At 66.6% G+C, this 57,194-nt stretch carries 46 protein-coding genes (2 of these 46 cut by a window edge); 27 read left to right on the top strand and 19 right to left on the bottom strand.

All coding sequences use genetic code 11. The annotated features are described in order from the left end of the window. From tssE to DXK93_RS13890, 15 genes are all read left to right on the top strand, one after another. Positions 1–226, top strand: the final stretch of a protein-coding gene (tssE, locus tag DXK93_RS13960) for a type VI secretion system baseplate subunit TssE (protein ID WP_054452040.1). It extends 260 nt beyond the left edge of the window; 226 of the gene's 486 nt are visible here — the last part of the coding sequence; the start codon falls outside the window, past its left edge; the stop codon is at positions 224–226. 54 nt (positions 227–280) lie between these two features. Beyond that, the gene (gene tssF, locus DXK93_RS13955) at positions 281–2,119 is read left to right on the top strand and encodes a type VI secretion system baseplate subunit TssF (RefSeq protein ID WP_119450485.1); all 1,839 of its coding nucleotides are present in this window, start codon (positions 281–283) and stop codon (positions 2,117–2,119) included. Then, the gene (gene tssG / locus DXK93_RS13950; RefSeq protein WP_175161300.1) at positions 2,083–3,174 is read left to right on the top strand and encodes a type VI secretion system baseplate subunit TssG; all 1,092 of its coding nucleotides are present in this window, start codon (positions 2,083–2,085) and stop codon (positions 3,172–3,174) included. Before tssF ends, tssG begins: the two co-directional genes overlap by 37 nt. An 18-nt stretch (positions 3,175–3,192) precedes the next feature. After that, positions 3,193–5,892: a type VI secretion system ATPase TssH gene (tssH, locus tag DXK93_RS13945; RefSeq protein WP_119450353.1), complete on the top strand. Its 2,700-nt coding sequence runs from the start codon at positions 3,193–3,195 to the stop codon at positions 5,890–5,892. Positions 5,893–5,906: 14 nt separating this feature from the next. After that, positions 5,907–8,609: a type VI secretion system Vgr family protein gene (locus tag DXK93_RS13940; protein ID WP_119450352.1), complete on the top strand. Its 2,703-nt coding sequence runs from the start codon at positions 5,907–5,909 to the stop codon at positions 8,607–8,609. Between the two features lie 18 nt (positions 8,610–8,627). Further along, positions 8,628–9,599, top strand: coding sequence for a DUF4123 domain-containing protein (locus DXK93_RS13935; RefSeq protein ID WP_119450351.1), 972 nt, complete (start codon positions 8,628–8,630; stop codon positions 9,597–9,599). Beyond that, a complete protein-coding gene (locus tag DXK93_RS13930) occupies positions 9,596–12,451 on the top strand; it encodes a T6SS effector BTH_I2691 family protein (RefSeq protein ID WP_119450350.1) in 2,856 nt (951 codons plus the stop codon). Before DXK93_RS13935 ends, DXK93_RS13930 begins: the two co-directional genes overlap by 4 nt. Positions 12,452–12,469: 18 nt before the next feature. Continuing rightward, on the top strand, positions 12,470–13,204 hold the full coding sequence (locus DXK93_RS13925; protein WP_119450349.1) for a putative type VI secretion system effector: 735 nt from the start codon (positions 12,470–12,472) through the stop codon (positions 13,202–13,204). A gap of 91 nt (positions 13,205–13,295) precedes the next feature. Beyond that, complete coding sequence (locus tag DXK93_RS13920; protein WP_119450348.1) at positions 13,296–14,222, top strand: DUF6708 domain-containing protein; 927 nt, start codon at positions 13,296–13,298, stop codon at positions 14,220–14,222. An 80-nt stretch (positions 14,223–14,302) separates the two neighbouring features. Beyond that, positions 14,303–15,001, top strand: a complete 699-nt coding sequence (locus tag DXK93_RS13915; protein WP_119450347.1) for a glutathione S-transferase N-terminal domain-containing protein — start codon at positions 14,303–14,305, stop codon at positions 14,999–15,001. Between the two features lie 63 nt (positions 15,002–15,064). Continuing rightward, entirely contained in the window at positions 15,065–15,991 is a 927-nt protein-coding gene (locus DXK93_RS13910) for a LysR family transcriptional regulator (protein WP_119450346.1), read from the top strand. A 77-nt stretch (positions 15,992–16,068) separates the two neighbouring features. After that, positions 16,069–17,484, top strand: a complete 1,416-nt coding sequence (gene tcuA / locus DXK93_RS13905; RefSeq protein ID WP_119450345.1) for an FAD-dependent tricarballylate dehydrogenase TcuA — start codon at positions 16,069–16,071, stop codon at positions 17,482–17,484. Further along, positions 17,471–18,700 carry a tricarballylate utilization 4Fe-4S protein TcuB gene (tcuB, locus tag DXK93_RS13900; RefSeq protein ID WP_119450344.1) on the top strand — a complete coding sequence of 410 codons (1,230 nt, stop codon included), beginning with the start codon at positions 17,471–17,473 and terminating at the stop codon, positions 18,698–18,700. The genes tcuA and tcuB overlap by 14 nt, the downstream gene beginning before the upstream one ends. A 74-nt stretch (positions 18,701–18,774) precedes the next feature. Continuing rightward, positions 18,775–19,749, top strand: a complete 975-nt coding sequence (locus tag DXK93_RS13895; protein WP_119450343.1) for a tripartite tricarboxylate transporter substrate binding protein — start codon at positions 18,775–18,777, stop codon at positions 19,747–19,749. A gap of 40 nt (positions 19,750–19,789) precedes the next feature. Continuing rightward, the gene (locus DXK93_RS13890) at positions 19,790–20,353 is read left to right on the top strand and encodes a WG repeat-containing protein (protein WP_119450342.1); all 564 of its coding nucleotides are present in this window, start codon (positions 19,790–19,792) and stop codon (positions 20,351–20,353) included. A gap of 14 nt (positions 20,354–20,367) precedes the next feature. Here the strand turns inward: DXK93_RS13890 and DXK93_RS13885 are convergent, their stop codons facing one another. The 7 genes from DXK93_RS13885 to DXK93_RS13855 all read right to left on the bottom strand — a co-directional run bounded on the left by DXK93_RS13885 (position 20,368) and on the right by DXK93_RS13855 (position 26,997). Then, complete coding sequence (locus DXK93_RS13885) at positions 20,368–21,780, bottom strand: PLP-dependent aminotransferase family protein (RefSeq protein ID WP_054452025.1); 1,413 nt, start codon at positions 21,778–21,780, stop codon at positions 20,368–20,370. A 27-nt stretch (positions 21,781–21,807) separates the two neighbouring features. Continuing rightward, a complete protein-coding gene (locus DXK93_RS13880; protein ID WP_082400805.1) occupies positions 21,808–21,951 on the bottom strand; it encodes a DUF2474 domain-containing protein in 144 nt (47 codons plus the stop codon). Then, positions 21,951–22,958 carry a cytochrome d ubiquinol oxidase subunit II gene (cydB, locus tag DXK93_RS13875; protein WP_119450341.1) on the bottom strand — a complete coding sequence of 336 codons (1,008 nt, stop codon included), beginning with the start codon at positions 22,956–22,958 and terminating at the stop codon, positions 21,951–21,953. The genes DXK93_RS13880 and cydB overlap by 1 nt, the downstream gene beginning before the upstream one ends. Positions 22,959–22,962: 4 nt before the next feature. Continuing rightward, entirely contained in the window at positions 22,963–24,399 is a 1,437-nt protein-coding gene (locus tag DXK93_RS13870) for a cytochrome ubiquinol oxidase subunit I (protein ID WP_054452023.1), read from the bottom strand. Positions 24,400–24,699: 300 nt separating this feature from the next. Then, on the bottom strand, positions 24,700–25,395 hold the full coding sequence (locus DXK93_RS13865) for an alpha/beta hydrolase (RefSeq protein WP_119450340.1): 696 nt from the start codon (positions 25,393–25,395) through the stop codon (positions 24,700–24,702). Positions 25,396–25,482: 87 nt separating this feature from the next. Next, a complete protein-coding gene (locus DXK93_RS13860) occupies positions 25,483–26,361 on the bottom strand; it encodes an EamA family transporter (RefSeq protein WP_119450484.1) in 879 nt (292 codons plus the stop codon). An 18-nt stretch (positions 26,362–26,379) separates the two neighbouring features. Then, on the bottom strand, positions 26,380–26,997 hold the full coding sequence (locus DXK93_RS13855; protein ID WP_199728296.1) for a nitroreductase family protein: 618 nt from the start codon (positions 26,995–26,997) through the stop codon (positions 26,380–26,382). A 138-nt stretch (positions 26,998–27,135) separates the two neighbouring features. Between DXK93_RS13855 and DXK93_RS13850 the strand changes: the two genes are divergently transcribed. After that, positions 27,136–28,032 carry a LysR family transcriptional regulator gene (locus DXK93_RS13850; RefSeq protein ID WP_119450338.1) on the top strand — a complete coding sequence of 299 codons (897 nt, stop codon included), beginning with the start codon at positions 27,136–27,138 and terminating at the stop codon, positions 28,030–28,032. Positions 28,033–28,054: 22 nt separating this feature from the next. Here the strand turns inward: DXK93_RS13850 and phbB are convergent, their stop codons facing one another. The 6 genes from phbB to DXK93_RS13820 are packed head-to-tail and all read right to left on the bottom strand — an operon-like array spanning position 28,055 to position 35,743. Further along, positions 28,055–28,801, bottom strand: a complete 747-nt coding sequence (gene phbB / locus DXK93_RS13845) for an acetoacetyl-CoA reductase (RefSeq protein ID WP_119450337.1) — start codon at positions 28,799–28,801, stop codon at positions 28,055–28,057. Beyond that, complete coding sequence (locus tag DXK93_RS13840) at positions 28,791–29,258, bottom strand: hypothetical protein (RefSeq protein ID WP_082400836.1); 468 nt, start codon at positions 29,256–29,258, stop codon at positions 28,791–28,793. Before DXK93_RS13840 ends, phbB begins: the two co-directional genes overlap by 11 nt. A gap of 47 nt (positions 29,259–29,305) precedes the next feature. Continuing rightward, the gene (locus DXK93_RS13835; protein WP_059371289.1) at positions 29,306–30,430 is read right to left on the bottom strand and encodes an ABC transporter permease; all 1,125 of its coding nucleotides are present in this window, start codon (positions 30,428–30,430) and stop codon (positions 29,306–29,308) included. Position 30,431: 1 nt separating this feature from the next. Then, a complete protein-coding gene (rbbA, locus tag DXK93_RS13830) occupies positions 30,432–33,176 on the bottom strand; it encodes a ribosome-associated ATPase/putative transporter RbbA (RefSeq protein ID WP_119450336.1) in 2,745 nt (914 codons plus the stop codon). Next, entirely contained in the window at positions 33,176–34,243 is a 1,068-nt protein-coding gene (locus DXK93_RS13825) for an HlyD family secretion protein (RefSeq protein WP_119450335.1), read from the bottom strand. Before DXK93_RS13825 ends, rbbA begins: the two co-directional genes overlap by 1 nt. Positions 34,244–34,264: 21 nt before the next feature. Next, positions 34,265–35,743 carry an efflux transporter outer membrane subunit gene (locus DXK93_RS13820; RefSeq protein ID WP_199728295.1) on the bottom strand — a complete coding sequence of 493 codons (1,479 nt, stop codon included), beginning with the start codon at positions 35,741–35,743 and terminating at the stop codon, positions 34,265–34,267. Between the two features lie 194 nt (positions 35,744–35,937). Here DXK93_RS13820 and DXK93_RS13815 point away from each other — a divergent pair, with 194 nt between their 5' ends. Together DXK93_RS13815 and DXK93_RS13810 are read left to right on the top strand one after the other, a co-directional pair. Beyond that, the gene (locus DXK93_RS13815) at positions 35,938–36,555 is read left to right on the top strand and encodes a TetR/AcrR family transcriptional regulator (RefSeq protein ID WP_054452012.1); all 618 of its coding nucleotides are present in this window, start codon (positions 35,938–35,940) and stop codon (positions 36,553–36,555) included. A gap of 97 nt (positions 36,556–36,652) precedes the next feature. Beyond that, positions 36,653–38,227 (top strand): cyclic diguanylate phosphodiesterase, encoded by a 1,575-nt coding sequence (locus DXK93_RS13810; RefSeq protein ID WP_119450334.1) that lies wholly within the window; start codon positions 36,653–36,655, stop codon positions 38,225–38,227. Positions 38,228–38,230: 3 nt separating this feature from the next. Here DXK93_RS13810 and kch read toward each other — a convergent pair whose 3' ends face one another. Together kch and DXK93_RS13800 are read right to left on the bottom strand one after the other, a co-directional pair. Next, a complete protein-coding gene (gene kch / locus DXK93_RS13805) occupies positions 38,231–39,442 on the bottom strand; it encodes a voltage-gated potassium channel protein (RefSeq protein WP_054452010.1) in 1,212 nt (403 codons plus the stop codon). A 431-nt stretch (positions 39,443–39,873) separates the two neighbouring features. Beyond that, positions 39,874–40,689, bottom strand: coding sequence for a response regulator transcription factor (locus tag DXK93_RS13800; RefSeq protein ID WP_119450333.1), 816 nt, complete (start codon positions 40,687–40,689; stop codon positions 39,874–39,876). A gap of 662 nt (positions 40,690–41,351) precedes the next feature. Here DXK93_RS13800 and DXK93_RS13795 point away from each other — a divergent pair. Then, complete coding sequence (locus DXK93_RS13795; protein ID WP_119450332.1) at positions 41,352–41,747, top strand: helix-turn-helix domain-containing protein; 396 nt, start codon at positions 41,352–41,354, stop codon at positions 41,745–41,747. Here DXK93_RS13795 and DXK93_RS13790 read toward each other — a convergent pair. After that, positions 41,728–42,876: an acyltransferase gene (locus tag DXK93_RS13790; protein ID WP_119450331.1), complete on the bottom strand. Its 1,149-nt coding sequence runs from the start codon at positions 42,874–42,876 to the stop codon at positions 41,728–41,730. The two genes, DXK93_RS13795 and DXK93_RS13790, sit on opposite strands and share 20 nt — an antisense overlap. Positions 42,877–43,183: 307 nt before the next feature. Between DXK93_RS13790 and DXK93_RS13785 the strand changes: the two genes are divergently transcribed. From DXK93_RS13785 to DXK93_RS13775, 3 genes are all read left to right on the top strand, one after another. Continuing rightward, complete coding sequence (locus DXK93_RS13785) at positions 43,184–43,714, top strand: META domain-containing protein (protein ID WP_054452006.1); 531 nt, start codon at positions 43,184–43,186, stop codon at positions 43,712–43,714. 129 nt (positions 43,715–43,843) lie between these two features. After that, positions 43,844–44,641 (top strand): META and DUF4377 domain-containing protein, encoded by a 798-nt coding sequence (locus DXK93_RS13780; protein ID WP_054452005.1) that lies wholly within the window; start codon positions 43,844–43,846, stop codon positions 44,639–44,641. 85 nt (positions 44,642–44,726) lie between these two features. Further along, positions 44,727–45,464, top strand: a complete 738-nt coding sequence (locus DXK93_RS13775; RefSeq protein WP_054452004.1) for a sulfurtransferase — start codon at positions 44,727–44,729, stop codon at positions 45,462–45,464. Between the two features lie 73 nt (positions 45,465–45,537). On the opposite strand, the gene metG is transcribed toward DXK93_RS13775, so the two are convergent. Next, positions 45,538–47,604: a methionine--tRNA ligase gene (metG, locus tag DXK93_RS13770; RefSeq protein ID WP_119450330.1), complete on the bottom strand. Its 2,067-nt coding sequence runs from the start codon at positions 47,602–47,604 to the stop codon at positions 45,538–45,540. Positions 47,605–47,841: 237 nt separating this feature from the next. Beyond that, complete coding sequence (locus DXK93_RS13765) at positions 47,842–48,117, bottom strand: hypothetical protein (RefSeq protein WP_006226181.1); 276 nt, start codon at positions 48,115–48,117, stop codon at positions 47,842–47,844. A 101-nt stretch (positions 48,118–48,218) separates the two neighbouring features. On the opposite strand from DXK93_RS13765, the gene apbC reads away from it, so the two are divergent. The 4 genes from apbC to dcd all read left to right on the top strand — a co-directional run bounded on the left by apbC (position 48,219) and on the right by dcd (position 55,557). Further along, a complete protein-coding gene (gene apbC, locus DXK93_RS13760; RefSeq protein WP_054452002.1) occupies positions 48,219–49,307 on the top strand; it encodes an iron-sulfur cluster carrier protein ApbC in 1,089 nt (362 codons plus the stop codon). Positions 49,308–49,310: 3 nt separating this feature from the next. Then, a complete protein-coding gene (locus DXK93_RS13755; protein WP_119450329.1) occupies positions 49,311–51,203 on the top strand; it encodes an autotransporter assembly complex family protein in 1,893 nt (630 codons plus the stop codon). Beyond that, a complete protein-coding gene (locus DXK93_RS13750; protein ID WP_119450328.1) occupies positions 51,200–54,892 on the top strand; it encodes a translocation/assembly module TamB domain-containing protein in 3,693 nt (1,230 codons plus the stop codon). The genes DXK93_RS13755 and DXK93_RS13750 overlap by 4 nt, the downstream gene beginning before the upstream one ends. A 101-nt stretch (positions 54,893–54,993) precedes the next feature. Continuing rightward, positions 54,994–55,557, top strand: a complete 564-nt coding sequence (dcd, locus tag DXK93_RS13745; RefSeq protein WP_041654363.1) for a dCTP deaminase — start codon at positions 54,994–54,996, stop codon at positions 55,555–55,557. 4 nt (positions 55,558–55,561) lie between these two features. On the opposite strand, the gene DXK93_RS13740 is transcribed toward dcd, so the two are convergent. Further along, the gene (locus DXK93_RS13740) at positions 55,562–56,413 is read right to left on the bottom strand and encodes a GNAT family N-acetyltransferase (RefSeq protein WP_119450327.1); all 852 of its coding nucleotides are present in this window, start codon (positions 56,411–56,413) and stop codon (positions 55,562–55,564) included. A 164-nt stretch (positions 56,414–56,577) separates the two neighbouring features. Between DXK93_RS13740 and DXK93_RS13735 the strand changes: the two genes are divergently transcribed. Continuing rightward, a protein-coding gene (locus DXK93_RS13735; protein ID WP_054451999.1) for a diguanylate cyclase crosses the window boundary here: on the top strand, positions 56,578–57,194 show its 5' portion. 625 nt of this gene lie beyond the right edge of the window; 617 of the gene's 1,242 nt are visible here — the first part of the coding sequence; the start codon lies at positions 56,578–56,580; its stop codon lies off the right edge, out of view.

Genomic DNA, 57,194 nt, shown 5'->3' with positions numbered 1-57,194 from the left:
CCGGTCGCTGGAGCAGGCGATCGCCCGCCATGAGCCGCGCCTGACGCATGTGCGGGTGTTGCTGCAGGTGGACAGCCGCGCGACCTCGGTGCTGTATTTCGCGATTACCGCGATGCTGGACGTAGGGCCTGCGCATGAGCCGGTCACGTTCGACGCGACGCTGCAGCCGTCGACATTGCAGTACTCGGTGAGCAAGGGCCGGGCCAAGGCCGCGGCGGCCGCCTGATAACAAACCATGCACGCGGGCGCCGGCGGCACGCCGCCGGCGAAGAAGGGAAAGATGGAAGAACTGCTGCCTTACTACGAACGCGAACTGGGCTTTCTGCGCGGTTCGTCGCGCGATTTTGCGCAGCGCTATCCCAAGATCGCCGCGCGGCTCGGGCTATCCGGTGAAACCTGCGAGGATCCGCACGTCGAGCGGATGATCGAATCGTTCGCGCTGCTGGGCGCACGCATCAACAAGAAACTGGACGACGATTATCCGGAATTCACGGAAGCGTTGTTCGAGGTCATGTACCCGCATTACCTGCGCCCGTTCCCTTCGTGCTCGGTGGCGCAGTTCGACATGGGCGGCATGGCCTCGCAGCTGACCGCGCCGGTGCGCATGGCGCGCGGCACGGAATTGAAGTCGCATCCCGTGCGCGGCGTGGCGTGCCGTTTCCGCACGGCGTACGACGTGACCCTGGCGCCGGTGAGCGTACGCCAGGCGGTGTTCGCGGCCACGGCCAATGCACCGTCTGCAGCCAGCCTGCCGGCGGGCGTGACGGGCCGGTTGTCGCTGACGCTGGCCTGCCTGGCAGAAACCCAGAATTTTTCCACCCTGGCGGTGGACCGCCTGCGCGTATACCTGCATGGCGAGCCCTCATTCGTAGCCGCGCTGCGGGACTGCCTGTTCCTGCGCACCGCCGCGGCCTATCTTGAAACACAGCCGGGCCGCTGGAACCGCATGCAGGATGTGCCGCTGGCGGAGGTGGGGCTGTCCGAGGACGAAGCCCTGATCGACTTCCCGGCCAGCTCGCATCCCGCCTACCGGCTGCTGGCGGAGTACTTCGCGTTCTCCGAGAAATTCAACTTCGTGGACATCGACCTCGCGGCGCTCAGGCGCGCGGCAGGGCCGGTGCGTGAAATCACCCTGCATCTGGCATTGAAGGGCGTGCGCGCGGATTCGAACACGGCGCGCCTGCTGGAGTCGGCCTCCGCGGACAATTTCCGGCTGGGCTGCACGCCCGTGGTCAACCTGTTCGCGCAACGCGCCGATCCCATCCGCGTCACCCATGCGCAGGCGTCCTATCCGGTGGTGGCCGACGCGCGCCGCGCCTATGGCTACGAGATCTATTCGATCGACCGCGTGCGTCAGGTGCGGCAGAACATGCAGGGCGATTCGGTGGTGGAATTCCGGCCCTTCTATTCGCTGCATCATGGCGAAACGCCCGAGGGCGCCGGTCACTACTGGACGGCGCGGCGCAATGCCATGGTGGCCGAGCGCAGCCCAGGCTACGAAATGGAGTTGTCCATCGTCGACATCGATTTCGATCCCTCGCTGCCGCAGACCGAGACCCTCAGCCTGGAGCTGACCTGCACCAACCGTGACCTGCCCTCGCATCTGGCGGTGGGGCAGCCGGGCGGGGACCTGTTCCTGGAGGGCGGCTCGATCGCGCGTGAGATCCGCATGTTGCGCCGGCCGACGCACACGCATCGTTTCCAGCAGGGGCGGGCGGCGCACTGGCGCCTTATTTCGCATCTGGCTCTGAACCACCTGTCGCTGGTCCACAGCGGTCTGCCTGCGTTGAAAGAGACGCTGCGGCTGTATGACCTGTCGCACTCCGCGGTGGCGGCGCGCCAGATAGAAGGGCTGGTCGGCCTGGACTACAAGCCTGCCACGCACTGGATGCCCGGCGAGCCGTTCGCGACCTTCGTGCGCGGCATCGAGATCCGGCTGACGATCAACGAAGACAACTTCGTCGGCACCAGCCTGCATGCCTTCGTGGCGGTGATCAACCGCTTTTTCGGCCTATACGTGCACGCCAACAGCTTCGTGCAGCTGGTTGTGCTGTCGCGCCGCGGCGCGGAAGAAATCCTACGGTGCGCTCCATGCAACGGCGACGCGATCCTAGCGTAATCGAATCGCTGCTGGCCGAGCCGCAGCGCTTCAAGTTTTTCCAGGCCGTGCGCGTGCTGGAGTCGTGGTTCGCGCGGCAGGAAGGCAGCCGCGCGCGCAATGCCGTGCCCGCGCACCTGCGCTTCCTGAACTCATCTTCGCTGGGCTTTCCCGCCAGCGAGATCGCCGCGCTGACAGCCTATGACAAGCAGGGCCAGGCGCTGGAAGACACCGAAGCGCGGCTGGCGGCGCTGGCAGCAGGCAACCTGGGACGAGTGGAGATCGAACCGGCCTTCTTTGGCCTGTTGGGCGCACAGGGCGCCATGCCGCTGCATTACACCGAGATCCTGAGCACGCGCGAGAGCTCGCGGCGCGACCGCGGCGCCCGCGCCTTCTTCGATATCTTCTCCAACCGGGCGGCGGCGCTGTTCTACGCGGCCTGGAAGAAGTACCGCATGCCGGTGCGGCACGAGACCGAACAGGACCACCATTACCTGCCGCTGCTGCTGGCGCTGGGCGGCATCGGCCATCCGGCGCTGCGCGACCGCCTGCAGTCGGGGCAGGGTCGGGTGTTCGACGAATCGCTGGCGCACTACGCCGCGGCCGCGCGCCAACGGCCGGTATCGGCGGCCTACCTGCAACGGGTACTGGCGGATTACTTCCAGGTGCCACTGCGGGTGGAGCAGTTCGTCGGGCGCTGGTATCACGTGCCGCCGCAGAACCGCACGCAGCTGGGCATGCCTGGCGCGGTGCTGGGCGTGTCGGCCATGGCCGGCGACCGCATCTGGCAGCGCGACATGCGCATCCGGCTGTGGATCGGCCCCTTGTCCAAGGACGCGTTCACCGACTTCCTGCCCGGCGGCGCGCGCGCCCAGGCGCTGGAGAAACTCCTGACCATGTTCGGCGGCATGAGCTTCGAATACGAAGTGCGGCTGGTGATGGCCAAGGAAGACGTGGGCGGCAGCGTGCTGGGCGAAGGCGGCGGCGCGCGTCTGGGCTGGAACTCCTTTCTTTGCACCGAAGCGGTGGCATCGGACCGCGATGACGCCAGCTACGAATTGCACACCATACATTGAGACTAGACGACCTGGAATATGGCCACACCCTTGAAGACCCTGATTGGAAAGCTCAACCAGACCTGCCGCCAGGCGGCCGAGCGCGCCGCCAGCCTGTGCATGGCCCAGGGGCACTATGAGGTGGACCTGGAACACCTGTTTTTGGCGCTGCTGGAAAAGCCGGCCAGCGATTTCAGCATCGTGGCGCGGCGCAGCGGTATCGAGGCTTCGGTGCTGGAAGCGGACCTGAATGCCGAGATCCGCGGCTTCAAGAATGGCAACACCCGCACGCCGGTGTTTTCGCCGCATCTGCCGCGGCTGTTCGAACATGCCTGGCTGATTGCTTCGCTGGACACGCAGACCACGCGCATCCGTTCCGGCCATCTGCTGCTGGCCTTGCTGACCGAGCCCGACCTGGCCCAGTTGGCGCGCCGCGGTTCGCGCCTATTCGAATCGTTCAGGCTGGATGAACTGAAGCACGATTTCGCCGCGCTGACGGCGGGCTCCGAAGAGGCGGGCCAGTCGGTGGCGCTGGGCGACAGTCCGGCGGCGGACGCTGCCCAGGACGGCGCGGCCCCTGCTGCCGGCCTGTCCAAGACGCCGGCGCTCGACCAATACACCGCCAACCTGACCGAGCGCGCGCGCGAAGGCAAGATCGATCCGGTGATCGGGCGCGATGCCGAAATCCGCCAGATGATCGACATCCTGACGCGTCGCCGCCAGAACAATCCCATCCTGACCGGCGAGGCCGGCGTGGGCAAGACCGCGGTGGTCGAGGGGCTGGCGCTGCGCATCGTGGCGGGCGACGTGCCGCCAGCGCTGGCGGGCGTGGCCCTGCGCACGCTGGACATGGGCCTGTTGCAGGCCGGCGCCAGCGTCAAGGGCGAATTCGAGAACCGTCTGAAGAATGTGATCGACGAGGTCAAGCAAAGCTCCACGCCCATCATCCTGTTCATCGACGAAGCCCACACCATGATAGGCGCGGGCGGGCAGGCCGGACAGAACGACGCAGCCAACCTGCTCAAGCCGGCGCTGGCGCGCGGTGAACTGCGCACCATCGCCGCCACCACCTGGAGCGAATACAAGAAGTACTTTGAGAAGGACGCCGCGCTGGCGCGCCGCTTCCAGGTCGTGAAGGTGGAAGAACCCAGCGAGGAACTGGCCGCCAGCATGCTGCGCGGCATGGCGCCGCTGATGGAGCAGCACTTCGGCGTGCGCGTGCTGGACGAGGCCATCGTGGCCGCCGCGCGTCTGTCGCACCGCTATATCAGCGGCCGCCAGCTGCCGGACAAGGCCGTCAGTGTGCTGGACACGGCCTGCGCGCGCGTGGCCTTGGGCCGCAGCGCCACGCCGGCACTGATCGATGACGCGCGCCACCGCCTGGCGCGCCTGGAGACCGAACGCGCCGCCCTGCGCCGCGAAGCCGCGGCGGGCGCGGCGCAATCCGCGCGCCTGCGCGAGCTGGATCAGGAAATGGACGCCACGCGCGCCGCGTTGACGGACGCGGAAGCGCGGCTGGAGCAGGAAAGCGAGCTGGTCAGGCAGATCCACGCGCTGCGCGAGGAACTGGAAGCGGCGGGAACGGACGTGACGCCGGAGCCCGCCGGCAAGCGCCGCTCGGGCAAGGCGGCCGAACCCGTCGCCACGCCCGGCCAGGCACAACTGGCCGAACTGCAGCAGCAACTGCGCGCCTTGCAGGGCGAGGCGCCGTTGGTGCCGGCCTTCGTGGACGCGCAGGTCATCGCCGAGATCGTGTCGGCCTGGACTGGCATTCCGCTGGGCCGCATGGTCAACGACGAAATCCGCACGGTGCTGGAACTGCAGCCCCTGCTGGCCGAACGCGTCATCGGCCAGGACCATGCCTTGCACGCCATCGCGCAGCGCGTGCGCACCGCGCGCGCCGGCCTGGAGGACCCGAACAAACCCAAGGGCGTGTTCCTCTTCATTGGCCCCTCGGGCGTGGGCAAGACCGAGACCGCGCTGGCCGTGGCCGACGTGCTGTATGGCGGCGAACGCAAGCTGGTCACCATCAACATGAGCGAGTACCAGGAAGCCCACAGCGTATCGGGCCTGAAGGGCTCGCCGCCGGGCTACGTGGGCTACGGCGAGGGCGGCGTTCTGACCGAGGCGGTGCGCCGCCAGCCCTACAGCGTGGTGCTGCTGGACGAAATCGAGAAGGCTCATCCGGACGTGCTGGAGCTGTTCTTCCAGGTGTTCGACAAGGGCGTGATGGACGACGCCGAAGGCCGCGAAATCGATTTCCGCAACACGCTCATCATCCTGACCTCCAATGTCGGGTCCTCGGCCATCATGCAGGCGTGCCTGAACAAGAGCGCGGAGGAACGGCCCGATCCCGAGGCCTTGCAGGAACTGTTGGCGCCGCAGCTGTACAAGGCCTTCAAGCCCGCCTTCCTGGGCCGCATGAAGACCATCGCCTATTACCCGGTGGACGACGACGCGCTGGCCCGCATCATCGGGCTGAAGCTCGGCCGCATCGCGCAGCGGGTCCAGGCCAATCACCGCGCCGTCTTCGAATGGGACGAGGCGCTGGTGGAGGCCGTGCTGGCGCGCTGCACCGAGGTGGATACGGGGGCGCGCAACGTCGACCACATCCTGAATGGCACGCTGTTGCCGCAAATCGCGGAACAGGTGCTGGGCCGCATGGCGCAGGGCGAGGCCATCGCCCGCATCCGCGTTACCGCCGGCAAGAACGGCGATTTCCGTTACCGCCTTGCCTGACGCCGGAGCCTGACATGCCGATGGATAATGCCGGCCTTTCCCGAATGTCGATCGCGTCGGTCGACCAGGCCAACCGTTTGCTGGACCTGCGCACGCCGCTGGGCGCCAACCGGCTCGTCGCGGAAACGCTGTCCGCCACGGAGACCCTGTCGGACGGCGCGTTCCGGCTGGAACTGACTGCGCTGTCGGACGATGCCGGCATCCCCTTGTCCGAACTGCTGGGCAAGCCGGCGACGCTGCGCCTGCAGACCGCGCTGGGCCGCGAACAGCCCCGTGTCTGGAATGGCTACATCATGGCGGCCGAGTTCCAGGGCGCCAACGGCGGGCTGGCGCGCTATGGATTGACGCTGGAGCCCTGGCTCGCGTTTCTGCGCGCGCGCCGCGACAGCTTTGCCTATCAGGACAAGACAGTCATTGAAATCGTCGACAGCATCTTCGGCGATTACAAGGACCAGGGGGGGCTGGCGCCGCAATGGCGTTGGGTGGTGAAGGACCGCGCCGCCTACGCCAAGCGCAGCCTCACCGTGCAGTATCGCGAAACCGATCATGCCTTCGTCGAGCGCCTGCTGGCCGAAGAAGGCCTGTTTTACTGGGTGGAGCATGAGGCCGGCGAAGGCGAGGGCAGCCACACGCTGATCATTGCCGACCACAACGGCGCCTTTCAGCCCGGCCCGCAGGCCAGCGTGCGCTTCGCGCGCGCCGACGTGACGGAGACCGAGGACAGCATCCAGCAATGGAGCCGGCGCGCACGCTGGCAAACCAATGCGGTGCGCATGGCCAGCTGGGACTACCGCAGCGCCCAGGCCAGGCCGGTGGCGGCCCAGGTCGATGGCGGCGGCGCGAAGGGCGCGATGGATCTGGTCGTCAATGACTATCCCGGCCAGTACGCCTACGAGGACAGTGTGCAGGGCGAACGCCTGGCGCACATCGCGCTGGCCGCGCTGCGCGTGGGCCAGGACAGCTGCGAAGGCGCGGGCACGGTGCGCACGCTGGCGCCGGGCCAGCGCTTTGAGCTGACCGGGCATTATCAGCAGGGCGGGGCCGCCTATGTGGCGATCGCCGTGCGGCACGAGGCCCGCAACAACTTCGACGAGGACCTGGGCCGCGCCGTGCGCGAGGCGCTGGGCGAGACCGGTCCGCAGGCAGCCGAGGCCGACTTCTACCGCAATACCTTTACCTGCATCGGCATCGATACGGAATTCCGCAAGGCCACGCGCGACGGGCACGGCGAACGCCTGCATCCGCGGCCCACCGTGTACGGCGCGCAGACCGCGCTGGTGGTGGGCGCCGAGGCGCCGGTGCACACCGACCGCGATCACCGCGTCAAGGTGCAGTTCCATTGGCAACGCGGCAAGGCTTCCAGCAGCCGCCTGGAGCATCCTTCGGGCGACGAGAACGCGCCGGCCAAGGACGAACTTGGCACGTGGGTGCGGGTGGCGGAGTCCGTGGCGGGCGGTGACTGGGGCGGGAACTTCGTGCCGCGCGTCGGCCAGGAAGTGCTGGTCGAGTTCCTGCACGGCGACATCGACCGCCCCGTGGTGGTGGGCGCGCTCTACAACGGCGCAGGCGCCGAGGACGCCGCGCATAACCAGGTGCAAGGCGGCGCCGCCAACGCCACCGGCAACGCGCCCGCCTGGTTCGCGGGCGGCGCCGACGGTCATGCGCACAACGTGGTGATGTCCGGTTTCAAGACGCAGGCGCTGGCCAGCAGCGGCCAGGGCACCGGCGGCTACAACCAGCTGGTGCACGACGACACGCCCGGACAGTCGCGTCTGACGGCTTCGACCACGCAGGCCGAGAGCCGCCTGAACCTGGGCCATATCAAGCAGCAGCGCGACAACGAAAGACTGCAGGACCTGGGCCACGGCGCGGAACTGTCGACCCGAGAGGCGGTGGCGCTGCGCGGCGGCTCCGGTCTGCTGATCAGCGCGGACCTGCGCGGGAACGCCGAGGGTGCGTTGCTGGACAGCTCGGAAGCGGCCAAGCAGATCGAGCGGGCGGCGCGTTCAGCGGAGGAGTTGGCGCAGGCGGCAACGCGACAGAAGGCGGTGCTGGAAGACGATCCGGAAACACTGCCTGCGCAGGATGCATTGAAGCACGTCCTGGAGGTGATCGACGCGAAGCAGGACGCGCCCGAGGGCGAGCCCGTTGTCGCCTATAGCGAACCGCAGCTCCAGGTGAGCGCGCCTAGCGGCATCGGCCAATACACGCCGGCCGACGCATTCCTGGCGGCCGGCGCGACGCTGTCGCAGGTGGCGCCGGACGTCAACTGGATCAGCAGCGCCAACCTGGCGGTGGGGGTGGTCGGCGGCGCGGTGTTGTTCACGCTAGGCCGCAAGGCGCCGGGCGACAGCCCGGTGCAAGGCCAGGGGCTGCTGCTGCACGCGGCGGGCGGCAAGCTACGCCTGCACAGCCAGGACGCCAAGATGACGCTGTCCGCCGAAAAGGCGGTGACCTTCGCCTCGGCGCAGGCCGCAGTGAACGTGCAGGCCGCCAAGCGCGTCTTGGCGACCGCGGGCGGCGCCTATTTGCGGGTGGAGGGAGGCGGGATTCAGCTGCACGCGCCGGGGAAGGTTGAGTTGAAGGCAGGTGTGCATAACTGGGCGGGGCCGCAAAGTGCGCCCTTGCAACTGGGGCTGCCGGAGGGCGACTTCGAAGGATGCCAACTGAGAATGCAGAGCGCGGCGGCTTCGGGCGCGGCGGCGGTTGAACTGTAGCGGCCAGGGCGGACAGATATGGGGCCATTCACATCGGACATTCAACTGGGAGAGGCGCTGCAACGGCTTGCGGCATCCCATGGGGAGTCGCGTTGCTGGTTGCTGCTAGACCCTCTGTTGCGGCCGCCTGAGGAAGATTCCGAATGGCTGGGCCTGGCCGAAGAACTCGATGCGCGGACCACTTCGGTCCGGCTTGCGCATCGGAATGTCGATTCCAAGGCTTGGCCTCGGCTAGTTGCGCTGGACCTGGAGCGCGCCCGCGACGCTGATATCAGCAGGGTGGCGGCAGGCATGGCGATTCGGGATTGGACGCCGGAATCCCTGCGGCTCGGCCTGGGGCGCCGCATCGGCGGCTGGCTGTTTGGCGCAACGGATGCTGCGGCCTTGGCGCACCACCTGGGCCGGGCCATGCTGCAATCGCGGCCGGATGGAGGCCGCTCCCTATTGCGCTTGCAGGATCCCGCTGTCCTGGATCTGGTATGGAACCTGGCGACGCCAGGGCAGCGCCAGGCATTGCTGGGGCCGATGGACCTGTGGGTGACGGTCGACCGGTGGGCGCGCCTGGCAAGCTATGGCAACGGCGCTGAGCCGGCGACTGGCCTTCGGGATATCGGTCCGCTTCAGTTCGACTCAGACCAATGGAGCCGCATTGAGACCTCTGCCGCCATCAACCGCGCGTGGCGCGTGGTGGCTGGACAGGCCGCGGCCATTTCAGATGAAACCTTGGCGCAGGCGGCGGCATGCGTGCGGCGCGGGGCGGCCAGGGGATTGGTGGACCCGCGCGACTGGGAGGCCATGGCCATCCGCGCGCTGACGACACACCCCACATTCGATCAGCATCCCAGGCTGGCCGCGCTACTGGATGCCCGTGAGCCGGATGTCGGCTTTGCCAGGCTCGTCATGGATTTGACCGAAGCGGACTGGACGGCGATTGCCCGCGACTGCCGGCAAGCGCGCCCGGCGCATCACCAAGTTAGGGAAGAAGAATGAGTACGGCTTGCAATGTATGCAAGGCAGGCGGCCTGCCGATACTGCCGACGCGTTACGCCGTGGTGCCCGCGGGGTTTCCGGCGCATGCGCTGGACGGCGTAAGCGGCGAACGCGTGAAGGATGTGCCGCTGGACAGCGAACAGTACAAGTACGTGACCCGTACGCTGCGCATGGGCTTTCTCTACCTGTTCTACGAGAAAGGCCCGCAGGGCGCCAACTACTGGGAAGTCTATTCCGTGACGGCCGACGGCATGCTTTGGCGTTGCGACGACGCGGATAGCGCCCGGCTGCAGCCTGCGATGAAATGCGCGAACCAGGGGCACAATGGGTTGCGCATGCACTACATCGTGATAGAGAAGCCGGAGCAATGCGGCAAGGTGTGGCTGGCCTATAGCGAACATAAATGGAGTTCGCAGACCCGCACGCGCTACGAAAAGCAGGAGCACCGTGCAACGCGGATGCAGGCGATCGAACCCGCCGTCTGGGCGCAGGGCCGCTGCGAGGCCAAGAACCACCAATCCATTCTGGCCGTCGAGTCGAACTTCAAGAAGATCCTGGAATACGGCGACCACCAGTTCAGCGGATTGACGGGCGAGCCGCCCTGGCTTCCGTACACCGGCCTCGATCGCCAGCGCAAGTTGAGCAATGTCGACGGGTCTTTCGACGAAACAACGCTGAAAGAGCAATTCACGAAGACGCCCTGGTATCCGCGCAACCGGCCGCTCGGCGGGCTTGTGGATAAGACGCTTGAGCTGCTGTTGGCGCAGATGCTGGATAAATGCGGCGATCCCACGATGGGCGTCAGCTATTGGCCGATGAGCTTGGCGCTGTGGGACGCCATCGGCATCACCGACGAGCTCAACGGATACTGCAATGACGCGCTGGGCGCGATGGCGCGGTATGGCGAGGAACGCGCGCTGCAGATTACCGCGGCCAGCAACATCGAAGGCGCCAAGGCGGCGCTGGAGAATAAGGCCGACGATGCCGCGAGGCGCACGGCCGAGGCCGTGCAACTGGGGCAGCGCGGCGGCAACCGGCACTATGAGGTGATGCGCCGCAATCAGGTCATCAATCAGCATGTGCCAGACATGAAGGGCAAGCAGGCATTCGCCGGGCTGGAGAACGAGCGGTCCAATGGCGTGATAACGGACGCCGAGTACCACAGCCGCCGCCGCGTGCTGCTGGACCAGTACGTCCCGGCGGCCAATAGAGCGCAGGCGGAGGCGGATTTCAACGCCTATGACGCGGAGATCGTGCAGGCGGACGAGACGCGCGCCCGGAATCTGGAGAATTACCGTAAGGACAAGGTCGCGCATGCCTGGGATCGCTACAACGACAATGTCGATTGGGACAAGCTGAATCGCTTCAAGAGCAACTACGAGAAGTTCCAGGAGATGGCGACTACGCTGGCGAATACCAGGACGGTGGAACTCATCAAATGGCTGGAATGGGGCCTTCTGTTCGATACGCTGGAAGACTACAGCGAGGAAGTCGAGGATGACGGCCACGAGTTCATTGAAGTGGTCGGCGACCTGATCGAAGGCATCGGATCCAGCGCGGCGGGAGCCCAGTATCTCAAAACCTTGGTGGAAGAACGCCGTGATGCAGGGGACAGGAAGTCCCTGTTCTGGCGCGCAATCGCCGCAAACCAGAAGCAACTGAAGCCCGCGGTGACCAATGCCCTCGATGAAGCCGTGAAGGGCAAGGAAACGCCATTGCCTACGGGTCTCGGTGTCGTCGAACGGGTGCTCAGCAACCTGAAAACCTTCTCGGGGTATTACAAGAGGGCGGTGTCCCTGGTTGGTGAAAGCAAGGTGGAAAAGCTGGGGCCATTGCCGCGCGCTTTGAAAAATGCCGGCATCGACAAGCTGATGATGACGGTGGGCGATACGGCTTTCCGCTGGTTGCAGCTGAACCGCGTAAGCGATTTCGTGGGTGAGAAGATCGTCCAGAATCTCTTTCTGTTGTCCACGGGCATCAGCGACGCCGACGCCTTGGCGCTGGTGAGAGAACAGGCCCGGTCCGAAGGCGTGGCGCGTCAGGTCGCGCTGCAGCGATTGCGGACTGCGCGCACTTTCCTGGAGGCCAACGAGGCCATCGCCAAGGAACCCAGCCACAAAGTGCTGCGGGACATGTGGGGCAAGATGCGGCCGGCTACCGGGCGCAACGGGGCTACCACCATGCGCATTACGGTGGTGGTGGGATTGATTGAAATTTGGAACTTCAAGAAGCTCATTTCGGCGACCGACAAGACGGCTACGACTTATGCAAAGCTGGTGGCGTCCACGGCCACCTTGAGCGCCGCCGTGATTGATATCGCCATCGTGCCGTATCAATTGGCGGGAAAAAAGGCATACGGATTCCAGAAATGGAAATTGGTCGGGGGAATGTTGGGCGCCGGCGCGAGCTTTATCGGCGCATCCATAGATTTCAACGAAGCCATGGAGCGCAGGGAAAAGAAGCAGTACACACTGATGGTGCTGGTCGGCATCAAGTCGGCCATAGGCTTTGTCGCAGGCGGGGCCGCGGTGATCACGGCAATATCGACTTCTGCCTCGTTGCTGAAGATCGTGGGACGGCGCGCAGGTATGAATGTGATGGTGGTGGCTGTGGATGTGGTTGCGTCGCGGATGGCGGTAGCCTCATTCGCTCGTGTGCTTGGTATCCTGGTGGGCTGGGAGATCGCGATAGTGTTGGTGGGTATTCAGCTGCTGGTCTGGTACTTCACGCCGAATGCACTGGAAGAGTGGTGTGAAACCAGCGCGTTTGGCCGTCGTACTTTCGGCAAACCTCAGGACGAACCGAAGAAGCAGGAGGAAGGCTTCGTCGCTGCTCTTGCTGACGTGACGTGATTTGATGTGAGGAATGGAATGACCAATGAGCTCAATGGAAATGTCCGGAAGATCGCCGGAAAGATCACGGAGCTGAAGAAGTCCCGTCGTAATCGGGACTTTGTCCTGAGCCAGATTGGCGGTGATGTCGGAGCGTCCGCGGTATCTGCCGCGCTGGCAGGCATGGGCGGGGCGGGTATCGCGATTGCCTCGATCGATAGTTCGGAGAGCGCCGACTTCGTGGAGTTTTCACTGAACGGCGAACCTGTTCAGGGTTGGTTCTGGCGTTTCCCCTTTCAAGAAGGAGACGACGTGGAACTGGTCGCCGAACGTGGCGAGCGCGCCTGGAGCGCCTATGGCGTCAGGCGCGAATCGGACTCCTTGGTGGCGGTGTATCCCCACTGCTTTGAAGGGCGCAGATCCCACTATCTGTCCACGTTCCGGTTCTGGGGCATCATCGTCGCGGTGATTTTTGGATTCATGATGTGCCTGGATGCGGTGTTTGCCTTGTTCAAAGGCAAGTTCAGCATCGCGGGCCAGCTCGAGGCCTATGGCATTTATGCCATGTACCTGTTGCCGGCCTTGCTCGTCGTGTTCGGCTTCCTGGCCTGGCGGGCGGGGCGCAAGACGGAAGGCTTCGCGCATGTCGCGGAAATGATCTTCAAGGGATTCGGTTGGAGCAACCCCACTGGGATCAACTTGCGTGCAATATCGAAAGCGAAGCGCCGCCCTGGCGATGGCAAGGACTACAGCCTGCGCTACTTCAGATACTGATCGGGAAATTCCCCTCGGAACAATGCAAGGCTCTATCCACAGCCTGATACCGGTCGCGCCGTAACCGAGCCGGCGAGTTCTGGAGCATTGAATGGATTACACGGGGTTGATACGCAAATTCCCCAACGACCGGCCGCTTGGGGACTTCGACCGCGAACACCGCTTGCAGCAGAAGAAACGGCTGGACGTACCGCTGGCGGCCGATTCCTGCGTGGTGAAGATGAATTCCAATGCTCTGGTCTTGGTGGACCGCTGGTACGCCTATCGGGGCATGCTGGCGCTGATGGGGCTCGTAGGCGTGGCCTTCGGCGTGGGCATGATCCGGGAGTTGGCTTGGGCCCTGGTGGACGGGCTGCCCAATGAGAACGGGCTCTGGACGGCGGTTTTCATCAGCATGGCGATGGGCGCGGCGCTCGCGGCGGCGGCAGCATGGGTCGCGGGCAAGGAGATGTTCCGGTGGACGTACTATCCCATCGCCCTGGACCGCAAGCACAAGCTGGTACACGTGTTCCGGCTGGACGGAACGGTGCTGACGGCGAAGTGGAACAAGCTCTACTTCACGCTTGGAAGAGGGGTCGACGGGTTTCAGCACCGGACTTGGGATGTCCGCGGCCTGATCCTGGACGCGGACGGCGTGACGGTCAGGGAGACATTTGCGTTCAGCTCGGTCACGTACCGGGTCGAAGACGCGTATTCCCATTGGGAGTTTCTGCGCCGCTACATGGAGGACGGCCCGCAAGCCGTGCAGGACGCGGTCTTGCATTGCGTGCCGGCGGACGGCAAGCCGGAGACCTTCGCCCTATCCAAGCAGCGCGCCTTTGCCGAGGATGCACAAGGTCCGGGCTTCCTGTCCCTGCTGATGATGCCGTTCAATCTTCTACACGCCATCATGCGCTGGGCGGTGATGCAGACCAGCACGATCCCGGCGTTTCCGCCGGAGATCGAGGCCACGCTGCAACCTGAGCCGGGCGACAAGTACGTGCGCGATGCGTCGATGAATCCCGAAGACCTGCGCTAGGGGATTTCATCCGGCGGCGCGGCGGACCGGATTTGCGCTAGGATTACCCCGACCTTTCCGCCCCTCCCTGGAGCCCCCGCATGACCGACCTCAGCGCCTTTCCCATCACCAAGAAGTGGCCCGCCCGGCACCCCGACCGCATCCAGCTGTATTCGCTGCCCACGCCCAATGGCGTGAAGGTGTCGATCCTGCTGGAGGAAACCGGGCTGCCCTACGAGGTCCACCGGGTCAGCTTCGACGCCAAAGACCAGTTTTCGCCCGAATTCCTGTCGCTCAGCCCGAACAACAAGATCCCGGCCATCCTCGATCCCAATGGTCCCGAGGGCAAGCCGCTGGGCCTGTTCGAGTCGGGCGCCATCCTGATCTACCTGGCCAGCAAGGCGGGCAAGTTCCTGCCGGCGGACACGGCGGGGCGCTATGAGACCCTGCAATGGGTCATGTTCCAGATGGGCGGCATCGGCCCGATGTTCGGCCAGCTGGGCTTCTTCCACAAGTTCGCGGGCAAGGACTATGAAGACAAGCGCCCGCGCGACCGCTACGCGGAAGAATCCAAGCGCCTCTTGAACGTGCTGGACCAGCGCCTGGAAGGCCGTGACTGGGTGATGGGCGACGAGTACACCATCGCCGACATTGCCATCCTGCCCTGGGTGCGCAACCTGGTGGGTTTCTACGGCGCGGGCGAGCTGGTGGAGTTCTCGCGCTTCAAGAATGTCGCCCGGGTGCTGGAAGCCTTCGTGGCGCGTCCTGCGGTGGCCAGGGGCCTGACGATCCCCGGATAACGCCGCGCGTACCCTGCCTCTACAATCGGCCCTGTCATCCCTTCTGGAAAGCCGGGGCCGCCCATGGAACTGCGCCAACTGCGTTACTTCGTCCGCGTCGTGGAGGCGGGCAGCATCGGCCGCGCCGCGCAGTCCATAGGAATGGTGACGTCGGCGCTCAGCCAACAGATCAGCCGGCTGGAGGGCGAGCTGTCCACGCGGCTGCTGCGGCGCAGCGCCAGCGGCGTGGAGCCCACCGACGCGGGCTTGGCGTTCTTCCGTCAGGCGCAATTGGCGTTGCGCCACGCCGACGATGCGGTACATGCCGCGCAGCAGGCCAGGCTGGCGGGCCACGTCAGCGTGGGCCTGCCTTCCACCACCGCCGCCATCCTGGGCGCGCCCTTCGTGCAAGCCATGAACGAGCGCTATCCCGACATCCGCCTGCATCTGGTTGAGGCGCTGTCGGGCCATCTGAGCGACATGCTCAATGGCCGCATGCTGGACCTGGCCATCGTGTTCCAGGCCGAATCCGCGCGCCGCTGGAGCGTGACGCCCTTGCTGGACGAGCCGCTGTTCCTGCTGGCGCGGCCGGACATGGCGGGCTTGCCTGCCGGCGAGACCACGCGCATCGAGGCCATTTCGCATCTGCCTCTGGTCCTGCCCAGTGGACGCCACGGGCTGCGGGCGCTGGTCAACAACGCGTATCAGCAATCGGGCCGCACGCCGCTGGTGGCGGTGGAGGTGGACGGCCTGCCGGTGCTGATGGACGTGGTGCAACTGGGCCACGTGGCCACCATCCAGCCCAGTTCCGCCATGGCGCGGATCGCGCCAGGCCAGCTGCACATGGCGCGCATCGACGACGCGCACCTGTACCGCCCCAATCTGCTGGCCAGCCTGTCCGAGGACGAGCTGTCGCCCGCGGCGCTGGCCGCCCGCCTGGTGCTGGCCGACGTGTCGCGCACGCTGGCGCGCGAGGGCAAATGGCCGGTGGTGGCTCTTCACGATTCATGAAGACCTGTTGACGGCTGGCTGATATCGGCGGGCGCTGCCGCTCGCTACAGTCCGTTCCTTGGAAGAGGAACGATGGCATGGTCGACGTCTTGGTGGTGGGAGGGGGCAACGCGGCGCTGTGCGCGGCCCTGATGGCGCGCGAGGCCGGCGCCAGCGTGCTGCTGCTGGAAGCGGCGCCGCGCGAATGGCGCGGCGGCAATTCGCAGCACACGCGCAATCTGCGCTGCATGCACGACGCGCCGCAGGACGTGCTGGTCGAGGCCTATCCCGAGGAAGAATACTGGCAGGATCTGCTCAAAGTGACGGGCGGGCAGACCAACGAGCATCTGGCGCGGCTGGTCATCCGCGAGTCCTCCACCTGTCGCGATTGGATGCGCCGCCATGGCGTGAACTTCCAGCCGCCCTTGTCCGGCGCGCTGCACGTGGCGCGCACCAACGCCTTCTTCATGGGCGGCGGCAAGGCCCTGGTCAACGCCTACTATCGCAGCGCCGAAGCGCTGGGCGTGCAGATCCGCTACGACGCGCCGGTCGACTCGCTGGAGCTGGAGGAAGGGCGCTTCGTGGCGGCGCGCATCGGCCATGAGCGCATCGAGGCGCGCGCCTGTGTGCTGGCGGCCGGCGGCTTCGAATCCAACCGCGAGTGGCTGCGCGAAGCCTGGGGCCAGAACGAGCGCGGCGAATGGCCGGCCGACAATTTCCTGATCCGCGGCACGCGCTACAACATGGGCGTGCTGCTGAAGTTCATGCTGGACGCCGGCGCGGACAGCATCGGCGATCCGTCGCAGTCGCATTGCGTGGCAATCGATGCGCGCGCGCCGCTGTACGACGGCGGCATCTGCACGCGCATCGATTGCGTGTCGCTGGGCGTGGTGGTCAACCGGGAGGCCAGGCGCTTCTACGACGAGGGCGAGGACTTCTGGCCCAAGCGCTACGCGATCTGGGGCCGCCTGACAGCCATGCAGCCGGGCCAGATCGCCTATTCCATCATTGACGCCAAGGCCGTGGGCCGCTTCATGCCGCCGGTGTTCCCGGGCGTGCAGGCCGACACCTTGCCGGAACTGGCGGTGAAGCTGGGGCTGGACCCGGCGGTCTTCGAGCAGACCGTGCGCGACTACAACGCGGCCTGCCGCGTCGGCAAGTTCGACCATACGGCGCTGGACGACTGCCATACCGAAGGCCTGGCGCCGGCCAAGATGCACTGGGCGCGGCCCATCGACACGGCGCCGTTCTATGGCTATGCCTTGCGGCCCGGCATCACCTTTACCTACCTGGGCCTGAAGGTGGACGACACCGCCGCGGTCCGGTTCAGCGACGTGCCCAGCGACAACCTGTTCGTCGCGGGCGAAATGATGGCAGGCAATGTGCTGGGCAAGGGCTATACGGCCGGGGTGGGGATGTCCATCGGCACGGCCTTCGGCCGCATCGCCGGCACCCGGGCCGCCGCCGCCGCGCGCGGCCGGCATAACGCGGAAGCACGACATGAAGCAGCTTGAAGCCCTGGCCCGCGAGGCCCAGTCCTTTTCCACGCAGCATGGCGAGGCAGCGCCCGTCATGGCAGAGCAGCCGGTGCGCTGGCATGGCAAACAGGCCGAACGCCGGGCGGATCTGCTGACGGGCGATGAAACCGAAGTCGCCCGCGTCATGCAGATCTGCAACGCCTGCCGCTATTGCGAAGGATTCTGTGCGGTGTTTCCCGCCATGACCCGTCGCCTGGAATTCGGCAAGGCCGACTTGAACTACCTGGCCAACTTGTGCCACAACTGCGGCGCCTGCCTGCATGCCTGCCAGTACGCGCCGCCGCACGAGTTTTCGGTGAACGTGCCGCAATCCATGGCGCGGGTGCGGATGCAGACGTACACCGATTATGCCTGGCCCGCAGCTCTGGGCGCCCTGTATAAGCGCAATGGCCTGACCGTGTCGCTGGCCGCCGCTGCGGGCTTGGCACTGTTCCTGGCGATGGCCGTGCTGATGGCGGGCGGCTTGTTCCATGAGCCCATGGCCGGCAATTTCTACGCGGTGTTCCCGCACAACACGCTGGCGCTGATGTTCGGCGCGGTGTTCGGCTTTGCGATGCTGGCGCTGGGCGTGGGCGTGACGCGCTTCTGGCGCAATGTCAGTCCGGGCGCGGCCACAGGCGCTGCAGTGGCGGAAGCGGCGCATGACGCCCTGCGCCTGCGCTACCTGGATGGGGGGCATGGCAAGGGCTGCAACAACGCGGACGACGCCTTCACCTTGTGGCGCCGCCGCTTCCATCACTTCACGTTCTACGGCTTCATGCTGTGTTTCGCCGCCACCAGCGTGGCGACGCTGTATCACTATCTGCTGGACCAGCAGGCGCCGTATCCCTTCTGGAGCGCGCCTGTGCTGCTGGGTACGGCAGGCGGCGTCGGCCTGTTGATCGGACCCGCGGGACTGCTGTGGTTGAACCTTAAGCGTCATCCGCAGCAGGGCGACGCGGCGCAAAAGCCCATGGACCGCGGCTTCATTGCGCTGCTGTTCCTGACCAGCGCCACGGGCCTGGCCTTGCTGGCCGGCCGCGACGGCGGCGCGATGGCGCTGCTGCTGGCGATTCACCTGGGCGTGGTGATGGCGCTATTCCTGACGCTGCCCTACGGCAAGTTCGCCCACGGTATCTATCGTTCGGCCGCGTTGTTGAAGTGGGCCATCGAGAAACGCCAGCCCAACAAGCTGCAACTGGGCTCGGATTGAAGCACCGCGCAGCCGCGCGGCCATGACGGCGTCCGTCGACGGCGCCGCGACCGACAACAAACCAGGAGACTTCAATGTTCCGCACTTCCTTGCTGGCGCGTGCCGCGCTGGCCGCCTGTCTGCTGCCGGCCTTGCCGGCGCAAGCCCAGTCCTTCCCCTCGAAGCCGATCACGCTGGTGGTGCCGCATTCCGCGGGCGGCACCTCGGACATCCTGGCGCGCACCGTTGCGGCGGAGGCGGCGAAGACGCTGGGGCAAACCATCGTCATCGACAACAAGGGCGGCGCTAACGGCACCATCGCCGCCAAGCAGGTGGCGATGTCCGCGCCGGACGGCTACACGCTGCTCTTGGCAACTGCCAGCACGCACGGCATCAATCCGTCCTTGTACTCGCGGATTTCGTACGATGCGGTGAAGGACTTCACGCCCGTGACGCTGCTGGCCACCGTGCCCAATGTGCTGGTGGTGGGCAAGCAGGTGCAGGCTGCCAATGTGCAGGAGCTGGTTGCCTACATCCGTTCGCAGGGCGACAAGATCAACATGGGCTCGGCCGGCGCGGGCACGCCTGGCCATCTGGCCGGCGAGATGTTCAAGAGCGCCGCGAAGCTCCAGTTCACGCACATCCCCTACAAGGGCGGCAGTCCGGCCATCACCGACCTGATCGGCGGCCAGATCGACTTCATGTTCACGACCATTCCCGGCGTGCTGCCGCACGTAAAGGCCGGCACGCTGCGCGCGCTGGCGGTTACCTCGCCGCAGCGTTCGCCCGCCATGACGGATATCCCCACCATGGCGGAATCGGGCCTGCCGGGCTTTCAGGCCGTGTCGTGGCACGGCATCGTTGCGCCGGCGGGCACGCCGGACGCGGTGGTCGCCACGCTGAACCAGGCGTTGAGCGGCGCGCTGGCCGCGCCTGCGGTCAAGCAGCGCCTGATGGAAGAGGGCGCGCAGGCCTCCAGCCTGAACACGGCGGCGTTTGGCGCCTTCATCCAGAGCGAGATTGCGGCCTGGGCCAAGGCCGTCAAGGATTCGGGCGCCACGGCGAACTGATACCGGGGGCGTAGAGCGGGGCAGTGTCCTAGAATGACGCATGCTTATTGCCCTGCTCACCACGCTGGCCCTGGCAACGGGCAACGCGGCTGCCTTCGAACTTTCCTGCTTCTATGCGGACAAGACCGACGAAGGCGCATTCGGCCACGCGGAACAGTGCGCCCGCGAGGACGGCGGCGGCATCGTCTTCAACCCCGAAATCTTGCGCCGCATGCAGTTCGGCGCCGATGGCCTGGCGCCCGCGGCCGTCGCTGGCTGGCGTTGGGTGCGGCCGGATGGCCGGTCGGTGTCCGTGATTACCTACGACAACGGCCCGGACGAGTTCGAGGAAGGGCTGGCGCGCGGGCGCAGGCCGGAAGGCATGGCCTACTACGACAAGCAGCTGGAGCTGGCGCTGGCCACCTCCTATGCGTGGGCTGAGCCTTTCAGCAGCGGTCTGGCCGCAGTGTGCAGCCATTGCGTCAGCGTGCAGGATGGCGAGCATTCCGTGATGGTCGGCGGCGATTGGGGCGCCATCGACCGCAAGGGCGTCCTGGCGCTGCCCCTGCGGCCGGACGCTGCGTCCTTGCGCAGCGATCTGGAGGCCGCGAGAAAGCGCCGCTGAACGACGCTCGCGGATCAGCCGCCCGCCAGCAGCTTGCCCAGCGTCGCCATGCCTTGCTCCATTTCGGGATTCCAGGGATGGCCGCCGTTCAGCCTCAGGAAGTTGCCGAAGGCGCCTGACGCTGAAAACAGCGGACCCGGGGCGATGCTGATGCCGTGTCCCAGCGCGGCGCGGTGCACCTTGAGCGTGTCGATATGGGCCGGCAGCTCCACCCACACGAAGTAGCCGCCCAGCGGTCGCGTGGCGCGCGTGCCCTTGGGGAAGTAGCGGGCGATGGCTTGCAGCAGTTCCCCTTGCTGCTGGGCCAGCGCCTGGCGGAATTGCCGCAGGTGGCGGTCGAAGCCGCCTTTTTCCAGATAGGCTGCGATGGCCGCCTGGGTGGGCGCGGCGGTGGCCAGGCTGGTGGTGAGCTTGTTGCGCATGATGCGCCGCGTGTAGCGGCCGGCGGCCACCCAGCCCACGCGGTAGCCCGGCGCCAGGGTCTTGGAGAACGAAGAGCAGTGCATGACGATGCCATCGCGATCGTAGGCCTTGGCGGGGCGCGGACGCTGCTCGCCGAAGTACAGCTCGCCGTAGACGTCGTCTTCGATCAACGCCACGTCGTGGCTCGCAAGCAACCGCACCAGCGCTTCCTTCTTGTCGTCGGGCATCAGGCTGCCCAGCGGGTTCTGGAAGGTGGTCATGAGCCAGCAGGCTTTGGGGCGGTGGCGCAGGATGGCCTGCTCCAGCGCCCGCAGGTCTATGCCTTCGCGCGGATGCGTGGCCACTTCGATGGCGTGCAGGTGGTTGCGCTCCAGCGATTGCAGCGCGGCGTAGAAGGTGGGGGATTCCACGATGACCGCGTCGCCGGGCTCGGTGACCGCCGCCAGGCTAAGGTTCAGCGCGTCCAGCGCGCCGTTGGTGATGATGATGTCGTCCACCGGCACCGACATGCCGTCGGCCAGGTAGCGCAGCGCGATGGCGCGGCGCAGCGCCGCGTCGCCCGGACTGAGGTCGTCGATCGAGCCCCAGGGGTCCAGGCGCTGCACCGTGGCCGCCATGAACTTCGCCAGGCGTCCGTAGGGCAGCAGCGACGGGTTGGGAAAGGCCGAGCCAAAGGGCAGCATGTCGCGGCGCAGGGTGGCGTTGAGCACCTGCAGCACGTTGTCGCTGACGTCCACCGGATGGCGTCCGGCGCTGGCGCTGGACAATCCGTCCAGCTCCGGCAGCGTGGCGTGCGGCGCGCGCAGCACGTAATAGCCGGAGCGGTCGCGCGCCCGGATCAGGCCGCGCGCTTCCAGCAGGTAGTAGGCCTTGAACACCGTCGACGGGCTGACCCCGCGGCTGGCGCTGGTCTGCCGCACCGAGGGCAGGCGGTCGCCCGCCTGCAGCAGGCCCGATCGGATCGAGGCGGTGATTTCTTCTGTCAGCCGTTCATAGCGCTTCATGGGCGGGTCCGTTTGTTTGGAGCGGGTTCAGGTCGACATGCCGATGGATCTCATCACCAGGCGCAGCGCATAGGCCGCCACGCCCAGGGCCGCGACACTGCATGCCCAGATCATCGCCAGCCAGAGCAGGCGGCTGCGCCATGAGGGCAGGGAGGATTGGGAGCCGTTCATCAGTGGAACTCCTCGCCAAGGCGCACCTTGCCCCGGAACACGTAGTACGACCAGGCGGTGTACATGAGGATAATCGGAATGATCGCCAGCGCTCCCACCAGCGCGAAGCCCAGGCTTTGCGGCGGCGCGGATGCGGTCCAGATGGACACGTCAGGCGGGATGATGGCGGGCCAGATGCTGATGCCCAGGCCGCTGTACCCCAGGAACAGCAGCGCCAGCGACAGCACGAAGGGCCCGGCGTTGGGCATGCCCTTGACGCGGCGGATGAGATCGAAGCCGGTCACGGCGACCAGCAACGGCACCGGCAGGAACCAGAACATGTTGGGCAGGCTGAACCAGCGCTGCGCGATCTGCGGCTGCGCCAGCGGCGTCCAGACGCTGAGCGCCGCGATCACTGCCAGCAGCAGCAGCGTGAGCGGACGGGCGATGTCGCACATGTGGCGGTGCAGCCGGCCTTCGGTCTTCATGATGAGCCAGGTGCAGCCGAGCAGCGCGTAAGCCACCACCAGCCCCGCCCCGGTGAAGAGCGAGAACGGGCTGATCCAGTCCCAGGCGCCGCCTTGATAGGCGCGGTCCGCGACCGGGATGCCTTCGATGTAGGCGCCCAGCGTCACGCCCTGGAAGAACGTGGCGCACACGGAACCGAGCACAAAGGCGCGGTCCCACAGCGGGCGGTGATGCTCGTCCGCCTTGAAGCGGAATTCGAACGCCACGCCGCGGAAGATCAGGCCCAGCAGCATGAATACCAGCGGCAGGTGCAGCGCGCTCAGGATCACCGAGTAGGCCAGCGGGAACGCGGCCATCAGGCCGGCGCCGCCCAGCACCAGCCAGGTCTCGTTGCCGTCCCACACGGGCGCCACGGTGTTGACCATGACGTCGCGTTCCTCGCGATCGGAGATCAGCGGGAAGAGGATGCCGATGCCCAGATCGAAGCCATCCATGATCACGTACATCATCACGCCGAACAGGATGATGACGGCCCATACCAGTGCAAGGTCGATGCCCATGGCCTCAGACTCCCGAATGCTTGCGTTGCGCGGGCTCGATGCCCGCCAGGGTGGAGGCGGCCGACAGCGGCCGCGAGGGCTGGCGCGGTTCGCCCGGGCCGCCCGACAGCGGCGCGTGGCCGGGGGCGGGGCTGGGGCCCATGCGGATCAGGCGCAGCATGTACGAGACGCCGGCGCCGAACACCAGCAGGTACACCACCACGAACAGCGCCAGCGTCAGCGTCAGTTCGCCCAGTCCGTGCGGCGTGGCCGCGTCGGCGGTGCGCATGACGCCGTACACCACCCAGGGCTGGCGGCCGATTTCCGTCACGTACCAGCCGGCCAGGATGGCGATCAGCCCGGAAGGTCCCATCCACAGCGCAAACCGGTGCAACCAGCGCGATTCGTACAGCCGGCCACGCCAGCGCGACCACGCGGCCCAGAGGGCGAGCGCGATCATCAGCATGCCCAGGCCCGCCATCACGCGGAACGACCAGAACACGGCCGTGGCATTGGGACGGTCTTCGGGCGGATAGGACTTCAGACCCGGGAACTGGCCGTCCCAGCTATGCGTGAGGATCAGGCTGCCCAGGCGCGGAATGTTGACCGCGTAGCGCGTTTCCTCGCGCTCCATGTCGGGGATGCCGAACAGTGTCAGCGGCACGCCAGCGCCAGGCTCGTTTTCCCAATGGCCTTCGATGGCCGCGATCTTGGCGGGCTGGTGCTTGAGCGTGTTCAGGCCATGGAAGTCGCCCACCACGGCTTGCAGCGGGGCCACCAGCAGCAGCATGCCCATGGCCATCGCGAACATCTTCTTCACGGCGGGGCTGCGGTCGCCGCGCAACATGTGCCAGGCGCCGGATGCGCCCACCATCAGCGCGGTCGCCAGGAACGCGGCGATGCCCATGTGCGCCAGGCGGTAGGGGAAGGACGGATTGAAGATCACGGCCAGCCAGTCCGTGGGCACCACGCGGCCGTCCAGGATTTCGTAGCCGGCGGGCGTCTGCATCCAGCTGTTGGAGGCCAGGATCCAGGTGGCGGACACCAGCGTGCCCAGCGCCACCATCACGGTCGAGAAGAAATGCAGGCCCGGCCCGACGCGCGACCAGCCGAACAGCATCACGCCCAGGAAGCCGGCTTCCAGGAAGAAGGCGGTCAGCACTTCATAGGCCAGCAAGGGCCCGGTCACGCTGCCGGCGAAATCGGAGAAGAAGCTCCAGTTGGTGCCGAACTGATACGCCATCACGAGGCCGGACACCACGCCCATCCCGAAGTTGACGGCAAAGATCTTGGTCCAGAAATGGTAGAGGTCGCGGTAGACGGTGTTGCGCGTGCGCAGCCACAGGCCTTCCAGCACGGCGAGATAGCTGGCCAGGCCGATGGTGATGGCGGGGAAGATGATGTGAAACGAGATGGTGAAGCCGAACTGTATTCGGGCAAGCAATAGCGCGTCGCTATCCATGGCGGTATTCCTGACTTCTTCGCCAGCGCGCCTCAACCGCCACAAGACGGCGTGCGCTGACGGGTGTTTGACCTACACCGTGAAGTTAGAGCCGCAGCCTGGATCAGTACAGATTCAGATCATGAATAAAAAAGCGGATCAGTTTGGATAGATTGCCGGAAGAAAATGCGCTTTTCATAGGGAAAGCATCTGTGCTGCAAGTTTTGCGAAGACGATGAAGTTACAAAAAAAGCAGCACAGAAAAGGCGGGTGCGTCCCCTGATACGCTGGTTTTGAGTGCGCAGCCCGCCAGGCCGGCGCCTAGGATGCGCAGGCGCGCGCCGCTTCGTCGATCAGGCCGGCCACCTCGGCGGCGCGCGACGCAAGCGATGCGTGGCTGGCGTCCAGCGTGATGGTCTTGCGGGTGTTCAGGCGCGCGGCCATGCGCGTCTGGTTTTCGGGGGCGATCATCCGGTCCTGGCTGGATATCTGGTACCAGGACGGCTTGCTGCGCCATGCGGGGACGGACACCGTTTCGCCGAAGGCGCTGGCCAGGGGCGCCTTTTGCGTGACGGCCATGACCAGGCCCTCGTCGGCGGACAGGTCCTGGCAGAAGCTCTCATGGAACTTGTCGGCGCGTAGCCAGAGGTAGCCGTCGCTGTCGGGCGCCAGGTTGGGCGCGGCCGCGGGCAGCATTTCTTGTGTGATGCCGCCCGGGCTTTCTCCCGCGTCCGGGGCGAAGGCGGCGATGTACACCAGGCCGGCCACGTTGGGCTGGTTGCCGGCTTCGGTAATGACCGCGCCGCCGTACGAATGGCCCACCAGCAGCACGGGGCCCTTCTGCTGCGCGATCATTTTGCGCGTGCGTTCGGCGTCGCCGGCCAGGGAGGCCAGCGGCATGTCGACGGCGTGCAGGTCTTGATAGCCCTTGCGCGCCAGTTCCAGGATGACGCGGCTCCAGTGGGCGGCGCCGCCCCAGAAACCGTGCACAAGAATGATGCTGGGTTTGCTGCTCATGATGTGGCTCCTTCCTCGGGATGGAGCAACGATCATGCGCCGGCCAGGACGGCGCCGCCACAACTATTTGCGGCGGCGCCAGTGCCGTTACAGCGGACGCGGGGCAGGCGTGACGGCGGCCGGACGCTGGGCGCGCTGGCTCAGCCACACGCTGGCGACCACGATCACCATGCCGGCGATCTGCGCGGCGCTCAGCTGCTGGCCCAGCATGCCCCAGCCCAGCAGCACGGCGGTAATGGGGCTGAGAAAGCCGAGCGAGGAGACCACCGCGGGCTCCAGCCGCGCTACGCCCCGGAACCAGAGCACATAGGTCAGCGCCGCGCCAATCAAACCCAGGTAGGCGATGCCGGCCACGTTAAGCGCGGTGAGCGGCGGCAGGGCGGGCTCGGCGGCGAAGGCCAGCGGCGCCAGCAGGATGCCGCCCGCCGTCAGCTGCCACGATGTGAAGGTGAGCGCGGATACCGGCGGCTGCCAGCGCCGGCTGAGTACCGTGCCCAGGGCCATCGAGGCGGCGCTGATCAATCCGGCCGCAATGCCTACCGGGTCCAGCGCGGCCTTGGGCGTCAGCACCAGCAGCGCCACTCCGCCCAGGCCGCCCAGCGCCGCCAGCACCGACAGGCCGCGTACGGGTGTGCCCAGCAGGCAGCGTGCCAGCAGTATCACCACCAGCGGCTGGACCGCGCCCAGCGTGGCGGCCACGCCGCCCGGCAGGCGGTAGGCCGCCACGAACAGCAGAGCCCAGAAAACGGAAAAGTTCAGCGCGCCCAGGATGAAGGCGCGCAGCCACCAGATGCCTTGCGGCAGTTGGCGCACGATCAGCAGCAGCAGGAAGCCGGCCGGCAGCGCGCGCAGCATGGCGACCGTCAGCGGATAGTCCTGCGGCAGCATCAGGGTGGTGACGACGTAGGTGCTGCCCCAGATGGCGGGCGCCAGGGCAGTCAACAGCAGATCGGAACCGCGGTTCATGGTCATGCTCCGGCTAGCTCAGGCAAGTTCAAGCACGTCGTGGACGGGGCGGCGCGGCTTCTGCGGCCAATTGCCTTCCTGCGCGTAGCCCATGGCGACCAGCATGACCGGCACCTCCTCCTGGCGCAAGCCGAAGGCCTGGGCCACGCCGGCGGCGTCAAAGCCGGTCATCGGGCTGGCGGCCAGGCCTTGGGCTTGTCCTGCCAGCATCAGGGTGGAGGCGCCGAAGGTGGCGCTGCGCACGGCCTCGTCGCGCTGCGTCTGCGGCGAGTCGACATAGAGGCGGCTGGCCGCGGCTTCCCAGGATGGCACCATGGCCGCGGGCATGAAGCCCGCGTCCACGGACGGTTGCAGGCGGTCGGCCATCCAGGCGGCCTGGGGCAGCACGCCCAGCACGATGAAGGTCACCGCCGATTCGCTCACCTTGGGCTGGTTCCACGCCAACTCGCGCAGCCGGCGCTTGCCCTCCTGGCTGCGCACGGCGATGAAGCGCCAGTTCTGCAGATTGAAGGCGGTGGGCGCGCGGGTGGCCCAGGAGACCAGGGTACGGATGATGTCGTCGTCCACGCCGCGGGCGGGATCGAAGAAGTTGGCGGAAACGCGTTGCGCGATTGCGTCGGTCAGGGCGTGGTTCATGGCTGCCATCCTTGGGATTTGCTGAGATTGCCGGCTCGCCATATGCGCGCCGTCTCCATGTCCACAGGCTAATTGAATCCTTGTTTGGCGATAATATCCAATTCAATGGCAATATCATTCACCAATAGTGAATAATCTATGGATCATCTGACGGCGCTGAGGGTGTTCAGGCAAGTGGTGGAGCGGGGCGGCTTCGCAGCCGCGTCGCGGCAGATGGGCCTGTCGCCCGCCGCGGTCAGCAAGAACATCGCCGAACTGGAAACCCACCTGGCGGCGCGCCTGCTCAACCGCACCACCCGCCGCATGAGCCTGACCGAAGCCGGCGCGCGCTACTACGAACAGGTGGTGCGCATTCTGGACGACCTGAGCGAAGCCGAGCAATCGCTGGGGCCCTTGCAGCAGGCGCCGTCGGGCACCTTGCGGGTCAGCGCGCCCATGTCGCTGAGCCTGGTCCGGCTGTCCGCCGCCATGCCGCGCTTCCTGGAGCGCTATCCGCAGGTATCGCTGGACCTCAACCTGGAGGACCGCCGCATCGACATCGTCAAGGAAGGCTACGACCTGGCTATCCGCGGCACCGACCGGCTGGAGGATTCCAGCCTGGTGGCGCGCAAGCTGATGACGCTGGACCACGTGCTCTGCGGCGCGCCGGCCTACTTCGAGCGCCATGGCGTGCCGGCCTCGCCCCTGGCGCTGCGCAACATGGAGCGCGTGCAGTTCACCTTGTCTGGCCACTCGGACGAATGGACCTTCAAGCGCGCGGGGGAGACCGAACGCGTCCCGGTGCGGGGCCGCTACAGGGTGAGTTCCAGCCTGGCGGTGCGCGATGCGCTGCGCGCCGGTTTTGGCGTCAGCCTGGTGCCGCGCGTGTACGTGCAGCAGGACCTGGACAGCGGCGCGCTGCAGGCGGTGCTGCAGGATTGGAAACCCGACGAGACCTACGTGTATGCGGTGTATCCCTCGCGCCGCCACATGGTGGCCAAGGTGCGCGCCTTCGTCGACTTCCTGCTGGAAGAACTGGGCGCGCCGCGGGAATGAGCCGCGGCGGCCCGTAGCCGCATCAATACATGTGCTGGCCGCCGTTCATGGCGACATTGCTACCGGTCATGAACGCCGCGGCATCGCTGCAGATGAAGGCGACCAGCGCGCCGATCTCTTCCGGGCGACCGAGCCGGCCCAGCGGGATCTGCGGCAGGATCTTCTCCTTCAACACCTCTTCGGGCACGGCCTCCACCATGCGCGTCGCCAGGTAGCCCGGCGATACGGTGTTCACCGTCACGCCTTTCCTGGCCAGCTCCAGCGCCAGGGATTTGGTGAAGCCGTGGATGCCGGCCTTGGAGGCCGCATAGTTGGTCTGGCCAAACGACCCCTTGCTGCCGTTGACGGACGAGATGTTGACGATGCGGCCCCAGCCCCGGTCGGCCATGGCGCCGCATAGCGGCTGCGTCATGTTGAACATGGAGTCCAGGTTGCCGCGCAGCACGTCCGTCCAGTTTTCGTGACTCATCTTGCGCAGGCTGGCATCGCGGGTAAGGCCGGCGTTATTGATCAGGATGTCGATCTGGCGGCCGTCTTCCTCCAGGCGCCGCGCCAGCGCCTGGCACGAGTCGTAATCGGCCACGTCCACCCTGTACATGGCGTAGCGGCGGCCCTGGGCCGCCTCCGCGTCCACCCACGCCCGCGCGGCGTCTTCGCTGGAGTGGTAGGTGATGATGACCTGGTGGCCGGCATCGTGCAGGGCGCGCGCGATGGCTTGCCCGAGGCAGCCGGCCCCGCCTGTGACGAGCGCAGTGCGTTCAGCCGTCATGATGGGATCCCGGTTGGCTTGCGTCGCGCATGGCCGAGCACGCCGACGCCATCTGGTTCGACAGCGTCTTCCAGATCTGCGCCATGGGCGTGTCTTCGATGCCCATGGCGCCGCCGGTGGCCTGCTTCAGCCAGCCTCGCATTGCTTCGCTCATGCCGGCGGCCAGGGTGGCCTGTTCTTCGAGCAGCGCGTGGGTGATGGCCTGGCTGGCTTCAAGCTGGCTTTGCCATTGCTTGCGCGTCATTTCGCCCAGCGCGGGCGCGATCTCTTGCCAGTTGCCGGATTGTTGCAAGGGCGCCAGTGCGGCCAGGTATTGTTCCGCGTTGCCGCCGGCCAGGCGGCGGCCCAGTTCAACCCAGCGCTGCTGGCTTTCCTGCGCAAGCTGCGCCATGCGCTGGCAATAGGCGGCATTGGCGCTGGCAAGGCCCTGAGGCGTGGAGGCAGTGGTTTTCTTCATCATCCGTCCTTTTAAGAGAGTGGTAAGGGGTAACGAACACACAGGCCTCAAGCCATCTGGCTGAGGGTCTTGCGAAAGCGCGCCAGCGAGAACGCGAACAGGACCGAGCCTATGAGCGCCAGCGCCAGGAAGGGTTGCCACACGACGCTCAAGCCCGCGCCGCGGTAGAGAATGGCCTGGCCGAGTTCCACGAAGTGGGTGGTGGGAGCGGCCAGCATGATGTCCTGCACGAACTGCGGCATGCTTTCGCGCGGCGTGGTGCCGCCCGACAGCATTTGCAGGGGCAGCAGCACTAGTACAAGCAACATGCCGAACTGCGGCATGCTGCGCGCAAGCGTGGCCATGAATATGCCCATAGAGGTCGTCGCGAACAGGTGCAGCGCCGCCCCGACCAGGAACAGCGCCACCGATCCTTCGATCGGCACTTGCAGCAAGCCGCGTACCACGAAAGTCAACGATAGCCCAGCAGATGCCAACACCACCAGCCCCATCGACCAGACCTTCGCGACCATGATCTCGGTCGGCGTCACCGGCATGACCAGCAGGTGCTCGATGGTGCCGTGCTCGCGTTCGCGGATCAGCGCGGCGCCGGTCAGGATGATGGACAGCATGGTGACGTTGTTGATGATCTCCATCAGCGCGCCGAACCAGGCCTGGGTCAGATTGGGGTTGAAGCGCATGCGCACCGCCAGCTCCACCGGCAGTTCGGTGGGCGCGCGGTAGCGTTTGACGAACTCGTTGATCTCGTCGCTGATGATCTGCTGGATGTAGCTGCTGCCCGTGAACGCCTGGCTCATGCGGGTCGCGTCCACGTTGAGCTGGATTTCAGCGGGCCGGCCAGCCAGCACGTCGCGCTGGAAATTGGGCGGGATGTTGACCGAGAAGGTGTAGCGCCCCGCGTCCATGCCGGCATCGGCCTCGGCCGAAGTCGTTACTTCCGGCGGTGTGAAGTGCGGGGGATAGAAGGCCGACGTGATGCGCGCGGACAGGGGCGAGACGTCCTCGTCGACCACGGCGATGGGAGCGTTGTGCAAGGTTTCCGGCACGGCCGTGGCGGCGGTGTAGATCATCAGCGTGAACGACACGAGGATCAGGATCAGCATCATCGGGTCGCGCGCCAGGCTCCACAGCTCCTTCACGCCCAGGCGGTAGATATTGGCCAGGTGCCGCATCTCAGGTCTCCTGTTTCTTCAACAGCAGCGCCGAGGCGCCCAGGATGACGGGAATGGCGATCAGCAGCGGCCAGAACGAGCCTTGCAGGTTGGAGAAGTCCAGGGCCTTGCTGAAGACGCCGCGGCTGATGGTCAGCATGTGCGTGGCGGGGTAGACCTGTCCGATCAGGCGGCCGGCGCCTTCCAGCGACGACACCGGGTTGAGCAGGCCGGCGAACTGCACCGCGGGCACCAGGGTGCCTATCATGGTGAAGAACAGCGCCGCGATCTGGCTGCGGGTGAACGTGGAGGCCAACAGGCCGATGGCGGTGGCCACCACGTTGTAGATCAGCGCGGCGGCAAGCAGGGTCAGGAAGCTGCCGGTGATGGGCACGCCGAACAGCGTCACGGCCAGCAGCGTCATCAGCAGGAAATTCAGCATGGCCAGCGCCACGTAGGGCGCCTGCTTGCCCAGCAGGAATTCCAGCCGTGTCACGGGCGTGACGTACAGATTGATGATGGAACCCAGCTCCTTTTCGCGCACCACCGCCAGCGCCGTCAGCATCGCCGGCATCATCAGGAGCAGCAGCGGGATCACGGCGGGCACCATGGCGGGGAGGCTGCGCACATCCGGGTTGTAGCGGAAGCGCGTCTCTATGCTGACCGGCAGGGTCGCGTCCGAGCCCAGGCGTTCGCGCGCCTGCTGCATCAGCCAGCCCTGGTGCATGCCCAGCACATAGCCGCGGATGGTCTCGGCGCGCTGCGGCATGGCGCCGTCGATCCAGACGCCGATCTGCGCGCCGTTGCCGCGCTCCGCGTCGCGCGCAAAGCCTTGCGGTATCTCGATGGCCAGCGACAGCTCGCCGCTGCGCATGCGCGCGTCCATCTCCTCGTAGCTGGAAATGGGCGGATGTTCGATGAAGTAGCGCGAGCCCGCCAGGTTCAGACTGTAGTTGTGGCTCAGGCCGGTCTGGTCGCGGTCCATGACCGCATAGCGCAGGTCCTCCACGTCCATGCTGATGCCAAAGCCCATCACGAACATCAGCAAGAGCGAACCGGCCAGGGCCAGCGTGGCGCGCACCGGGTCGCGGCGCAGTTCCAGCGATTCGCGCCACATGTAGCTCAGCATGCGCTGCAGGCTGAAGCCGCGGTGTTCCGGCGTTTCGGCGGAGGCGGACGCCAAGGGGGGAGCGGCTTGCGCGTCAGCGTCTTCTGGTTTGGTGCCGGCGCCCGCGTCGATCAGGTAGGCGATGAAGGCTTCCTCCAGCGTCTGCGCGCCGCGCATGCGCGTGATCTCGTCGGGCGACGCGCTGACCAGCACCTTGCCCGCATGCATCAGCGACATGCGGTCGCAGCGCTGGGCCTCGTTCATGAAGTGCGTGGAAATGAAGATGGTGACCTGGTCCTGGCGCGCCAGCGCGATCAGCAGGCGCCAGAAGTTGTCTCGCGCGACGGGGTCCACGCCCGAGGTCGGTTCATCCAGGATCAGCAGTTCGGGCTTGTGCACCATGGCCACCGCCAGCGACAGGCGCTGGCGCACGCCCATGGGCAGATTCTCGGGCAAGGTGTCCAGCACTTCGCCCAGGTCGAAGCGCTGCACCATCTCGTCCACGCGCGCCGGAATCTCGGCCTCCGGAACGTGGAACAGGCGCGCGTGCAGCACCAGGTTCTGCATTACGGTCAGCTCGCCATACAGCGAGAACGCCTGCGACATGTAGCCCACGCGGCGGCGGGTATCGATGTTGCGCGGATCGACCTCGGCGCCGAACAGCCAGGCCTGTCCTTCGCTTGCCGGCAGCAGGCCGGTCAGCATTTTCATGGTGGTGGACTTGCCGCAGCCGTTGGAACCCAGGAAACCGAAGATCTCGCCCTTGCGGATGCGGAAGTTCACGTGGTCCACGGCGACGAAATCGCCGAAGCGCATGGTCAGGTCGCGCGCCTCGATGGCGATCTCGGCGTCTTGGTCGATGGCCAGCGGCACGATCTCCACCGGCTTGTGGCCGCGCTTCTTTTCTTCCGGTAGCAAGGAGATGAAGGCGGCTTCCAGCGAGTCCGCGCCGGTGCGCTGCTGCAGTTCGGCGGGCGTGCCGGTGGCCAGCACACGGCCTTCGTCCATGGCGATCAGCCAGTCGAAGCGCTGCGCCTCGTCCATGTAGGCCGTGGCCACGATCACGCTCATGCCGCTGCGCTCGCGGCGGATCTCGTTGATCAGGTCCCAGAACTGCGCGCGCGCCAGCGGATCCACGCCGGTGGTGGGCTCGTCCAGGATCAGCAAGTCGGGGTCGTGGATCAGTGCGCAGCACAGACCCAGCTTCTGCTTCATGCCGCCGGACAGCTTGCCGGCCGGGCGCGACAGGAAGGCCGACATGCCGGTGCTGCGAGTCAGGCTGTCGATGCGGCGGCGGCGCTCGGCTTCGTCATGGCCGAACAGGCGGCCGAAGAACTGCAGGTTCTCTTCGACCGACAGGGTGGGATAGAGATTCTTGCCCAGGCCCTGCGGCATATAGGCGATGCGCGGGCACACGTCGTCGCGGTGCCGGCGGCTGGCCATGTCGCCATCCAGCACGTCCACCTTGCCTTCCTGCACCGCGCGCGAACCCGCGATCAGGGCCAGCAGGCTGGACTTGCCGACGCCGTCCGGGCCGATCAGCCCGACCATGCGGCCGGCGGGAATGTCCAGGGTGATGCCGTCCAGCGCCACCGTCTTGCCGTAGCGCAGGCTGACGCCGGACAGCGTCACCACGGGCGCGGTGTCCGGGGAGGTCATCAGGGCACCTTGACTTCAAGATTGGCGGGCCATTGCGCGTCGGCATCGAGCTTCAGCCAGGCCACGCCCGGCAGGCCCGTCTTGACCTGCTTCAAGTGCCGCTGCAGCAGCTCGGGGCTGATCTGGGCCTTGACGCGGAACATCAGCTTCTGCCGTTCGCTGGCGGTCTCCACCGTCTTGGGCGTGAACTGCGCGGTGCTGGCCACGAAGGAGACCTTGGCGGGGATGACGTATTGCGGCGCGGCGTCGAGGATGATGCGTACGTCCTGACCCAGCGCCACGCGGCCGGCCGCCTGCTCGGGCAGGAAGAACGTCATGTAGACATCGGCCAGGTCCACCATGTTCAGCACCTTGCCGCCAGCGCCCAGCACTTCGCCAGGCTGTGCCACGCGGTACTGCACACGGCCGTCGCGCGGGGCGCGCAGCTCGCTGTCGGCGATGTCGGCCTCGATGCGGGCGATGGTGGCCTGTGCGGCGGAGACGGCGGATTGCGCGCCGACCTCGGCGGCGCGCGCGGCGTCGATGGCGGCCTGCGCGGCCTTCACCTGCGCACGCGCGGCATGCACCGAGGCTTGTGCGCTGCGCACGCGGGCGCGGTCGTCGTCCAGTTCCTGGATGGACGAGGCGCCTTCCTTGGACAGCGTCTCAGAGCGGGCCAGGCGGCGGCGCGCGGCGTCCAGTTCGCTTTCGCGCTGCACCACCACGGCCTCTGCAGCCAGCTTGTCGCTCTCGCGTTGCGCGACCTGCGCGCTGGCGCTGGCCGCGCCGTTGACGGCCTGCTGATGCTGGGCGCGCGCTTCCTCGCGCTGCGCCTGCAAAGTGTCGATCTGCATGCGCGCCAGCGGCTGGCCGGCGGCGACGAAGTCGCCTTCGACCGCCAGCACTTCCTGCACCCGGCCGGCCAGCTTGGCAGCCACGTCGATTTCGGTGGCTTCGATGCGGCCGTTGCCGCTGATGAATCCCTCGCCCGGGCCGCTGTCGGACAGCAACCGCCAGCCGTAGTAGCCGCCGGCGGCAACCGCCAGGGCGATCAGGACAGGGACCAGTTTTCGGGTGGGCAGGCGCATCGGGGATCCTTGATTATTGGTTTATCGGGGGCTGGCGGTTGGCGCGGAGGCGGTCTGCGCCGTGGGCGGCGCTTGCGTGCCGCCGCCCAGCGCCGCATACAGCCGCACGCGGCTGGACAGCAGGGCGCGGCGCGTCTGCGCGAGCTTCTGCTGGGCCGCCAGCAGATCGCGCTGCGCGTCCAGCACCTCCAGATAGGGCGAGGCGCCATGGTCGTAGCGCAGTTGGGCGAGGCGGGCGCGTTCGCTCTGCGCCGCCACGGTGGCGCGCAGCACGTCCACCTGTTCCGCCAGCCAGTAGCGCGCGGACAGCGCGTCGGACACGTCCTTGAAGGCGGTCTGTATGGTCTGTTCGTAGGCGGCCACGGCTTGGTCGCGGCGCGCTTCGGTCAGGTCCAGGTTGGCCGAGCGCCGGCCGCCGTCGAAGATCGGCAGGCTGATGCTGGGCGCGAAGTTCCAGGCGCGGCTACCGCCCGAGAACAGGCCGTCCAACTCGCTGCTGGCGGTGCCGAACGCGCCGGTCAGGGTGATGGTCGGCAGGAAGGCGGCGCGGGCCGCGCCGATGTTGGCGTTGGCGGCCTGGAGCTGATGTTCGGCGGCGACGATGTCGGGGCGGTTGACCAGCAGGTCCGAGGGCAGGCCCGCCGGCAACTCGCGCATGACGGCGTTGTCGTCCAGGCGCGTGGGCAGCTTGGGCAGGTTCAGCGGCGCGCCCGCCAGCAGCTCCAGCGCGCTGGCCTGGGCGGCGCGGGTCTGTTCCAGGTCCGCGCCCAGCGCCTTGGCCTGCTGCCACAGCGTTTCGACCTGGGTCAGGTCCAGTTTGGAGATTGCGCCTTCCTCGAAGCGGCGGCGGAAGATGCGCAGCGACTCTTCACGCGAGGCGATGGTCTCGCGGGTCAGCGCCAGGCGCTCGTCCAGTTCGCGCAAGGACAGGTAGCTGTCCGCCACTTCGGCGACCAGGCTTAGCGTCGCGGCCCGCGCGGCCGCATCCGAGGCCAGGTAATTCTGCAAGGCGGCGTCCTTCAGGCTGCGCACGCGGCCCCAGAAGTCCAGCTCCCAGCTGGCCATGCCCAGGCCCACCTGGTATTGGCTGGAGACCAGCGGCTGTCCCGTGAGGTTCAGGTCGCCCGGTACACGGGCGCGGGAGCCGTCCGCTTGCACGCCTATGGTGGGGAACTGGTCGGCGCGCTGGATGCCATACAACGCGCGCGCTTCTTCCACGCGCAGCAGGGCGCGGCGCAGGTCGCGGTTGTTGTCCAGAGCGGTGGATATCAGCGTCTGCAGCGCTGGATCGGGGAAGTAGGTCCGCCAGCCGATTTCGGCGGCGGCTGCGGCGTGGGCCGCGGTCGCTTCGGGCGCTGGGGCTGTATAGGCGGCAGGCACGGGCAGCGCGGGGCGTTCGTATTCGGGCGCCATGGACACGCAACCGCTGGCCAGCAGCGTCAGCAGGGCTGCGGGAACGAGGCGCGTGGCGATCGTGGCCGGAAACGGGCGGAGTGTCATGCGGGGTCTCTCCAGCGCGGGGGCCGGGCGCGTCCCAGGGCAGGCTTGTGACGCCGCCTTCGGGGCGGACCCGATACCGGGTTCATGCTTGCAGATATTGTGCAGTGCGGCGGCTACGCATTCCTTGATCAGAATCAAAGTAGCGACTGACTGGTCGGTTTTTAATGAATTGCACATATACAGGGAGCAGAAGGATGGTCATGCAGCGCCGTCGTCTTCCTCCGGTGGTGCGGATCGGGCAGATTCTCGATGCCGCGCTCCAGGAGTTCTCGCAGGCGGGCTATGCCGGCGCCAGGATGGATGACATCGCGCTGCGGGCTGGCCTGTCCAAGGGTGGGCTCTATGCGCATTTCGACAGCAAGGAAGCGGTCTTCGAAGCCCTGCTGACGCGCCACCTCAGCCCCTCGCGGCTCGACATCGAGGCGGTGGTGGATGGCGCCCAGTCGCCGCGCCATCTTGCCGAACGCATCGTCAATCATCTCTACGTCAGCCTCGGAAACGCGGCCATGATCAGCACCATGCGGCTGCTGCTGGCCGAAAGCGGGCGCGTGCCCCACCTGGCCGCGCGCTGGCGGCAGGAGACCGCGCAGGCGCATCAAACCGACATCGCGCGGCTGCTGGAGCGCGCGCGCGATCGCGGCCTGTGCGCCGATTGCGTCGCGCTCAAGCATCCCTGGCTGCTGCTGTCGCCCATCGTTCATACCCTGGTCATGTCTGCGCTGATGGGACCTGACGAGCGCATCGACCTGCCCGAGCGGCGGCAGGCGCATGTGGCGCTGATCTGCGAGCTTCTGCGCCAGAGCCCTGCGTGACGGAGGGCCCCGGAGTTCCTTGACGCTGCGCCCGGCTTGGTGTCCTATCCAGAGTTGGTCGCGCGGCGGCCATGCACGACCTACGCGGCGAGGTGACATGGCGACATCGGGAGTGACTGGCGACACACCGTCCTGGCGTTATCTGCCAGTGGCCCTGGCTTTGGTGCTTCCCATCCTGGCCTGTGTTGGCTGGACATGGCTGCAAGCGCACAACGCACAGCGGCTCGAAGGCGAGACCGCCGCGCGCATCGTGCGCGCCCAGGCCGAGAGCATCCTCATCCAATCCCAGGACATGCTGGGGCGGGTGGCGGAACAGGCGGGCAAGTCTTGTGACGAGGTGCTGCCCATGCTGCAGCGCTGGGGCACCTTGAATCCGTATTTTCGTTCCCTGGTCCTGGTGCGCAACCAGCGCGTCTACTGCTCATCGGCGGTAGGCGCCGTGGACGCCTCGCTCGACGATTTCAGCAAGTGGAAAATCAACATCGTGTCGGACCACTGGCAGATCTCGGTGGCCGGCACGCCCTTGGCGCCGGAGCGGCCGGCCATCCTCATAGGCAAGTCCGGCGCCGACGGCCATGGCGGCATCGTGGTGGTGGATGGCCGCTACGTGCAGGACCTGGTGAATGCCGTGGCCACCATGGACGACCTGCAGCTGGAATTGGTCGTCGGCAGGAACGGCGCGCCGATACGCAGCGATTCCTGGGGCGGCGCGGCGGCGCGCGCGGTGCCGCTGCGCGACGAGGACGATGCCACCGCGACGGGCCTGAGAGTCAACGTCCTGGCGCCGCCCGAGACCCTGGTGCGCGCGTGGTCGCGGTCCATGGCGACGTATCTTCCGGTGGCGCTGCTGCTCGGGCTGGGCCTGGCCGTGGCCACGCACCGGCTGCAGGTCAGCAGGCGTTCGTTCAAGGAACGCCTGCGCCGCGCCATGCGGGCTGGCGAGTTCCTGGTGCACTACCAGCCCGTGTACGGGCAGGCCACGGGCCGCTGCGAGGGCGTGGAGGCGCTGATGCGCTGGGAGAGGCCGGGCATCGGGCCGGTGCGCCCGGACGTCTTCATCGCCGAGGCCGAGGCCGAAGGCATGATCATTCCGCTGACCCAGCATCTGCTCACGCTGATCGAACGTGACATGCGGACCTGGCCCACGCCGCCGGATTTCCACATCGGCGTGAACATCGCGGCCGAACACTTATCCAGCGTGGAACTGCTGCCTGACGTCCAGGCCTTCGCGGCCAAGATCGCGGCGCGGCATCCGCTGGTGGTGCTGGAGATCACCGAGCGCAGCCTGATCATGGACAACGGGCAGGCACGGCGCAACATCGATGCCTTGCGCGCCCAGGGCCTGCGCGTGGCGATCGACGACTTCGGCACCGGCCACTGTTCGTTGTCGTACCTGCAGAAATTTCCGGTGGACTACCTGAAAGTCGACCAGGGCTTCGTGCAGGCCATCGGGCCCGCGGGCGAGGAAGCGCCAGTGCTGGACGCCATCATCACGCTGGCGCACCGTCTGGGGCTGTCGGTCGTGGCGGAAGGCGTGGAAACGCCATATCAGTTCGACTATCTGAAGGCGCGCGGCGTGGCGTTCATCCAGGGCTATCTGTTTGCGCGGCCGATGCCGTCGGCCGAGTTCGTGCGCTGGTACGCCGGGCATGAACCGCCCGGCGACGCGTAGTCTTCAGGCGGCTTTGCCGTTGGGGGCGGCCTTGGCGAAGAACAGGTCGGTGATGCTCTGGCTGTCCATGGGCTCGCCGTTGATGGCGCGGGCCAGCAGCTCGGCGCCCAGCAGTTGCACGGAGAACACCAGGTCGGGATTCACCCGGCGGATCTTCTCCAGGTGCTTGCTGGTGTTGACCAGCGCGACCGTCTTGGCGCCGTTTTCGCCGCAAGCTTCCTTCGCGGCCAGCACGATGAAGGCGTTCTCGGCGTCGTCGTCGCGCAGCGCCAGCACGTAGCGCGCGCGGGTCACGCCCGCGTTGTGCAGCACATCCACGCTGGACGGGTCGCCTTCGATCAGGTCCGTGGCCGCCGGATATTCCTGCGGCACGCCAGGAGGCACGATGACGGTGACTTCGTCGCCGCGGCGGCGCAGGCCGTCGTAAACGCTCATGGCCAGGGGCGTCGCGCCCGCGATGATGATGTGATTTTTGCGCATGGCGGTGGAGAACCTGCCTTTGACCAGCCGTTTCAGATTGCCGCCGATCACCGGCCCGGCGATCGCGCTGATGGACGTGGCGAAGATGGTGATGCCCAGGATGATAATCGACGCGGTGAACAGCCGCGCGGTTCCGGTGTGCGGCGTGATGTCGCCATAACCGACCGTGGACATGGATACGATGGAGAAGTAGAGCGCGGTGGTGGCGTCTGTGATGGGCGGATTGAATTCGTTGCCCAGATAGAGCGTGCCGAAGACCGCGTAGATCAGCAGCGACAGCATGCTGACCAGGGCGAACAGCGAGCCGGCGGTCACGCTGGCGCGGTCGAAACGGCGCCAGTAGGCGATCAGCGCGATGACCAGGACCAGCGTATAGATGCCCAGGCCGGCGCGGCCGCTGTCTCCCATGATGGCGAAGGTGCCCACGCCGATCAGCAGCACCAGTGAGAACGCCCAGGCGATGCGCGCCTTGAGGATCAGTCCCAGCGCGATGACCTGCAGCCCCACGCCTAACACCAGGCGCGGTATCTCCAGCAGGCCCACCACGCGCATGACCTCATGCCAGTTGTCGATAGCGAGCCAGAATCCGTATTCGCGCGCCCGCACCTCGCGCAGCACCGGATGCATGAAGGCGTACCCGTCCAGCGCCACCAGGATGGCCAGGCACCAGTTGGGCGGAAACAGCGCCAGCAGCTTGCGCAAGCGGTGCTTGAGGGGAACGGGTAGTGTGGGCATGGCTTTGGCGGGAACGGATCCCAAGTCCTTTGGCGGCATTGTAGGGGGCGTGCCGCGCTATACCAGATATGTATGGAAGGCTATCAACAAAGAATTACTGCAAACCTGCCCGAGGTCCTAAACTTCGTGCATCAAGCGGCTATCCATGAGGAACGCCGCTGATAAGGGCGGGACGGCCGCTGTTTTAGCAAACGGACGAATCGCCTGGCGTTGATCACGTTGCAGCCTGTGCAGGGACTAGAGACCCCGCCCAGGTTCACGGTCTGACCGTACGTGAGCAGTATGAGGCACGAATGTTGGAATCGCGTGATCCAGGTAGTAGGCATCAGTGCCGGCTGATGACTCCAGGCTCACGTGTTGTTTTAGCGCGGCGTCTTACCTTTCGAGGCAGCGCCGCGTTTTTTTCGTCCTGGCCCGTTGCGGGCCGGACCTCAAATGGACGCGTTCGCGTCCGCCGTTTCTCGGCGCCAGTCGCCCTGGGCCTCCAGGCGGCTTTCTTCCCCAGATACCCGAAATTCCAGGTCCAGCGTGATGTCCGCTGCGAACATGTAGCCCCAGCCATGCACGGCGCGGATCGGCAGCGTCATCTCGTTGGCCGCCGCTTTGCGCCGCAAGCGGCTGATCATGACGTCCACGAAGCGGCGCCGCGAGATGCCGCTGTCGGCCTCGTCCGCGCCGTCCGCGTAGAAGGCGTCGCGGCTGACCTTGCGGTCGGGCGCGTTGACCAGCCGTGACAGGAAGTCGCGCTCGCCGGTGGTCAGCCCCAGCGTGCGGCCCGTGGGGCTGATCAGGGTCCAGCCCTTGTTCGCAAGGCGCCAGGTGTCGTGCATGGATTCATCCAGCGTGTGTCCGTCGGATGCGGCGTCCGCGCCGTCCAGGCCCACGGCGCGGCGCACCAGCGCCTGCAGCGCCGCCGCCAGCTCCAGCCCGGATACGTCCGGCGGCAGGCAGGCATCCGCGCCGCAGAGCAGCGTACGGATGCGGCTTTCGGCATCGGCGAATGCGGCAATGGCGACAATACCCAGGCCTCGGTCCACGGCGCGCAGCCGGACGGCGGCATTGTGGATGTCGGGCAGGGGCGCTTTCAGCACCACCAGCGGGCAGGGGCGGCGCGAGTATCTGTCGTAGACGTCGGCCAGGTCATGGCAGCGGCGCACATTGAAACCCAGGTGCGAAAGGGCTTCGATGAGTCCGGCATGCCTGGCGTCGTCGTGGCCCAGAAATATGACATCCAGCGTGTTGTTCATTGATGCTTCCAATGAGGAGACAGGCCTGGGCGGCTGTGCCTGATGCCTAGGCGGGGCGCTGCGTGTCATACCCGTCTCCCTGTGCTGCGCGCCGAGGCGCGAGAGCGCCGGGCGGTGTTGTTCGGATGGGCGCGAGGCCGGGGGGATTGCCCCTGGTTTCGTGCTTACGCCGATGGCCGCCCATGCTTCGATGCTGCTTGGAAGTCACGCCCGTGTTTCATTTAAACACGGGCGTGTTTTTTTGTGAAGATACGTTTCTGTAGTTTCTGACAGTAACAGAAAGCGCAGGGGCAGCGCTATGGAAACGCTTGAAATACTGTTTGTTTTGGGAAGCGGGTGTTAACGCATTATGTATCGCCGATACATTATTTTCGATTTTGAATACGTGAAACGCCCTAAACTCGCCACGCTCTTGCCGCCGCGGCACGCTTGCATGACAGGGGCCCCAGCTGCGCGGCAATACCGATGTGGCAATGCAAGCCAATGATAGATATGGTCTTTTTGATGGCGCGCCGACGCGCTTCGAGGCGCCTGGAACAGGCTTGAAGCGCGCGCAGTCGGCTACATGGCGCGATTTACGGATTAGCCCCGCAATTCGGGTGTAATCCGTTTATTTGGCGCCAGTATTGAGATGTTTTAATCAAATAAATAAATTCTTATTAATGTCTCAGGTTGATCGATTGGACACGTTTAGCCATCGTCTGCGCAACGCAAGAATGCTTCAGGGATGGACTCAAAAGGACTTGGCGGTCGCAAGCAACCTGTCGCAAAGCGCTATCGGCAACTACGAAAGCGGGCAGCGCCGGCGGCCATCCAGCGACGCGCTCATCAAGCTGACCCGCGCGCTATGCGTCAATCCCATGTGGCTCAGCACCGGCGAGGGGCCGATGCTGAACCCGGAGCCGGGCGTCATCCAGGCGGGCGCGGAGCGTGTGGCGCTCCCTGCCGCCTGGCCGTTCGAATCCATCTCCTATGCCACCTATGCGCGCCTGAGCTCCCAGGAAAAACGGCAGATCGAACAAGTGCTGGCCGCCTACATCAAGGCACGCGGCGAATAGACCCGAGGGGCTGCGCGGGCGCGCCAGCGGGGCGCCGCCGGGTGTCGGACGCAGGCGCGGGATCGCGGTCGTCGGTGCGCAGGCGGCTGCGCAGACGCTCGATGGGATCCGCAATCACGCTGTTGAGCAGGGCCGAGAATGCGATGGTGCTCGTGATCACCAGCGCCATGAAGAGCAGCGGCTGGTCCAGATGCGCTTCTTCAAGCAGCCACTTGAAGAACATGATCACCAGCGAATGGCAGATGTAGATCGGGTAGCTCAACTCGCCGATCGCCTTGTCGAGCCTGTGGCGCGACTGGAACAGGAAGGCCAGCGGCAGCAGCGCCCCGAACAGCAGCACGGCCAGGCCGTCGCGCACGGTCTGGTTCATGGCGATCGAGAAATGCAGCACACAGTAGACCGCCAGCACGGCCGTGCCGATTTCCGGCAGGCGCTTGATCCGTTGCGTCCAGGCCTTATAGCGCGGCAAAAGCACCTGGTGCGACAGCGAACCGAGCAGGAACAGGGCGAGTTCGGTCGGAAAGAACCGATACGTCCAGGGATCGCCCAAGCCTATGCCGGTGGCGATCAGCACGCCGCGCAACGCCAGCGATGCGGCCAGCAATGCGAGCAGCCGGCGCGGCGAATGCAGGATGAAGGGAGCGACCAGGTAGAAGCTCATCTCCACGCCCAGGGTCCAGGCCTGCGGCACCAGCAGCCCTTCGTAAAGCGGGACTTCGCTGTGCGCGAAGTTGCCAGTGAACTTGAGCGCGGAATGTTCGATGCCGAAGAACATCAGCCAGTCCTGGCCCATGATGAAAATGTTGGAGAGCACCAGGAACAGTTCGGCGCTGAAGGGCAGCGCGTCGTAGATGCGGAAGAATGCGCCGCCGCTCATCACGTGCGCGGCCAGCGTCAGCGCCGCAACGGCGAGATAGATCGGGAACAGCCGCAGGAAGCGGTTTGCATAGAACTTGCCCACCGCGCCTTGATAGTGGTCGGTGGCGGTGAGCACATAGGAAATCAGGAAGCCCGAAATGACGTAGAACAGCTGTACCGCGAGACGGCCGCCCACCAGATGATCGGTGGCGCCTGCGCCCAGATGGTCCAGCACCACCGACAATGCCAACAAGGTTCTCAAAAAGCCCATCGCCGTGTCTCCCCCGGATTGATCTTATTTTTGGCCCCCGTGAGGAGCCGGACACCTGCGCCTGCGGTCGTTGCGATCGGCTGCCGCGCCTTGCATGCCGGCCAGGCACGGGTGACGATCTGTACTGATTCTGCGCGTCGATGTGTGCCGCCGCCATGGGGCGTTCGATGCAGCAAGGCCATGCAATTGGAGCGTGGCCATGCATTTGCCGTGCTGCTTTTGGATACCGCTTATGGGCTTAGAACACGCGTGCTGGACCGAAAGGGCGGTTACAGTCGAGGGATGTGTAATTGATGGAGTCCCGTACATGTCCAAGCTCTTGTCCACGCGTTGCCGCTTGATTGCTCCGGCTCTGCTGGCCGCGGCCCTGGCCGGTTGCGCCGGATCGACTGGCGGCGCGCGCCCGCAAGGCGCAGCTGCGGCCAACGCCGCCAGCAGCGCGGATTCGCTGGCCCAGACCAGTTGGGAACTGGTGCGCTGGACGCAGGCGGGCGGCGCGCTGCGCGACATTCCCCATGGCGACAACGGCGAACCGGTACGCCTGACCTTCCTGGCGCAAGGCAAGCAATATCGCGTCAATGGCTTTTCCGGCTGCAACCGCTACATGGGCACCTACAAGCTCGAAGGCGGCAAGCTCTACATCGACGCGCCCGCCGCCACGCGCATGGCCTGCCCCGCGCCGGAACGCGCCCGCCTCGAAGCGGACTATCTGCGCGGCCTGGCGTCCATCGACACGTTCACGCTGGACAACGGCGGCGCGCCGCGGCACCTGACCTTCAATCTGCGCGGCGGCGACGTGCTGGAGTTCGCGCGGCGCCAGGATCCGCCCACCCCCTGACGTAGCCAGCGGACCGCGTATCAAAGAGTGTTAAGCCGCGAATAACGGCGCCAGGCCGCGCCTACAATGGCGTGGTCCGGCCCGCCGCCTTGCGCGGGCGCTGCATTCCTCGCTTTTTCGGAGACCCTCATGCCCCTTCCCGCGTCTTTGCGCTGGCTGGCGCCTTGCCTGTTGTCCATCGGCCTGGCCGCCTGCTCGGCGCCGCCCAAGCGTGCCGCGGATGGCCAGGATCCGCGCTTTCAGCCCGCTTCCGCTTCCGACATGCTGGCGCAGACCAGCTGGGATCTGGCGCGCTGGACCTTGCCCGGCGGCGGCTTGCGGCAGATTCCGCATCCCTCTTCCAATTCGCGCCCGCTTACGGCGAGCTTCGTCCATGACCAGGGGGCGCCGCGCATTTCCGGTTTCTCCGGCTGCAACCAGTACAACGGCTCCTATACCGTTGCCAACGGCCTGCTGATCGTGCAGGGGCGCCCGGTGTCGACCATGATGGCCTGCGCGCCGCAGAACATGAAGCTGGAGCAGGATTTCCTGGCTGCGCTGACCAGCATCACCGCCACGTCGGTGGACAACGCCAACAATCCGCAGCGCATGACCTGGGTGCTCAGCTCGGGCGACAGGCTGGACTTCGGACGCCGCACCGATCCCATCGCAGGCGGCCAGCAGGGACCGACCAAGCTGGTCTACGTGAATTCGGAGCGCGTGCCTTGCACCGCCGGCGCGGGCCGCGCCATGTGCTACCAGGTGCGCGACAGCGCCGGACAGCCCTGGCAGCTCTGGTACGGCGAAATCACGGGGTTCAACTTCCAGCCTGGCGTGCGTTACCGCTTGCGCGTGGTCGAGGTCCGCAACCCGAATCCGCCGGCCGACGCGTCGACGTTGCAGTGGGTGCTGGACGCGGTGGTCGAGCAGGAAATCGTCAATCGTTGAGCCGGATCAAACGGGGCGGCGGGCGGGGAAAACCGCCCAGCGATTACTATTACGCCTTTCGCCGCCCGCTTTTTTCCGCTTTTCCATGACTTCCGTCGTCAATATCGCCGCTTACAAATTCGTTTCGCTGGATGCTCTGCCCGAGTTGCGCGCCCGCCTTCTGGACGAGGCAGGCCTGGCCGCGCTCAAGGGCACCATCCTGTTGGCCGAAGAGGGGATCAACCTGTTCCTGGCGGGTTCGGCGGATGGCATCGACGCGTTTCTGCGCACCCTGCGCGCCGATCCGCGCTTCGCCGACCTGGAAGTGAAGTTCAGCCATAGCGCGGCGGTGCCGTTCCGCAAGCTGTTGGTGAAGATCAAGCGCGAGATCATCCGCATGAATCATCCGGCGATCCGCCCGGAAGCGGGACGCGCGCCCGGCGTGGATGCGAAGACGCTGGCGCGCTGGCTCGAGGCCGGCATGGACGACGCCGGACGGCCCGTGGTCATGCTGGACACGCGCAACGCCTTCGAGGTCGACGAAGGCACCTTCAGGAACGCCATCGATTGGCGCATTGAACGCTTCACGCAATTTCCTGCGGCGGTGCAGGCGCACCGGGCCGAACTGGAAGGCAAGACCGTGGTCAGTTTCTGCACCGGCGGGATCCGCTGCGAAAAGGCCGCGATCTACATGAACGAGGCCGGCATCGAGCACGTCTACCAACTCGATGGCGGCATCCTCAAGTACTTCGAGGAAACCGGCGGTCCCGGCTATGACGGCAAATGCTTCGTCTTCGACGAACGCATTTCGCTGGACCCGGCGCTGGCGCCCAGCAAGGCCTGATGTACCGCGCTCAATAACAAAAAGCCCGCCGAGTTGAACTGGCGGGCTTTTTGCATTCAGCGGGGGCGCGGGATCAGCGCACGCGCATGCCGGGCTTGGCGCCGGGGAGGGGTTCCAGCACGTAGATGCCGGCGTCCACGGACTCATCCGCATGGCTGGCGGCCAGCACCATTCCTTCGGATACGCCGAACTTCATCTTGCGCGGAGCCAGGTTGGCCACCAGGACGGTCAGCTTGCCGATCAGGTCTTCCGGCTTGTAGGCCGACTTGATGCCCGAGAACACGTTGCGGTGACGGCCTTCGCCCGCGTCCAGCGTCAGGCGCAGCAGCTTGGTCGAGCCTTCCACGTGTTCGCAGTTGACGATCTGCGCAATGCGCAGATCGACGCGCGCGAAGTCGTCGATGGAGATGGTCTCGGCGATGGGCTCGCCGCCAGGCACCACCACGGGGGCGGCCGGCGGCTCGAACAGGTCTTCCAGCATCTGCGGTTCGACGCGCTGCATCAGGTGCTTGAAGGGCGCCACGCGCTGCGGCAGCACCGAGGCATCGGCCCAGGTGAAAGGCGCCTGCGCGCCGAACAGTTCCAGCGCCACGCGTTCGGACAGCGCCGGCAGCACCGGCGCCAGCATCACGGACAAGGCCTTGAAGCCGGCCAGCGAGCGCGAGCAGATGTCCTGCAGGGCGGCCTTCTGAGCGTCATCGGCGGTGGCGATGCCCTTGGCCAGCACCCAGGGCTGGGCCGTGTCGAACGCCTGGTTGATGCGATCGGCGTAGGCCATGATTTCGCGGATGGCGCGGTTGTATTCGCGCGCCTCGAACGCGGCGCGGATGGACTCCGCCTGTTCGGCGTACTCCGCGGCCAGCGCCGAGGTGTCGCCCGAATAGCCGAGGACGCCATCGAAATGCTTGGTGATGAAGCTGGCGGCGCGGCTGGCGATGTTGACGTACTTGCCGATCAGGTCGCTGTTGACGCGGGCGATGAAGTCCTCGGGGTTGAAGTCCATGTCTTCGACCCGGGCGTTCAGCTTGGCGGCGATGTAGTAGCGCATCCATTCGGCGTTCATGCCGAGTTCCAGGTAACGCAGCGGCGAAATGCCGGTGCCGCGGCTCTTGGACATTTTTTCGCCGCTGACGGTGATGAAGCCGTGCACATTCACGGCGTCAGGCGTCTTGCGGCCGGCGAACTTCAGCATCGCGGGCCAGAACAGCGCGTGGAAATACACGATGTCCTTGCCGATGAAGTGGACCTGTTCGGTGGGGCCGGCAGGATCGAGCAGCGCATCGAAGTCCATGCCCTTGACCGCGCAATACGACTTCAGCGAGGCCAGGTAGCCCACGGGCGCGTCCAGCCAGACGTAGAAATACTTGCCCGGCGCGTCCGGGATCTCGATGCCGAAGTAGGGCGCGTCGCGGGAGATGTCCCAGTCGCCCAGCTTGGCCTCGCCATCGTCCGAACCCAGCCACTCGCGCGTCTTGGCCAGCATTTCAGGCTGCAGATGCTTGCCGCCGGCGGCGTTGGAGCCGGTGGTCCATTGCTGCAGGAATTCCACGCAGCGCGGATCGGACAGCTTGAAGAAGAAGTGGTCCGAGGACTTCAGCACCGGCGTGGCGCCGGTCAGGGCCGAGTACGGGTTGATCAGCTCGGTGGGCGCGTAGACCGCGCCGCAAACTTCGCAGGAATCGCCGTACTGGTCCTTGGCGTGGCACTTGGGGCATTCGCCCTTGATGTAGCGGTCGGCCAGGAACATGCCTTTGACCGGATCGTAGAACTGCTCGATGGAGCGGGTTTCGATCAGGTCCTGTGCCTTGAGCGCGCGGTAGATGTCCTGCGATAGCGCGACGTTCTCGGCCGAATCGGTCGAGTGCCAGTGGTCGAAGCGGATGTGGAAGCCGTTCAGGTACTGCGGGCGCTCGGCGGCGTAGCGCGCCACCAGGGCCTGCGGCGTGATGCCTTCCTTTTCCGCCTTCAGCATGATCGGCGCGCCGTGCGCGTCGTCCGCACCCACGAAGTGCACCGTGTGGCCCGCCATTCGCATCGAACGAACCCAGATATCGGCCTGGATGTACTCCATGATGTGGCCGATGTGGAAAGATCCGTTGGCGTAGGGCAGCGCTGTGGTGACAAAAAGGGTGCGAGACATGGTTGTCTTTGGAGGTTGAGGGAAAAAAGGGGTAGGCCGGCCATTTTAGGGCAAGCGCGCAGACTTGCCGGACAGCGGCCCGTCAATGGCTCAACCCGCCCTTCGCGGCAGGCGAATCAGGCGGGTTGCGAAAGAATGCGGGGATGGGCGCGAATACACGGCAATTCCGCCGCGCGGACGCACAAGCCCACGGTCCGCTTGCGCCGCGGGCGGCGCAAGCATGCTGGAAAGCCGCCGTCAGCGGATTTCGCGGGCTTCGACGTCGATCACGTCGCCGCGCGGCTGCGTGGCGAAGGGGGCGGTGGCGGACTGGAACGGTCCCGGGCGGGCGCCCTGGCGCTGGCTCCAATAGGCGCGTACGCCGAAAGGTTTGCCGCGCACCTTGGCGACCACGTACAGGATCGCCACGGCGATCGCCGTGGAAAGCATGAACACCAGCGCCATCGCCATGCCGATCAGGGCCAGGGCGGCGAATAGGACGGCACGAAAGAAGCGGATAAGTGTGTTGGTCATGAAGATCGGATGCAAAACGCAGGGAAAGGTTCCCGGGTATCCGCTATCCTTTAGGGGATGGCGGGTCGCAGAAGCCGCGCTGCCTACGGAACCATAGTGACATGAGTATAACGATAGAACAAATTCGCGCCGCGCTGCGCGCCGCGCAGGACCCGAATACCGGTATGGATTTGGGCGTTTCTGTAAAAGATCGTGACATCAAGCTGGAAGGCGGACGGGTTTCGCTGGCGCTCGAGCTGGGGTATCCGGCCGATGCCGCGCGCACCCAGGTCCGCGATATCGCCGTGGCGGCGCTGGCCGCGGCCGGCGTGGCCGACGCCCAGGTCGAGGTGAGCTGGAAGGTCGCCGCCCATGCCGTGCAGAAAGGGCTGAAGCCCTTGCCCAATGTGCGCAACATTATTGCGGTAGCGTCCGGCAAGGGCGGCGTGGGCAAGAGCACCACGGCCGTGAACCTGGCCCTGGCCCTGGCGGCGGAAGGCGCCAAGGTGGGCGTGCTGGACGCCGACATCTACGGCCCCAGCGTGCCGACCATGCTGGGCATCTCGGGCCGTCCCGAAAGCCTGGACAACAAGAGCATGGAGCCGCTCACGGGCCACGGCCTGCAGGCCAACTCCATCGGTTTCCTGATCGACGCCGACTCGCCCGCCATCTGGCGCGGCCCAATGGTGACGCAGGCGCTGGAGCAACTGCTGCGCCAGACCAATTGGCGCGATCTTGATTACCTCATCGTCGACATGCCTCCCGGCACGGGCGACGTGGCGCTGACCCTGGCGCAGAAGGTGCCGGTGGTGGGCGCCGTCATCGTCACCACGCCGCAGGACGTGGCGCTGCTGGACGCGCGCAAGGGCTTGCGCATGTTCCAGAAGGTTGATGTGCCGATCCTGGGCGTGGTCGAGAACATGGCCATCCACATCTGCTCGCAATGCGGCCATGCCGAGCATATCTTCGGCGAGGGCGGCGGCCAACGCATGGCGGAGCAATACCAGACGCCCTGGCTGGGCAGCCTGCCGCTGACGCTGGCGATCCGCGAGCAGACCGATGCCGGTTCGCCGACCGTGGTGTCGGATCCGGGCAGCGAAGCCGCGGCGCTGTATCGCGGCATCGCCCGCAAGCTGGCAGCTGGCGTGGCGGCGCTTCCCCGCGACATGGCCGGGAAGTTCCCGTCCATCGTCGTGCAGCAACCGACCTGACGCATGCGGTGGGCAGCCCGCGCCTTCTTGGCAGGACTTGTTGTGATGACGGGCGAGGCGTTGGCCAAGCGCCCGGAAATCATTGTGGACCCCGGCGGCGTGCCGCCGGCCGCCCTGCAGGCGATTACCGAAGCCGTCGATGCGATCGCGCGGCTGGCGGAAGACCAGGACGGCGGTGAAATCAACCGCCTGCGTCGGCGCGCGCGCGACGCGACGCTGGCGGCCCTGGCCACCCAGGGCTATTTCTCGCCCACGGTGAAGCTCGAAGCCGGCACCGATATCGGCGGAGAAACCTGGGACATCAGTATCGTTTCGGGCGAGCGCACCACCGTTACGTCCGTGGACCTGAGCTTCACCGGCCGCATCACCCGGCCCGAGTTCGCGGCGCGGGTGCAGAAACTGCGCGACGACTGGCAGCTCAAGACGGGCCAGCCCTTCATCAACAGCGACTGGAACAAGGCCAAGTCGAACCTGCTGGACGCGGTGTCCTCGCGTGACTTCATGCTGGCGCGCATGACCGCGTCGCAGGCGGAAATCGAGGCCGATACGGCATCGGCCGCCCTGCGCGTCACAATAGACAGCGGCCCCCAGGTGCGCATGGGCGAGCTCACCACGGAAGGCCTGAAACGGGTGCCCGAGAAGCTGGTGGAGCGCTATGTGCGCTACTCGCCGGGCGCCGCCTATGACCAGAACAAGCTGGACACCTGGCAGCAGGACCTGCAATCCACTGCGTTCTTCCGCGGCGCGTTCGTGTCGCTGGAGCAGCCGGGCCAGGCGCAGCCGACTCCTGCGCCCAATGCCGACCGCGCACGCGCGCCAGGCTCGACCGATCTGGCGGCTGCCACGCCGGCGGGAGATCCTTCCGTGTCCGGCGGCATGCCGCCGCCTGCGCCCGCCTACGACTCGAACGGCGAAGTGACCTTGCCGGTGCAGGTACGGGTGGTGGAAGCGCCGCCCAAGCGGTTCACCGGATCGATAGGCGTGGACGACGAGGCCGGCCTGCGCGTGGAGTCGCTGTACCGGCAGAACGTGGTCTTTGGCCAGCCGGTCACCCTGGAGACGGGCTTCAGCGTGGACCGGCTGCAGCAGCGCGCCTACGCGGACTTCCTGTTGCCGCCGAACCAGCGCGGCTACAAGGATTCCTTCGGGGTCCTGTACGACCACTCCGACATCCAGGGGCTGGACGTGACGCGTTACGCGCTGGGCGCTACGCGCCTGCAGGAGCGCAAGGGCGCGGGCGATAGCCGAGTCGAATACGAGACCCGCTGGGGCCTGCTGCTGGCGGAGGATCACGTGAAGATCGACGGCGGCGACCAGTACAAGCTGCCGACCCTGACCGCCACGGCCGAATGGCTGCGCCGCGATGTCGATAACAAGTACGACCCGCGCGAAGGCAACCTGATCGCGGTGGGCGGCGGCGTGGGCGTGACGCTGGACTCCGGCGAACCCTACACCCGCGCCCGGCTGCGGGCCCAGAAATGGTGGCCCATCGGCAAGCTGGACGTGCTGACCGTGCGCGGCGAAGTCGGCCGGGTCTGGTCCAACAGCAAAGTGCGCGTGCCGGACGATTTCGGTTTCCGCACCGGCGGCGCGCGTTCGATCCGCGGCTACAAGTACCAGAGCATAGGCGTGAAGCAAGACGACGCTGTGGTGGGCGCGCCCACGCTGCTGGTCGGCAGCATCGAGTACGACCACTATTTCAATGAGCGCTGGGGCATGGGCGTGTTCGTGGACGCGGGCGACGCCGCGGAATCGTTCGGCGACATGTCGATGGCGGTGGGCTACGGCGTAGGCGCCCGCGTGCGCACGCCGGCCGGGCCCTTGTTCCTGGACGTGGCCTACGGCCAGCGCGACCGCGACCTGCGCCTGCACTTTTCCTTGGGGATCGCGTTTTGAAGGCCTTGCGCAAATTCCTGCGCCATGTGCTGGTGTGGTGGTTGCCGGGCCTGGCCATGCTGGCCGTGCTGGCGGGCGGCTTCCTGTTCTGGCTGGTCGGTTCGCAGAACGGCACGCGGCTGCTCCTGACCACCGCCGCCCAGCAATTGAATGGCCAGGCGCTGGACGTGAGCGGCTCGCTGTTGCGCGGCGTCTCCGTGGGCAAGCTGGACCTGGACGTCAGCGGCACCCGCGTCGACATCACGGACCTGCACCTGGACGTGAACTGGCGCGCCCTGGGCGACCGTCTGCTGCACGTGCGCGATGTATCGGCGGGCTCGGTTTACATCGGCCTGACCGCAACGCCCGAGACGGCGCCTGCCGAGGACGACGGCGAGCCTTTCTCCTTGCCCGAACTGCCGGTGGACATCGCTATCGACCGGGTGGCGCTGGGCGACTTCCAGTTGGACCAGGACGGCGAACCCTTGCCCGTGACCCTGGGCAATCTGGACGCCACCTTCGCCGCGGGCAAGCAGGGCGCGCAGTTGCGCATCGCCAGCCTGCGGGTGGGCCACGAGGCTGCGCAGGCGGACATCTCCGGGCAGGCCGAACTGCAAGGCATGGCCGATCCCTGGCCGTTCGCCGCTCGCCTGGACGTGACCGCGCGCGGGACCGGCTCCGATTCCCCGCTGTGCGAAGCCGACAAGCTGAGTGGCGTGTATGAGCGTCAGGCGGGCGCTGCCAAGAAGCCTGAGCCCAAGCCTGGCGCCAAGGCCGACCCCAAGGATGAATCCAAAGCCGGGGCCAGGACAGATCCCAAGGCGACGCCTTCCGAGCCGCCCCGGCCCGCCTGCCAGGTGGTGCTGCGCGCCGATGCCGCCGGTTCCCTGGATGGTATCCAGGCCAAGCTGGAGGGCGAGGGCTCCGGCCTGCTGCTGGACCTGACCGCCGACCTTGCGCCGCGCACGGCGCTGGTGCTGCGCAGCGCCCGGGCGCAGGCGCAACTGCCTGACAAATCGACCCTGGCCGCGCAGCTAGACCTGCAATCCGATAGCACGCAAGGGACGGGCCGCGACCGCATCGCGGGCACGATAAGCGCCCAGCGCCTGGATTTGTCGCCCTGGCTGGGCAAGGATGTTCCGCTTGCGGTCCTGACCGTGCGCGGCGACGTGCAAGCCGACATCGAGAACCTGAGCCAGCTACGCCACGCCGCGGTCGATCTGCGCTTCGAAGAGGGCACGCGCTGGAACAAGCAGCCCCTGACTGGCGCGCTCAAGGCCCAGGTGGATATCGCCGCAGCGACCAATAGCGCGGAATCCGCCGCCGTGCCGAACGGTGCCGCCTTGCCCGAGGCCGATCCTCTGGCCGGGCTGCGCATCCACGGCCTGGACGTGGACCTGAAGCTGGGCCGCAACCGGGTCCAGGCCAGGGGCGAGCTGGACGCCAAGGACGGCGCGCTGTCGCTGGACGCCCAGGCGCCCCAGCTCGACGCGTTCTGGCCGGGCATCCCCGGCGGCGCGGAGTTGAAAGGCAAGCTGGCGGGCACGCTGGCTGCGCACCGCGGCGAGCTCGCGGCCGGCTACACGCCGCCCAAGCCGCGCCCGGGCGTGCTGGGCGAGGCGCCCGCCAAGGCCAACATCGTCTTTGCCGGTTCCTGGGGCAAGGGGCCGGCCGGCACGCCCGACGCAGCCCTGCCGGGATGGCACGGCACGTTCTCGAGGCTGACGGCAGAGACCGCCGGCTTCACCGTGGCCGTGGACCGTCCGGTCACGCTGGCTTTCGTGCCTTCCGCCGTGGAACCGCAATGGCAGTGGCAGGTGGGGCAGACGGCGCTGAGCCTGACCCTGCCTGGCAAGGAGCGCGTGGTCCTGGCGCACCAGGGTTCGCGGGGGGGCGGCAAGCGTTGGGAAACGGCGGGCAAGGCCGACAACCTGGTGATCACGGCCGCCATGGCGCGCCAGGTGATAGGCGCCTTCGATCCCGAGGCCGCGGCCAAGCTGGGCAAGCGGCCCGGCCGCGTGAACGCGATGGTGCCCGAGGGCCAGCGCCGCATCGCGCTGGACGTCTTGTGGGACCTGAAGTTCGACGGCCGGCTGGGCGGCCGCGCGCGCATCGCGCGCCGCGAGGGCGACCTGCTGATACCGGGCGATCCTCCCATCCCGCTGGGACTGAAGGCGCTGGTGCTGGACCTGACCGCCACGCCGACCTCCGCCAACGCCAGCCGCCTGGACGCCAAGGTCAGTCTGGCCACCGACAAGATGGGCCTCATCAACGGCACCGGCACCGCCGTGTTGGTGGTGGACGCCAAGGGCGGCATGGCGCTGGACCCGCGCCAGCCGCTGCGCGCCAAGCTGGACGCGGATATCGCCGACCTGGCCTGGGTTGGCCTGTTCGTGGGCGACTCGATGGAAGTCGGCGGCACGGTCAAGGCCAATCTGGAAGCCCAGGGCACCCTGGCGGGCAAATGGTCGGCCAGCGGCAGCATCCGCGGCGACAAGCTGCGCGTGGTGCGCATCGACGACGGCGTGCGGCTGATCGACGGCACCTTGTCCGCTCGCCTGGACGACGACCGGGTGGTGCTGGAAAGCCTGCGCTTCCCGGCCTCGTTGCGGGTGATGCCGGCCGAATGGCGCACCAAGGAATGGATCACCACCAATCCCGAGGCAAAGGGCGGCTACGCCGAAGCCAAGGGGCAGTGGAATTTCATCGATGGCGGCGGCGATATCCGGCTGACCCTGTACCGCTTCCCGGCGCTGCAGCGTTCGGACCGCTACGCCATGGTGTCCGGGGTCATCGACGTGAAGGCGGCCATGCCGCGCATCGACATCGTGGGCGACCTGAAGGCGGACGCCGGCTGGTTCAGCCTGGAAATCCTGCAGGGCGTGCCGTCGCTGGACGATGACGTCAAGGTGCGCCGGCCGGGCGATGACCCCGGCACCGTCTCCACGCCGCTGCAGACCAGCATGAACCTGAAGTTCGACATGGGGCCGCGCTTCTACATCACCGGCATGGGACTGGACGCCGGCCTGCTGGGCTCCATTCAGATCATGCTGAACGATGGACGCCTGACCGGCGTGGGCGCGCTGCGCACCCGTGGCGGCGGCATCGAAGCCTACGGCCAGAAGCTGCGCCTGAGCCGCGGCACGCTGACCTTCCAGGGCCGTCTGGACAACCCCTTGCTGGATATCGAGGCGCTGCGCACGGGCGAACAGGTCGAGGCGGGCGTCAAGGTGGTCGGCACGGCGCAGCGGCCGCGCATCGACCTGGTGTCGTACCCGGACGTCAGCGACGTGGAAAAGCTGTCCTGGCTGCTGCTCGGCCGCGGCCCCGACGAAAGCGGCGGCGACGCGGCGCTGCTGATGTCGGTGGGTACCGCGCTGCTGGGCGGCGGGCAGCCGTTCTACAAGCAGTTCGGCCTGGACGACGTCAGCATCAAGACGGGCAACATCGGCAGCTCCGGCAGCATCCTGCCGGACCGCACGGTGGCCGGCGACGTCAACCGGGACAGCGACAGCCAGCTGGCCACGCAATTCCTGGTGGCCAGCAAGACCTTCGCCAACGGCATCACCCTGAGCGTGGAGCAGGCGCTGGCGGGCAGCGATACCGTCGGCCGCGCCAGCTACAGGCTGGCGCGCGGCTTGTCGGTGGACCTGAAGGGCGGGGCGGTCAATGGCATCGCGCTGGTCTACCGGACCTTCTGGGGGAACTGAGGCGGAACCGGGCGGCACGGTCCCGCCCGGCCCCTCGCCGGTGGCGCATCCGCACTCGGGATAAAATGGCGTCCATTCCATTCCCTAGCACCATTCCCACCATGAGCATCAAAAGCGACCGCTGGATCCGCCGCCAGGCCGAAGCCGGCATGATCGAACCCTTCGAAGCAGGGCAGGTCCGCACGGCCAATGGCGGGCGTATCGTCAGCTACGGCACCAGCAGCTACGGCTACGACGTGCGCTGCGCGGACGAGTTCAAGATCTTCACCAACATCAATTCCACCATCGTCGATCCGAAGAACTTCGACGAAGGCTCGTTCGTGGATTTCAAGGGCGACGTCTGCATCATCCCGCCCAATTCCTTCGCGCTGGCCCGCACGGTCGAGTACTTCCGCATCCCGCGCAGCGTCCTGACGGTTTGCCTGGGCAAGAGCACCTATGCGCGCTGCGGCATCATCGTCAACGTCACGCCGCTGGAACCCGAATGGGAAGGCCACGTGACGCTGGAGTTCTCGAACACCACGCCGCTGCCGGCCAAGATCTACGCGGGCGAAGGCTGCGCGCAGATGCTGTTCCTGGAAAGCGACGAAGTCTGCGAGACCTCTTACCGCGATCGCGGCGGCAAGTACCAGGGCCAGCGCGGCGTGACCCTGCCGCGCACCTGAAGTCTCAGTCCGCGCGCCGCGGCGCCGGACGCAGGTAGTCGATATCCCACTCGCTTTCGCCCGTCTGCACGAACCCGTGCCGGCGGTAGAAGCGGTTGGAATCGCTGTCGCGCAGCGCGCCCACGCTTACCGCCAGCCCCAGGCGGTCGGCCTCCTGCAGGATCTTGCGCATGACCTGTCCGCCCAGCCCCGAACCCTGCGCGGCGGGGCGGATGTACAGATGATCCAGGCGCAAGCCGTCACCCTCCGGGCGCAGCGCGTAAAACCCGATCCGCTGGCCATCTTGCTCGATGGACCAGGTGTGTTCCGGCCGGAATGTGCTGCGCAGCCGCGAGCGCGCGCGTTCAGGATCGAAGCGCCCCAGGCGCTCCAGGCTTTCGCGCATGGCTTCGATGCGCAGCGCCAGCAGGTCTTCGAAATCCGCTTCCGAGACCGGGGCGTATTGCAGCTGCGGCGTGGACAGCTCATCGTAGCCCCGGCCCAGGAACTGCAGGATGCAGATGCCGTGACCGTAGGGATCGCTCAGGTGGGCGATGCGGCCCCAGTTGTGCGAGACGGCCGGGTCTTCCAGGCGCGCGCCAGCGGCCACCGCCTGTGCGACCGCGCGGTCCGCGTCCTCCACCACCACGTCCAGATGCACCGGCGTCCAGTGCCGCGCATAGTCGCGCGGCTGGCGCGTGGCGCCGGCGGCAGGCGTACCCGCCGCCTTCTCCAGCAGATAGATGGGCGCCTCGGCCCCTGCCATCTCGGCCACCGTCTGTCCTATACGGCGTCGCAGCGTCAGGCCGAACGCGCGTTGATAGAAGTCGATGGCGTGTTCGAGATCGGGCACGTCGATGTTGACCAGGATGTGCATTGGGGGGCCGTCTGCTGAGTGAAGAAAAAAACATATCATGGCCGCGGCGCGCGGTGTTACTTGCAAAGCCGCTAAAGAACATCGCGGCCGCGTCCGTAAATGACAGTACATGTGTTTGCCGATTTGGCGACGTCATCTCCGCAAGCGTAAAAAAGCCCCGACCCGTGCGTTACCCCCATATCCCCTGGCTGCCTTTGTTGTTCTATCCTGCGCTGCCGGTGGCCGCTGCGGTGGGGCTGCTGCTGTGGCGCGAATGGCCGCCGGCCTTGACGCAGATCGTGCCGTTCGTGCCTTGGGTGATGGCGCTGATCGGCGTTGCGGTGTGCCTGATGTACCAGCGCGCACAGACCATGGTGCTGATGCTCAGCGTGCTGGCCGCCACGGCGGCCTGGCCGGCGCTGGCCACGGAAGCGCCCTGGGCCGTCGGGCCGGCGCTGGCGTGGTGGTCCCTGGCCTACACCATCAACGCCCTGTGGTCCGAGCGCTCCAGCATGTTGCTGGACCTGGCCGCCCGCATCGGCATGATCGCCGCCGGCGCGGCGGCGATTGCGCTGGCCGGCAAGGACGGCGTGAATGATCTGCTTGGCATGCTCTCCGTGCAGGGCAGGTTGGCCCACCTGAGCGTGCCGATCGAAGGATTGATCGCCTTGCTGGCCACGGGCCTGACGCTGACCCTGCTGTTGCTGCGCTATGGGCGTCCGCAGCAGGCGGGGCAGTGGCTAGGATTCGTGTGCATGGCGTGGGCCTTGCCGCGCGGGGCGGAGCATCCCGTCGAACTGGC

Source organism: Achromobacter sp. K91, from assembly GCF_003576205.1.
Lineage (GTDB): Bacteria > Pseudomonadota > Gammaproteobacteria > Burkholderiales > Burkholderiaceae_B > Achromobacter > Achromobacter aegrifaciens.
This window is presented reverse-complemented; position numbering and strand designations above follow the sequence as displayed.

What these genes read in the sequence shown, in the direction of transcription:
- kch (WP_054452010.1), bottom strand. Translation starts at nt 39,442, where the DNA reads ATGCCCACACTACCCGTTCCCCTCAAGCACCGCTTGCGCAAGCTGCTG.
- metG (WP_119450330.1), bottom strand. Translation starts at nt 47,604, where the DNA reads ATGTCTCGCACCCTTTTTGTCACCACAGCGCTGCCCTACGCCAACGGA.
- DXK93_RS13790 (WP_119450331.1), bottom strand. Translation starts at nt 42,876, where the DNA reads ATGGGCTTTTTGAGAACCTTGTTGGCATTGTCGGTGGTGCTGGACCAT.
- DXK93_RS13915 (WP_119450347.1), top strand. Translation starts at nt 14,303, where the DNA reads ATGACCGACCTCAGCGCCTTTCCCATCACCAAGAAGTGGCCCGCCCGG.
- DXK93_RS13865 (WP_119450340.1), bottom strand. Translation starts at nt 25,395, where the DNA reads ATGAGCAGCAAACCCAGCATCATTCTTGTGCACGGTTTCTGGGGCGGC.
- DXK93_RS13765 (WP_006226181.1), bottom strand. Translation starts at nt 48,117, where the DNA reads ATGACCAACACACTTATCCGCTTCTTTCGTGCCGTCCTATTCGCCGCC.
- DXK93_RS13850 (WP_119450338.1), top strand. Translation starts at nt 27,136, where the DNA reads ATGGATCATCTGACGGCGCTGAGGGTGTTCAGGCAAGTGGTGGAGCGG.
- rbbA (WP_119450336.1), bottom strand. Translation starts at nt 33,176, where the DNA reads ATGACCTCCCCGGACACCGCGCCCGTGGTGACGCTGTCCGGCGTCAGC.
- DXK93_RS13840 (WP_082400836.1), bottom strand. Translation starts at nt 29,258, where the DNA reads ATGAAGAAAACCACTGCCTCCACGCCTCAGGGCCTTGCCAGCGCCAAT.
- cydB (WP_119450341.1), bottom strand. Translation starts at nt 22,958, where the DNA reads ATGGGCATCGACCTTGCACTGGTATGGGCCGTCATCATCCTGTTCGGC.
- DXK93_RS13795 (WP_119450332.1), top strand. Translation starts at nt 41,352, where the DNA reads ATGTCTCAGGTTGATCGATTGGACACGTTTAGCCATCGTCTGCGCAAC.
- DXK93_RS13835 (WP_059371289.1), bottom strand. Translation starts at nt 30,430, where the DNA reads ATGCGGCACCTGGCCAATATCTACCGCCTGGGCGTGAAGGAGCTGTGG.
- DXK93_RS13880 (WP_082400805.1), bottom strand. Translation starts at nt 21,951, where the DNA reads ATGAACGGCTCCCAATCCTCCCTGCCCTCATGGCGCAGCCGCCTGCTC.
- DXK93_RS13925 (WP_119450349.1), top strand. Translation starts at nt 12,470, where the DNA reads ATGACCAATGAGCTCAATGGAAATGTCCGGAAGATCGCCGGAAAGATC.
- DXK93_RS13800 (WP_119450333.1), bottom strand. Translation starts at nt 40,689, where the DNA reads ATGAACAACACGCTGGATGTCATATTTCTGGGCCACGACGACGCCAGG.
- DXK93_RS13885 (WP_054452025.1), bottom strand. Translation starts at nt 21,780, where the DNA reads ATGAAGCGCTATGAACGGCTGACAGAAGAAATCACCGCCTCGATCCGA.
- DXK93_RS13910 (WP_119450346.1), top strand. Translation starts at nt 15,065, where the DNA reads ATGGAACTGCGCCAACTGCGTTACTTCGTCCGCGTCGTGGAGGCGGGC.
- DXK93_RS13810 (WP_119450334.1), top strand. Translation starts at nt 36,653, where the DNA reads ATGGCGACATCGGGAGTGACTGGCGACACACCGTCCTGGCGTTATCTG.
- tcuB (WP_119450344.1), top strand. Translation starts at nt 17,471, where the DNA reads ATGAAGCAGCTTGAAGCCCTGGCCCGCGAGGCCCAGTCCTTTTCCACG.
- DXK93_RS13755 (WP_119450329.1), top strand. Translation starts at nt 49,311, where the DNA reads ATGCGGTGGGCAGCCCGCGCCTTCTTGGCAGGACTTGTTGTGATGACG.
- DXK93_RS13855 (WP_199728296.1), bottom strand. Translation starts at nt 26,997, where the DNA reads ATGAACCACGCCCTGACCGACGCAATCGCGCAACGCGTTTCCGCCAAC.
- apbC (WP_054452002.1), top strand. Translation starts at nt 48,219, where the DNA reads ATGAGTATAACGATAGAACAAATTCGCGCCGCGCTGCGCGCCGCGCAG.
- DXK93_RS13920 (WP_119450348.1), top strand. Translation starts at nt 13,296, where the DNA reads ATGGATTACACGGGGTTGATACGCAAATTCCCCAACGACCGGCCGCTT.
- DXK93_RS13870 (WP_054452023.1), bottom strand. Translation starts at nt 24,399, where the DNA reads ATGGATAGCGACGCGCTATTGCTTGCCCGAATACAGTTCGGCTTCACC.
- DXK93_RS13785 (WP_054452006.1), top strand. Translation starts at nt 43,184, where the DNA reads ATGTCCAAGCTCTTGTCCACGCGTTGCCGCTTGATTGCTCCGGCTCTG.
- phbB (WP_119450337.1), bottom strand. Translation starts at nt 28,801, where the DNA reads ATGACGGCTGAACGCACTGCGCTCGTCACAGGCGGGGCCGGCTGCCTC.
- dcd (WP_041654363.1), top strand. Translation starts at nt 54,994, where the DNA reads ATGAGCATCAAAAGCGACCGCTGGATCCGCCGCCAGGCCGAAGCCGGC.
- DXK93_RS13940 (WP_119450352.1), top strand. Translation starts at nt 5,907, where the DNA reads ATGCCGATGGATAATGCCGGCCTTTCCCGAATGTCGATCGCGTCGGTC.
- tssH (WP_119450353.1), top strand. Translation starts at nt 3,193, where the DNA reads ATGGCCACACCCTTGAAGACCCTGATTGGAAAGCTCAACCAGACCTGC.
- tcuA (WP_119450345.1), top strand. Translation starts at nt 16,069, where the DNA reads ATGGTCGACGTCTTGGTGGTGGGAGGGGGCAACGCGGCGCTGTGCGCG.
- DXK93_RS13820 (WP_199728295.1), bottom strand. Translation starts at nt 35,743, where the DNA reads ATGACACTCCGCCCGTTTCCGGCCACGATCGCCACGCGCCTCGTTCCC.
- DXK93_RS13930 (WP_119450350.1), top strand. Translation starts at nt 9,596, where the DNA reads ATGAGTACGGCTTGCAATGTATGCAAGGCAGGCGGCCTGCCGATACTG.
- DXK93_RS13935 (WP_119450351.1), top strand. Translation starts at nt 8,628, where the DNA reads ATGGGGCCATTCACATCGGACATTCAACTGGGAGAGGCGCTGCAACGG.
- tssF (WP_119450485.1), top strand. Translation starts at nt 281, where the DNA reads ATGGAAGAACTGCTGCCTTACTACGAACGCGAACTGGGCTTTCTGCGC.
- DXK93_RS13815 (WP_054452012.1), top strand. Translation starts at nt 35,938, where the DNA reads ATGGTCATGCAGCGCCGTCGTCTTCCTCCGGTGGTGCGGATCGGGCAG.
- DXK93_RS13780 (WP_054452005.1), top strand. Translation starts at nt 43,844, where the DNA reads ATGCCCCTTCCCGCGTCTTTGCGCTGGCTGGCGCCTTGCCTGTTGTCC.
- DXK93_RS13890 (WP_119450342.1), top strand. Translation starts at nt 19,790, where the DNA reads ATGCTTATTGCCCTGCTCACCACGCTGGCCCTGGCAACGGGCAACGCG.
- DXK93_RS13825 (WP_119450335.1), bottom strand. Translation starts at nt 34,243, where the DNA reads ATGCGCCTGCCCACCCGAAAACTGGTCCCTGTCCTGATCGCCCTGGCG.
- DXK93_RS13740 (WP_119450327.1), bottom strand. Translation starts at nt 56,413, where the DNA reads ATGCACATCCTGGTCAACATCGACGTGCCCGATCTCGAACACGCCATC.
- DXK93_RS13775 (WP_054452004.1), top strand. Translation starts at nt 44,727, where the DNA reads ATGACTTCCGTCGTCAATATCGCCGCTTACAAATTCGTTTCGCTGGAT.
- DXK93_RS13895 (WP_119450343.1), top strand. Translation starts at nt 18,775, where the DNA reads ATGTTCCGCACTTCCTTGCTGGCGCGTGCCGCGCTGGCCGCCTGTCTG.
- DXK93_RS13860 (WP_119450484.1), bottom strand. Translation starts at nt 26,361, where the DNA reads ATGAACCGCGGTTCCGATCTGCTGTTGACTGCCCTGGCGCCCGCCATC.